A 57,671-nucleotide genomic window follows, 5' to 3' on the forward strand; every position below is an offset into this window, starting at 1 on the left:
TCCAGCTGGAGCGGCAGCTCGGGGCACGGCTCTTCGACCGGACCGGGCGGAATGTCACCCTCACGGAGACCGGGCGGGCGTTCGCGGTGGAGTGCCGGAAGCTGGTCGGGCGGGAGCGGGCGGCCGGTGGAGCGGGCCCGGTTCGCCGACGAGCCGTGGGTGGGGCTCAGCCGGGACGCGTCGCCCGACTGTCACGACCAGCTGACGGCCACCTGCCGCCGGGCCCGGTTCACCCCCGGCGTTCGCCGTCTGGCCAACTCGATCATGACCCAACTGGCCATGGTGGACTGCGGTTTCGGGGTCGCCCTCGTGCCCGAGGTGACCGTGCGCTCGGCCGGTCCTTCGACCGTCAGCCGGCCGTTCACGGACCACGCCGACATCGTCGAGCTCTCGCTGGTGTGCCGGAGCGGTGCGCAGGAGCCGCTGGTGGAGGAGTTCCTGCGCACCGCGTCCGAATAGGCGCGGTCAGGCGCCGACGTACTGTGCGAGGTGCTCGGCGGTGAGGGTGGCGCGGGCGGCGACCAGGTCGGCCGGGGTGCCCTCGAAGACGATCCGGCCGCCGTCGTGGCCGGCGCCGGGGCCGAGGTCGATGATCCAGTCGGCGTGGGCCATGACCGCCTGGTGGTGCTCGACGACGATGACCGACTTGCCGGAGTCGACCAACCGGTCGAGCAGGCCGAGGAGTTGCTCGACGTCGGCGAGGTGCAGGCCCGCGGTCGGCTCGTCCAGGACGTAGACGCCGCCCTTGTCGGCCATGTGTGTGGCCAGCTTGAGGCGCTGGCGCTCGCCGCCGGACAGGGTGGTGAGCGGCTGGCCGATGGTGAGGTAGCCGAGGCCGACGTCGGCGAGCCGCTGGAGGATGCGGTGGGCGGCCGGGATGTGCGCCTCGCCCGCGGCGAAGAACTCCTCGGCCTCGGTCACCGGCATCGCCAGCACCTCGCTGATGTCGCGGCCGCCGAGGCGGTATTCGAGGACGGACGCCTGGAACCGCTTCCCGTCGCACTCCTCGCAGGTGGTGGCAACGCCGGCCATCATCGCCAGGTCGGTGTAGACGACGCCGGCGCCGTTGCAGGTGGGGCAGGCGCCCTCGGAGTTGGAGCTGAACAGGGCGGGCTTGACGCCGTTCTCCTTGGCGAAGGCCTTGCGGATCGGTTCGAGGAGTCCGGTGTACGTCGCCGGGTTGCTGCGCCGGGAGCCGCGGATGGCGCCCTGGTCGACGGAGATCACCCCCGAGCCCGTCGGGATGGAGCCGTGCACCAGGGAACTCTTGCCGGAGCCGGCGACGCCGGTGACGACGGTCAGTATCCCGAGGGGGATGTCGACGTCGACGCCCTGGAGGTTGTGGGTCGACGCGCCGCGGATCTCCAGGGCGCCGGTGGGCTTGCGGACGCTCTCCTTGAGGGAGGCCCGGTCGTCGAAGTGGCGGCCGGTGATGGTGCCGCCGGTCCGCAGGCCTTCGACGGTGCCCTCGAAGCAGACGGTGCCGCCGCCCGCGCCGGCGCCGGGGCCGAGGTCGACGACGTGGTCGGCGATCGCGATGACCTCCGGCTTGTGCTCCACCACGAGCACGGTGTTGCCCTTGTCGCGCAGCCGCAGCAGCAGGCCGTTCATGCGCTGGATGTCGTGGGGGTGGAGGCCGGTGGTGGGCTCGTCGAAGACGTAGGTGACGTCGGTGAGCGAGGAGCCGAGGTGGCGGATCATCTTGGTGCGCTGGGCCTCACCGCCGGAGAGGGTGCCGGCCGGACGGTCGAGGGAGAGATAGCCGAGGCCGATCTCCACGAACGAGTCGAGGGTGTGCGCGAGCGTGGTGAGGAGCGGTGCCACCGACGGCTCGTCGAGGCCCCTGACCCAGGCGGCCAGGTCGCTGATCTGCATCGCGCAGGCGTCGGCGATGCTGATCCCCTCGATCTTCGAGGAGCGGGCACCTTCGCTGAGTCGGGTGCCCTCGCAGTCGGGACAGGTGGTGAAGGTGACCGCCCGCTCCACGAACTCGCGGATGTGCGGCTGCATCGACTCCTTGTCCTTGGAGAGCATCGACTTCTGGATGCGCGGGATCAGACCTTCGTAGGTCATGTTGATGCCCGCGATCTTCATCCGGGTCGGCTCGCGGTGCAGGAAGTCCTGCAGTTCCTTCTTGGTGAACTTGCTGATCGGTTTGTCCGGGTCGAAGAAGCCGGACTCGATGTAGAGGCGGGAGTTCCAGCCGCCGCCCTTGTAGCCGGGGACGGTGATCGCGCCCTCGTTGAGGGACAGGGTCTCGTCGAAGAGCTGGGAGAGGTCGAGGTCGGTGACCGCGCCGCGGCCCTCGCAGCGTGGGCACATGCCGCCGGTGATGCTGAAGCTGCGGCGCTCCTTGACCTTCTGTCCGGCGCGTTCGACCGTGACGGCGCCCGCTCCGCTGATGGAGGCGATGTTGAAGGAGAACGCCTTGGGCGAGCCGATGTGCGGCTTGCCGAGGCGGCTGAAGAGGATCCGCAGCAGCGCGTTGGCGTCGGTCGCGGTGCCGACGGTGGAGCGGGGGTCGCCGCCCATCCGCTGCTGGTCGACGATGATCGCGGTGGTGAGGCCGTCGAGGACGTCGACCTCGGGGCGGGCCAGGTTCGGCATGAAGCCCTGGACGAAGGCGGGGTAGGTCTCGTTGATCAGCCGCTGGGACTCGGCGGCGATGGTGTCGAACACCAGGGAGCTCTTGCCTGAGCCGGAGACGCCGGTGAAGACGGTCAGCCGGCGCTTGGGGATCTCGATGCTGACGTCCTTGAGGTTGTTCTCGCGCGCGCCGTGCACGCGGATCAGGCCGTGGCTGTCGGCCACGTGCGGCTCGGGCGTCTGCGTCTCGGTCTTTCTCGCCATGCTCAAAACCCACTCCATCTGCTGCGCGAGGCCTCCGTCGATGGCGGCCACGCTAGCCGGGGAGCGACGCGAACGCTTCTCCATTCCTGACGGGGTCGTGTGCGGGCACGACGTGCCCGCCCGTCCGGGGGTGGTTAGGCTGGCACTGCCGGGAAAGGCGGTGCCATGGATGCCGAGTCGGGGATCAGGGCCGCGATCGAGGAGCATTGGCGGGCGTCGGAACGCGGGGACATCGCCGCCGAGCATGCCGTCTACGCCGCCGACGCGATCCTGGACTACCCGCAGTCGGGCGAGCGTTTCCGTGGCCGCGAGACGATCGCGGCACAACGCGGCGGGCACCCGGCCGACCGGCACTTCACCGTGCTGCGCATCACCGGCCACGCACAGGTCTGGGTGAGCGAGTGCGTCATCACGTACGACGGAGTGCCGTCGTACTCGGTGAGCGTCATGGAGTTCGCCGGTCGGCAGGTGGTGCACGAGACGCAGTACTTCGCCGGCCCCTTCGGAGCGCCCGCGTGGCGGGCCGCGCTCGCGGAGCCGATGCCGGGGCGGACCGTCGAAGAGGCCTGACCTGCTGGGTACCGACGACCGATGTACGGTCGGTGTAAGGCGTAGGTGCGGGCCTCCCAGCCGACATACGGGCCGGCGCCCCGCGCACGCCCGGGAGTGCCCATGGCGCAGCAAGCGAACATCGCCGCACAGACCGCTTTCGGTGACGCCGTCGTAACCGGGAACCTCGACGCGCTGGACGACATCATCGCGCCCGATTCCGTCGATCACGACCCCGCCCCGGGGCAGGCCCCCGGGCCCGCCGGGTACAAGGCCATGTTCAACGATCTTCGCGTGGCCTTCCCCGACCTGCAGGTCGAGGTGGAGCATCTGCTGGCGACCGACGACGAGTTGGCCTTCGCCTACCGGATCAGTGGGACGCATCTGGGGCCGCTGATGGGGCGGCCTGCGACCGGCCGGAAGGTGCGCTACCGGGGCATGCAGATCAGCCGCTTCGACAGTGACGGCAAGCTGGTCGAGCGCTGGGGCAGCAGCGACGAACTGGGCATGCTGCGTCAGCTGGGCCTGGCCGAGGCGTGACCCGTCCGGCGCCGGCTCAGCCGAACCACCGGGTGAGGGCCGTTTCGAGGGGGCTGCCGTCGGTCGTGGACCAGGCGACGTAACCGTCGGGCCTGACCAGCAGGGCCTCGGCGCCCGCCACGTCCTCGTCGGTTTTCGCCGCGACGTGCTCGACCCGGTCGGACCGGTGGCCCACGGACCGCTGCCTGCCGTCGAGCGAGAGCAGCAGGCCCCGGCCAGAGTGCATCAGCCCGCTCGCCAGGGTCGGGCCGGACTCGGTGGTCAGCTCCAGGTCGATCATCCGGGGGCCGACACCGGGGTACTGGGTGTCGAGGCCGGACATCACTCCCGAGAGGTAGCGGTTGGTGTCGGGCAGGCGCAGCAGTTCGGTCGTCAGGGTCCGGACCGCCGCGACCTCCTCGTCCTGGCCGGGATTCATGAGCACGGCCTGGGCCCGGGTGTGCTCCAGCACCCGTGCAGCGACCGGGTGCCGCTCGTCGTGGTAGGTGTCCAGCAGGCCGGCCGGTGCCCAGCCGCGTACCTCTGCGGCCAGCTTCCAGCCCAGGTTGACCGCGTCCTGGATGCCCAGGTTCACGCCCTGGCCGCCGATCGGCGCGTGGATGTGCGCCGCGTCCCCGGCGAAGAACACCCGCCCCTCGCGGTAGCGCTCGACCTGTCGGACGGCGTCACTGAACCGGGATGCCGCGCACAGCTCGCCCAGTTCGGTCTCGCGGCCGTACACGGCGTGCAGCACCTCGCGCACCTCTTCCGCGGTGACGGGTGCCTCGCGGTCCGGCCCGTCGCCGGAGAGCCTGCCGAAGATGAGCCGGTACCGGTCGCCGTCGAGGGGGTGCAGGATGCTGAAGTAGCCGCCGGCGGTCCGGGGGTACTGGCTGAAGTGCCCGCGGGTCTCGATCACCGAGATCGCGGAGGCGGCAGAGATCTCCCGGCGGACCCTCTTCGCGTACTTCCCCACCAAGGAGGACCTCGTCCTGCACCGGTTCGCCGACCACGAGAGCGAAGCGGCCCGTATCGTGCGCGCCCGCGCGGCGGGTCAGCAGCCGCTGGACGCGCTGCGGGAGGCGATGCTGGACGCGTTGGCGCGACGGGACCCGAACACCGGCCTGAACGACACTCCCGAGATCGTCGCCTTCATGAGGATGGTCTTCGGTACGGAGAGCCTGGCGGCGCGCCTGACGCGATACACCGCACGCGGGATCGAGGCGCTGGACGAGGCGTTGCGGGAGACCGGCGTCGATCCGCTGACCGCACACCTGGCGGCGGCCCAGGTGATCGTCGTGCAGCGGCAGCTGGCCGTCATGAACTACGAGGCGCTGGCGGACGGCGGGTCCGCCGACGACCGCTACCCGGAGGCCGTCCGAGCGGCCCGCCAGGCGTTCGACCTCCTCGACGGCGGCCTGGGGGTCCAGCTCAAGAACGCTTGACCACCTTGCGCGAGTGCTTCGCGAAGGCGCCTTGCGGGAGGGGTGTCACCGGCGGTTCCAGCTCCCGTCGTCGGCCAGGGCCTCGCAGTCGTCCGAGCGCGCCGGGGTGATGCCCGACGGGTGCACCTGGTCGAGGGCGGCGTCGGGTACCCGGCGGTGGCCGCGGAGGTCTGCCGGTATTGGCTCGCTCCCCGGGCCGAAGCCCAGGGATTCTGGCCTCCTCGTCCGCTGCTGCGCCGCTACGCGGCGCGGGGGTCGGGGGAGAATCCGTGGCTTCCCGCTTCGCCGCGCTGCGCCGGAACGGGTCCTGGTCTTACCCGCGCTCCACAGGCTGCGACCGCCCGTCCGGCGGCCGTTGTCACGTTCTTCGCGGCATTGTGGTCCCGGTCATGGACCGCGCCGCACGCGGAACAGGTCCACTCCCGGATGTGGAGTCCAGCATGCCGATGAACTGTGCCCAGCCCGCATCATGCACGCTCTTGGCCAGCCTGGTGCGCGCCAGTCCTGTGACCGCCAGGTCCTCCACTCCGATCGCTTGGTTCTCGCGGATCAGCTTCGTGGGGAGCTGGTGATGGAACTCTCGGCGTGCGTCCGCCACGTGTGCGTGGGCGACCTTCAGCCGGGCTTTGCCGCGGTTTTCGGCAAGGCCCTGCTGGCGGCCCTGCCCGAGGACGAGGTCAGGGGGATCCTGCGACGGGCTGGGACACCGGCCGTGACCTCGCACACCATCGACGACCCGGAGGAACTGGTGCGCCACCTCAGGGAGATCGCGCGCCGCGGCTACGCGATCGACGACGAGGAGAACGAACTGGCCACCCGGTGCATCGGGGCGACCGTGTACGACTACCGCAACACCCCGATCGGCGGCATCAGCATCTCGTCGATGGCCTTCGAACTGGACGAGCAGCGCGTCCGGGTCCTCGCACCGCTCGTCGTCGGCGCGGCCCGTGAGATCTCCCAGGCCCTCGGCCACCGCTGACGCCAGGCACGGCAGGGCAGGCCAGGGCACGGCAGAGGTCGGGTACAGCCTGCCCCGCCATGCCCGGCTACGAAAATTTTGCGTTCTCGCGGGACGCCCATGAACCGGCCCCCACCTGCCCGGAGTCCGCTATGTCGGACCGTGCGGCCGACCGGTAACTGTGAGTTCACCCGGCCCGTCTTCCTCGGCAGTCTACGCGCGTGGTGTCATGCCCACGCTCACCCACCCCCCACGTGAGCGTCAACTCGACTAGGAGTCACGCATGCTGTCGAAGCTTCTCGGTCGCGCGGGAGTCGCCCTCGCGGCCAGTGCGGCCGTGGTCGCCACCGCGGTCCCCGCGAACGCCGCGAGCTACACCGCCTTCGCCTTCTCGCTCAGCAGCAGCGAGCCCACGATCTACGACTTCATCAACTCGGCCACCAGCTCCCTCGACATGACCATGTACGAGCTGGAGGACACCACGGCCGTCAACGACCTCATAGCCCTGGAGAACAAGGGCGTCACCGTGCGGGTCGTCCTGGACCGCCAGCACAAGAGCGCCAACGACTCCGCCTACACCTCCCTCACGAACGCGGGTGTCGGCGTGGTGTGGTCCTCGTCCAGCTTCGTCTACACGCACCAGAAGACGATCACGGTGGACGCCACCAAGTCGCTTGTCCTGACCGGCAACCTGACCTCGCAGTACTACTCGACGGGCCGGGACTACGGCGTGTTCACCGACGACACCAGGGACGTCGCCGCGATCGAGAAGGTCTTCAACGCCGACTACGCCGGCACCTCGGTCACCCCCACCGACGGCGACCACCTGCTCTGGTCCCCCACCGACTCGCGCAGCCGTCTGCTGTCCGTGATCAACGCCGCGACCACGACGCTCGACGTCGAGGAGCTGGAGTTCAGCGACAGCACGGTGGTCGACGCCATCGCGGCCAGAGCCGAGGCCGGGGTGAAGGTCCGGATGGTCCTGGAGACGCCGGGCGACTACTCCAGCGAGGTCTCCGAGATCGAGGACGCCGGCGGCACGGTGGTCGGCTACTCCGACTCCAACGGCTTCTACATCCACGCCAAGGCCATGGTCGCCGACTACGGCCTGTCCACCCAGGAGGTGGAGGCGGGCTCCATGAACATCAGCAGCAACTCGCTGTCCAACAACCGTGAGCTGGGCATCATCCTCACCGGCACCGGGGTGGCGCAGTCGGTGGCCACGACCATCGAGACCACGTTCAACAGCGACTACGCGGGTGGTACCGCCGCGTAGTGGACTCCCGCCCCTGACGGGGACGGCCGGCCGCGACCACGGTGCCTTCGGCCGCAGGGTCCGCGGCCGGCCGCTCCCGCGACACCCCTCGGGAGCCGGCACGGGCGGCCGCAGCGGCCCGCTGGCCGCGCACCACGGGCCCGAACCCGGCGACATGCCAGTACCGGACCGCCCCCTTTGGCTACCGGGTAGCCGGCAGTCACCCCTGGCCCCCCGGACGAGTACCGGAAGTGAGACCGCGCCGGAGTGGCCGGGCACCATCCGCACCGCCCCCGGCCGCCCGCCCGGCCTCCGCCCGACTGCCGACCTGACCCCCGGCTGCCCGGCCGACCTCCGTCCAACTGCCGGCCCGACCCCCCGGCCTCCGCCCGACCGCCCGGCCTCCGTCCAACTGCCCACCCGGGGCGCCCGCCCGGCCTCGGCCCGACCGCCCGGACTCCGTCCAACTCCCCACCCAGCCGCCCCGCCAGCGCCCACCGGCCCGCCGGCCCGAGGCCACCTTCCAGCGCGTCGCGGCCGGGGCCGAGGCCCGGGGCCTGCCGCCCGCCTGACGGCCGCACGCCTTCTGGAACCGACGCCGTGTGGTGACGAGCCTGGTCAGCGCACCGGCGGTGACGCGATCGCGCCGACGACAGGGGGCAACGATCCCCGCGTCGAGTGTCGCGGTCGAAGCCCGCGGCCGAATCCCGTGATCACCATGTCTCACCTGGCGATCTATGCTTCATGGAGCAGGAAGGTCGCCAGACCGTCGAAGGAGAGGGTGCCCGTGTCCGGCGCGACGCTCCCTGTCCGGCATCCACACCGTGTCCGTCTCTCCCGAGGAAACCCCGTTGAACTTCTGGTCGATCTATGAGCATGGCTTCGCGCGTGTCGCCGCGTGCACGGGCCACACCGTCATCGCCGACCCGCGCGCCAACGCCGAGGCGGTCCTGCGCCAGGCCCTCCGCTGCGCCGAGGACGGGGTCGCGGTGGCCGTCTTCCCCGAGCTCGGCCTGACCGGTTACTCGATCGAGGACCTGCTGCTCCAGGACGTCGTGCTCGACCAGGTCGAGGAGGCGATCGCAACGGTGGCCGCCGGTTCGGCCGGGCTGCTGCCGGTCCTCGTCGTCGGCGCCCCGCTGCGCCATCGCAACCGGATCTACAACTGCGCGGTGTTCGTGCACCGCGGCCGGATCCTCGGTGTCGCGCCCAAGTCGTACCCGCCGAACTACCGGGAGTTCTACGAGCGGCGCCAGATCGCGTCGGGCGACGACGAGCGGGGTGGCACCATCCGGATCGGCGGCGAGAACGTGCCGTTCGGGGTCGACCTGCTGTTCGAGGCGGAGGACGTCCCGGGTCTCGTGCTGCACGCCGAGATCTGCGAGGACATGTGGGTGCCGGTGCCGCCGAGCGCGGAGGCCGCGCTGGCCGGGGCGACCGTGCTGGTCAACCTCTCTGGCAGCCCGATCACGGTCGGCCGGGCCGAGGACCGGAAGCTGCTGTGCCGTTCGGCGTCCCAGCGCTGCCTCGCCGCGTACGTGTACGCCGCGGCCGGTCTGGGCGAGTCGTCCACGGACCTGTCCTGGGACGGCCAGACCATGATCTACGAGAACGGCGCGCTGCTGGCCGAGACGGACCGGTTCCCGCTGGACGACCAGTACGCGGCGGCCGACGTGGATCTGGACCTGCTGCGGCAGGAGCGGGCCCGGATGGGCTCCTTCGACGACAACCGCCGTACGCACGCGTCCCGGACCGGCGACTTCCGGACCGTACCCTTCCGGCTCGACCCGCCGAACACCGATCTGGGCCTGCGCCGCCGGGTCGAACGCTTTCCGTTCGTACCCGCCGACGCCGAGCGGCTCGCCCTGGACTGCTACGAGGCGTACAACATCCAGGTCGCCGCGCTCCAGCAGCGGCTCTCGGCGATCGGTGGCCCGAAGGTGGTCATCGGAGTGTCCGGCGGCCTCGACTCCACGCACGCGCTGATCGTCGCGGCGCGTGCGATGGACCGGATGGGCCGCCCGCGCACCGACATCCTGGCCTTCACCCTGCCGGGCTTCGCCACCGGCGAGCACACCAAGGGCAACGCCCACCGGCTGATGAGCTCGCTCGGTGTGACCGCGGCCGAACTGGACATCACGCCGACGGCGCGGCTGATGCTGAAGGAGATGGGCCACCCGTTCGCGGCCGACGAGCCGGTGTACGACATCACCTTCGAGAACGTCCAGGCCGGGCTGCGCACGGACTACCTGTTCCGCCTCGCCAACCAGCGCGGCGGCATCGTGCTCGGCACCGGTGACCTGTCGGAGCTGGCGCTCGGCTGGTGCACCTACGGCGTCGGCGACCAGATGAGCCACTACAACGTGAACTCCGGTGTGCCGAAGACGCTGATCCAGCATCTGATCCGCTGGGTCATCAGCAGCGAGCAGTTCGACGCGGAGACCGGCAAGACCCTTGCCGCGATCCTGGACACGGAGATCAGCCCGGAACTCGTGCCCGGCGAGGAGCTCCAGTCCACCGAGTCCAAGATCGGGCCGTACGCACTGCACGACTTCACCCTCTACCAGGTGCTGCGGCACGGGTTCCGGCCGTCGAAGATCGCCTTCCTGGCCTGGCACGCCTGGCACGACCGTGAGGCGGGCGCCTGGCCGCCCGGCTTCCCCGAGTCCGACCGGAAGGCATACGACCTGGCGGAGATCCGGCACTGGCTGGAGTACTTCTGCCGCCGCTTCTTCGCCTTCGCCCAGTTCAAGCGCTCGGCCATGCCCAACGGCCCGAAGGTCTCGGCCGGCGGCTCCCTCTCCCCGCGCGGCGACTGGCGCGCCCCGTCCGACAGCTCGGCGAAGGCCTGGCTACACGACCTGGCCCGCGTCCCGGAGGCGTAGGAGAAGGCGGACCGGTCAGGCGGAGGGCTGCCGACAGCCCTCCAGATGGGCGACGGCACACGCGGTGGCGGTCCCGATGGCGGTGTTGATCGCGAAGTCGTCCGCGCCGGGCCGGGACCTGGTGAAGACGGCCGCCAGGTACTGCCGGTCGTCCGGGCAGGTGATGACGCCGATCTCATTGCGCACCACGCCCACGAGGCTCCCGCTCTTGGCGGCCACGCGCGCGGGCGGCCGGAATCCGGTGGCGATCCGGTGCTTGGTCAACTGCCGTGCCATGACGGCGCGTACCCGGGCGCAGGCGGCGGCCGGGCCCGCCTGTCCGCTCCAGAGCGCGCCGAGCAGCGTGACCATGTCCCGCGGTGTGGTGCGGGTGTCCTTCTCCGGGTCGAGAGCGCGCGTGGTGGGAAGGGCCTCGTCGACCCGCGCCGATTCGTCCGGCGAGGCGTCGGCGGACCAGGAGAGCAGGTCCAGCCAGCCGGTGTGTCCGAGGTCCTGGCCCATCGAGTCCAGCATGTCCATCAGGTCGGACTGGATCACCGTGTCGTGCAACCCGAGCCGCCGGGCCGTCGCGTTCAGGGCGTCCGTGCCGAGGCGGCGTATCAGGGCGTCCGTGCAGGGGTTGTCGCTGATCGTCAGCATGAGGACGACCATGTCCCGCCAGGACATGGTCACATCGTCCTCGAACAGGGAGAGGCCGACCGGTCCGGGCGTCCGGTCCGCGCCCCCGAGGGCCACGCGCTCACGAGGATCCAGGCTCCCGTCGGCGAAGCGCGTCTCCGCCTCCAACGCGACCAGCACCTTGTTGACTTCTTCCCCCTCCTGAAGGAGGGGGATTCCTACGGCTCGCGCCGTGGGGTTTTCTGCTTCACAGCCGACTGCCCGCCCGGAGTACTCCGTTGAGGTCTCACACCAGCTCCACAGACAGACGCCGTCAGCCCGACGGCCAGAATGTTCTTCGCCGCGTTCACGTCCCGGTCGTGGATCGTCCCGCAGTCGCACGTCCACTCACGGACGTGCAGCGGCATCTTGTCCTGCAAGGTGCCGCAGACGGAGCACAGCTTGGAGGACGGGAACCATCGGTCGATCGCGATCACTTCGCGGCCGTACCACTGAGCCTTGTACTCCAGCATGCTCCGGAAATCCGACCAGGCCGCGTCGCTGATGGCGCGGGCCAGGCTGCCGTTCTTCACCATGTTCCGAACGGCGAGGTCCTCGATCACGATCGTTTGGTTTTCACGAACGAGACGAGTGGTGAGTTTGTGCAGGTGGTCGCGCCTGCGGTCGGTGATGCGGGCGTAGACCCTGGCCACCGTCCGGCGCGCCTTGGCCCGGTTCGCTCCGTCACCCCTGGCCTTGCGGGCAAGCCGGCGCTGCGCCTTGGCAAGGCGGGCTCGGTCGCGCCGCTCGTGCCGGGGGTTGGAGACCTTCTCCCCGGTGGAGAGGGTCAGCAGGTGGCCGAGGCCGACGTCGACACCGACGGCCGCGTCTGCGGGTGCAAGCGGCTGGACGGACGGGTCCTCACACAGCAGGGACACGTACCAGCGTCCGGCCGCGTCCTGCGACACCGTCACGGTGGACGGCGACGCCCCCTCGGGCAGTGGACGGGACCACACGATGTCGAGCGGCTCCGCCGTCTTCGCCAGGGTCAGCCTGCCGTCCCGGAACCGGAACGCGCTGGTGGTGTACTCCGCCGACTTCCGCGACTTCTTCCGCGACTTGAAACGCGGGTACTTCGCCCGCTTGCCGAAGAAGTTCGCGAACGCCGTCTGGAGGTGCCGCAGGGCCTGCTGGAGCGGGACGGCGGAGACCTCGTTGAGGTACGCGAGTTCCTCGGTCTTCTTCCAGGCCGTCAGCATCGCCGACGTCTGGTTGTAGTTCACCCGCTCCTGCCTCGTCCACGCTTCCGTGCGCGCCGCAAGGGCCAGGTTGTAGACCTTCCGCACACATCCGAACGTGCGCGACAGCTCGGCTGCCTGCGCGTCAGTCGGATAGAAGCGGTACTTGAACGCCCGCTTCACGTGAGTGGTCATGGCTCACAAATTATCACGTCAGCTTGTGACCATCTGCCGGTTCGTGGGAACGGACGCCGGTCCGCCCTGGCGGCGAACCGGCTTTCTCTGCCCTGCTCCGCAGGAGCTTCGTTTCCTCCCCGGCCTGAAGGCCGGGGTATCCACGAAGGAAGGCCCCGATGACCGAGGCCGGGACCACGAGTTCGTCGGCACGCAGCCCGAACTCGGCGCCGTCCGCCGCCGATCGGACCAGCATCGCGCCTTCACAGCCCGCCCGTTCGAAGATCTCCTGGATCTCGTCGTCGACCATGACGGAGATCGTGCCAGCGGTACGACGCGGTGAACAGGACGGCGGCTTCCCTCACCTGAGGTCCCCGGCCGTCAGCCGTCAGCCCCCAGTCCTCAGTCCTCAGTCCTCAGTCGTCGCTCGGCCGGAGGATCAGGCAGGTGGTGGTGGCGTGGGCGATCAGCTTTCCGTTCTCGTCCAGAACCCTTCCCTCGGCCGTGGCGGTGCTGCGGCCGACGTGGATGACGTTCCCCTCAGCCGTGAGCGTCTGGCCTCCCGTGCGGGCGGCGCGGATGTAGTTGACCTTGAGTTCGAGAGTCGTGTAGCCGACGCCGGCCGGGAGGGTCGTGTGCACGGCGCAGCCCATGACGGAGTCCAGAAGGGTGGCCCCGATGCCGCCGTGGACGGTGCCCAGGGGGTTGGCGAAGTCGGGCCGGGTGTCGAGTGAGATGACCATGCGCCCGTGCTCCACTTCGTCGAAGCGCATGCCGAGCAGTCGGCCGATCGAGGGGGGTGCGGTGTCCGTCTGCCGCGCGGTCTGTATCCAGCGCATCAGTTCGAGGCCGGACAGGGCGCTGAGGTCGGTGGTGGACACGGGGTGGCTCCTTGCTGTGCTGGTACTGGTCGACCTGTGGGTGGGTCGTCACTCGTCGCGGAAGGTGTGCAGAAGCAGCTCGCGGATCTCGGCGGCGGCCGCGTCGAGCGGAGCGGTGCTCTGTTCGGCCCGGCACATGATCACGGCGCCTTCGAGGGCCGCGATGACGAAGGAGGCCAGCCGGGTGCTCCGGGCCGGTGCCAGGCCGTGGCGGACGAGCAGCTCGGCCAGCGCCTCCCGCCAGCACGCGAACACCGCCGCGGCGGAGCGGGCGAGCTGGGGTGCCTCGTCGTTGGTCTCCACGGCGACCGCGACGACCGGACAGCCGACCCGGAAGCCGCTGTCCACGAGCCGGCCCCGCCACAGCACGAAGAACGAGTCGACCGCCTCCAGCGGGTCCGGCAGCTCCCCGGCGGCTTCGATCATCTCCGCGATGTAGTCCCCGGACAGCGTCACCGCCTCGTCGATCAGCTGTGCGCGTCCCCCGGGAAAGTGGTGGTAGACGGAGCCGCGCGGCGCACCGCTGTGGGCGAGGACCCGGTCGATGCTGGTGGCGCCGGCACCGTACTCACGGAGCAGGTCCACGGCACCGCGAACCATGCGCTCCCGGCTGTCACTCCTGCGTGGGCTCACCGCGCCACCGCCTCCCGCCGGACCGCCTCCGGACCACCTTCCCGACACCTACGTTTCGGTAACTTATGCTGTATGCCATAGAACATGCAAGAGGGATGCCCCCTCGGCCCGAGTGCAAGGGCGCACGCTCGGGTGACACGCGGTCCACGACGCGCGATGCGTTCGCGGTCCGTCAGGGGCGGGACTCTTGTCTTGCGGGCACGGGCGCGGCAGCGGCGCGGAGACCCCAGGGCAGCAGGACGGCGCTGGCGAGGCAGAGGACGCCTGCCACGGCGAGGGCGGCCCGCACTCCGGTCCACTCGGCCAGGAGGCCTCCGGCGAGCATGAACACCGGCTGCACCGCCCTCGAGCTCACCGACCAGGCCGTCACGACCCGGGCCATGACGTGGTCGGGCGTGGCGGCCATCCGGTAGGCGACGAAGGACGGGTTGAACACCCCGGCCGCGCACAGCAGCCCCGTGTCGATGGCGACGAGCACGGCCAGGCCGGTGAGCCCGGAGGGCACCAGGGGCAGCAGAAGCAGCCATGGTGTCCGCAGGACCCCGAACAGGAGCAGGACACGTTCCGCGCCCAGCCGGCGGGTGAGCGGCACGGTCAGGCGCGAGCCGACGATGCCGCCGAGACAGGGCAGTCCCAGTGCCAGGCCGTACTGCCACGGGGTGAAGTGCAGCTCGCGCAGCATCAGCACGGTCATCAGCGGAGACGTCATCATCACCGCCCCGCCGAACAGCATCGAGTTGAAGAAGAGGGGACGGAGACCGCGGTGACCGAGGAGGTACCGCCAGCCCTCCGCCAGACTCCCCCGGCGTGTGGCGGCCTCGGCACCGGCCGGAGACTCCGGGCGGACCGGGGGCGGCGGCTCGGGGGTGCGCAGGCGGCGGACGCCCAGGGCGGAGAGCAGGAAGGAGACCGCGTCCACGGCCAGCGTCACCGTCGTTCCCACGGTCCCGATCAGCAGCCCGCCGACCGGCGGGCCCGCGCTCTGGCTCACCCAGTCCGTGGTCTCGAAGCGGGCCGCGGCCCGGACCCGGTCCTCCGCCGCCACGAGCCCCTTCAGATGCGCGGTGCTCGCCGCGGAGAACACGATGACTCCCGCCGCCTGCACCACACCCACGACGCACAACTGCGCGAACGACAGCACGCCCAGGGCGGCCGCCACCGGCACGCTGCCCAGGGCCACGCAACGCACCAGGTCCGCGGCGACCATCACCGGGCGCTTGCGGCGGAACTCGACCCGGCTGCCGAGAGGCAGGGTGAGCGCGGCACCGGCGACCGCCGACAGCGCGGCGAGCAGCGAGACCTGGAACGCCGTGGCGTGCAGCGCCATCACCGCCACCAGCGCCAGCGCGCCCGAGCTGACGGCCGTCCCCGCCGCGCTCACCGCATACGCGCGCCACAGTCGAGCGAAATCCCGTCGGACGGAGTTGAGTTGAACGGCAGCAGTGATCACAGCGGGCGATCCTATGGACCTCCGCCACGACGCCGAACCAAATCCGGCCAACCGGCAACCCGCTCACGATCCCGGCCGTGCGGTGCGGGCCCCACCCTGACGGGCGAACCACCACCCGACACCCGGAAGGAGCCTCATGGCGAGGCAAACATCCTGGTCGGGGGCTTTGCGACGGTACGACGGGCAGAGCCTTCGGTGTGCGACCGGTTGCGGTGCCCCGCGCCGCTTCCCACGGTGGGCCCAAGGACAGCAGTTCTCGAAAGGAAACCCATGCGCGCCCCAGCCTCCCGCGGCCTTCTCGTCTCCCCCCTGGTCTGTGCCGCCCTGGTCCTCGGACCGGCCGCCGCCACCGCTACCGCCGCCGACGCCGGCCGGGAGGCGTCGGGACTCCGTGCCACGCAGACGGCCGTGCCGCCCGGCACCGACATCGCCACGCTCCTGAAACGCGTCCACGCGACGGACACGACACGGTACGGCCACGCCCTGGCCCCGCTCCTGGACACGCTGCCCAACCTCGCCGGGGAACACGGCACCCGTCTCGACCCGGCCCGGGCCGCCGCCTACGCACAGGCGGTACGGAAATGGCGCAGCACCCTGCAGGAGCGGCTGAGGCACCTGGACTCCGGCTCCGCCGACCGCGCGCACCGGACCCTGCCCCGCGCGGCCGACCCCGTGGACGACCTGGTGAACGCGATCGAGTCAGCGGTCGACAGCCTGCTCAGCTCCCTGCTCTCGCTCGACCTCGACGGAGTGCTGAGCGCCGCCACCGGGCTGCTCGCCCCGGTCCTCGACACGACCACCGGCCTGCTCGGCGACGCCGTGCCCGCACTGCCGCCGCTGCCCGCACTGCCGCCGCTGCCCGCACTGCCGCCGCTGCCCGCCACGGACGCCCCGACGGTGACGACGACCGTCACTCCGTGAGGAGTTGAGAGAGGCGGTTGCGGCCGCCGGCAGGTCGGCGCGTCAGTGCCCGCTCCATCCCGGGACCGTCTGCAGGACCTGTTCGGCGACCCGCAACAGCGCCGTGTCGTCGGGAGGCACATCGTCCTGCCGCCAGACGGCGACCTCGAACGAGCCGTCGCCGTCGTCCTTGCGGTGCTTCGAGACCAGGACGCAGCGCGCGGTGCCGCCGGGGCCCGTGTGCGCCTTCCCGCCGCCGAGGTTGAACTTGATGGAGATGGTCGGGCTGGAGTAGACGACGGCGGGGTGCCCGAGGACCGTCGTCCTACGCGCGTCGCCCATCAGCTCGCCCGTCTCGGCGACCGATATGTCGTCGTACGACGCCGACAGCTTCACGGTGTACGTCTCCAGCGACACGGTCGCCTCGGGCGCGGCGATCTTCGTGCCCCCGGTGAGGGTGATCCACTCCCCGCTGCCGTTCGCGCTCTCGATCTCCTCCTTCGGCGTCCCCAGGAGGGCCGGGAGGTCCGAGCGGTTCAGGGCCGTACACAACCGGGCGCCGGACACATAACGCGCCGGCAGGTGGTTCTCCGAGTTCGAGCACTCCGCCGGTCGACCGCTCGCGTCCTTGTGGGCGGCGAACTTGTGCTGGGCCCACAGCCCGCCCATGACACCCACGACCAGCACCAGCGCCGCGATCGCCTGAAGAACCGGTCTGCCGCGGTCTTCGGACGCGCTGGAACCTTCGGTCATATGCCCCACCCCCGCTGTGCATCCCCTGTGCGCGCGTGGAGCCTAGCTGATGTTGACGTGAACGGCACAAGCGGCACAGCACCCGAGGTGGCTGCGGATTCCTCCGGGAGTGTTTGATGGCGACAGCACGCAGCACGCCGGAGGAGGCAGACGTGGACGCGGTGGGCGACGGGCGGGCCGTCGAGGCGGACGGGAGCGCCCTGGTGGTGCGGCGCGCACCCCGGGACCGGGCCCGTGGGGCGGTGCTCGTCCTGCACGGCGGGCAGGAGAAGGGCCGGCAGGCCGCCCGCCCGTGGCAGCCGGCGGCGCTGCGCATGCGCCCCTTCCTGGGCGTCGCCGCGTCGGTCTCCTCGCCCCGTGAGGTGCTGATCGGACATGTCCGGTACCGCTACCGGGGCTGGAACGAGGGCGCCGACCCGCTCCAGGACACCTTGCGCGCCCTGGACGAACTGCGCGTGCTGGCCGGGGACGTGCCCGTGGTGCTGATCGGGCACTCGATGGGCGGGCGGGCGGCGCTGCGCGCGGCGGGCGACCCCTCGGTGCGCGGAGTGCTCGCCCTGGCACCCTGGTGCCCGCCGGGCGATCCCGTGGTCGACCTCGCCGGGACCAGGATCCTCGTCCTGCACGGCGACCGGGACCGGGTGACCGAGCCCGCCGAGTCGGCCGCGTACGTACGGCAGGCCCGCGGCGCCGGCGCGGAGGCCGGGATGGTGCTGCTCAGGGGCAGCGACCACGCGATGCTCCGCCGGAGCCGGGACTGGCATCGCGCCTCCGCCGCCGCGATCAGGCGGTTGCTGCACCCCGAGCGTGACCTCGACGGCTGGACGGCCGAAGCCTGCGGGACGCAGGAGCCACTTCTGCGCTGAGACCCACGCTGATAAGGTGCCTCGCCCCCACGCGAGTTCGGCCCGGAGGACTGCTGATGCCGATCATGAAGCCGGTCAAGATTGTCATATACCTGACAGTCACCTTCCTGGTGCTGGCTCTCGTCGGCACCGCCCCGACGACCGCCGGATCGCGGTCCCCCGCGCCGGCACCGGTCGCCGCGGCCAGCGGCACCTGGCAGCCGCCGCTGTCCACCCGGGGCCGCTACATCGTCGACGCCGACGGGAACCGCTTCCGCCTGAAGGCCGCCAACTGGGACGGCGCGCAAGGCTCGTGGACCGGCAGCGGCAGCATCACCGACCCCGCCGAACACCACGCCGGCCAGGACTCCTACGGCATCCCCCTCGGCCTGGACCGCGCCACCCTCTCCCAACTCCGCGCGGACTTCCACGCGTTGGGCATCAACAGCATCCGGCTGCCGTTCTCCAACGAGATGATCCACACGACGACTCCGGTGCCGGACGCTGCCGTCGCGGCCAATCCCCAGTTGCGCGGGAAGACACCCCTGGAGGTCTACGACGCCGTCGTGGCCGCCCTCACCGGAGACGGGTTCGCCGTCATCCTCAACAACCACACCAACACCTCCCGTTGGTGCTGCGCCATCGACGGCAACGAGCGCTGGAACACCAGCCAGTCCACCGGGCAGTGGGCCGACGACTGGGTCTTCATGGCCCGACGGTACGCCGCGAACCCCCGTGTCGTCGGCGCCGACCTATACAACGAGGTACGCCGGAACGTCCTGGACGACCCCAACTGGGGCCTGGGCGACGACCACGACTGGTACGCGGCCGCCCAGCTCGCCGGCGACCGCATCCTCACCGAGGCGAACCCGAACCTCCTCATCGTCATCGAGGGCATCAACTGGACGGGGCTGCCGGTCGACGGACTCCCGCACGGCCGCCCCGTACTCACCCCCGTCCGCACCCTCTCCAACACCCTCGTCGACGCCCACAAGCTGGTCTACTCGGCCCACTTCTACGGCTACACCGGCCCCCACCACAGCGGTGCCACCGGCATCGGCGAGACCAGCGACCCCCGCTACCAGGACCTGAGCCGCGACCAGCTGTACCAGGCCCTCGCCGACGAGGCGTTCTTCGTCACGACCGAGGGCAAGCACTACACCGCGCCGGTATGGGTCAGCGAGTTCGGCATCGGCGCGAACGAGACGGGCACCGCCGCCCGCACCTGGTTCGGCAACGTCACCGACTACTTCGCCGACCACGACACCGACTTCGCCTACTGGCCGCTGGTGGGCTGGGAGGGCCACGACGACTGGGCACTGCTGCGCTACGACACCTCCGGGCAACGGTACGGCCTCCTCGACGGGGGAGACTGGCGGGCCACCGCGTGGAACCACCTCATGGACACCCCCGGCCGCACCGGGTACGTCGAGCCCGGGACGACCTGGCGCATGCTGTCCACGGACCACGGCGACCAGGTCGAGTCCCTGCGCGTCAGGGCGGGCGGCGACTGGGACTCGGGCGCCTACAAGGCGGCCTGCCCGGACGGGCTGCGGCTGATCGGTCTCGCGCACTCCGGCGGACGCGGCCTGTGCACCGACGCGACGGCGGGCGACCCGCGCGCCACGGGCAGCACCCAGACGGTCGTCACGGACGAGCGGTACGTCCCGGCGGGCGGTGACTGGGCGTCCGGCTACACCAAGTTCCAGTGCCCGGCGGGCCAGTTCGTCATCGGGTACAGCCGGCGCGGTGAGCGGGTGTCGGCGGCGTTGTGCGCGCCGGCCGGCCGGACGCTGGGGACCGGTGGCCGGACCCTGTGGTTCGACCGGTCCGACAACCGCCCCGCCGACGGCGCGGGCGACGACTACGCGTCCGGTGCCTACAAAGGCCAGTGCAACGCCGACGAGTACCTCGCCGGGGTCGCCTTCACGACCCGCGTGGGCAGTACGCCCGGCCCGGCCGCCGTGCTGTGTGTCCCGCTCCAGCCCTGACCATCATCTGACCATCACCTGACCACCGCCCTGGCACCGGCCGCGGTGACCCCACTCCGCCCGGTCGGCCCACTCCGCCCGGTCCGCCCGGGACCGGGACGGCGGACGGGCGTTCAGGACACCCCGGCCAGGTCGTCGTACTGCTGGGGTGCGCCGGGGCCGTCGGCGGTGGCCGCGAGGATGGAGTACTGCAGTCGGCGCAGCCGCGCCGAGGGTTCCAGTCCGAGCTCTCTGACGAGGAGGGTGCGCAACTGCTGGTAGACGTGGAGGGCCTCGCCGCGCCGGCCCGAGCGGTGGAGGGCCAGCATGAACTGCGCGTGCAGGTTCTCGTGGGAGCGGTAACGGCTGGTGAGGACGGTGAGTTCGGCGAGCAGTTCTCGGTGCCGGCCGAGCCGCAGGTCGGCCTCGATGCGCTGGTCCAGGGCGCACAGCCGGCTCTCCTCCAGGCGCCGTGCCTCCATGGCCAGGTGGGCGCCGGTGTGCACGTCGACGAAGGGGGTGGCGGTCCACAGGTCCAGCGCCTGGCGCAGGGTGCGGGACGCGCAGGCGAAGTTCTCGTCCTCCATGGCGCGGTAGCCCAGTTCGGAGAGCCGCTCGAACTCGCGGATGTCGCTGGTGCCGCCCCCGGAGGCGAGCAGGTAGCCGCCCGGCAGGGTCGTCAGGACGTCCTTCGCGTTCCTGGCTTCCGGGTCCTCCGCGTTCCCGGCTTCCGGGTGCTCGCGGCCGGCGCCCTCGCGCAGTGCCGTCGCGATGAGCTCTCTGAGCTGGAGCACATAGGTCTGCAGGGTGGTGCGGGCGCTGCGCGGCGGGGTGCCCGCCCAGAGTTCCTCGATGAGGGTCGGGACGGGCACCACCTGGTCGGCGCGCAGTGCCAGCAGGGCCAGCAGCTGCCGGGGCTTCGGCGCGGTCGGGGCGATGGAGACCCCGCTCTCCCTCACATCCAGTGCACCCAGCAGGCCGATGTCCACACGCGTCTCCCTGGTCCTCTTTCCTGACACGACGCCAGTAGAAAACAGCACGACCGGTCTGTCAACAGACCGACTGCCGGACCGTTCCCAACGAGCCGCCGGAGAACGGCCGCACGACTCCGCCGCACCCGGGAGAAACGAGAAGTGGCAGCACGGCGTGGCCGTTTCCGCGGCCGACAGGGCAGGACGGCACCAACCTCCCTGCAGAACAGGGCCGTTGGGCCACAAAGCCTCGGGCTCTCCAGAACCGTACCGAAACTGGCCAACCGGTCGGTTACTTCATCGTGTCCCAGGTCAGCGTTTCCGGCGGCTGAAGCCGGCCGGGAAGGCGAGGAACACGATCCCCAGGGCCAGTACCGCGAGTCCGCACCAGGAGACGGCGGGCAGGCGTTCACCCAGGACCACGACTCCGAGGACGGCGGCCACGGCCGGTTCGACCAGGGTCAGGGTCGTCGCGGTCTGGGCGGCGGTGTGCCGCAGGCCGTATCCGAAGAGGCGGTAGCAGAGGAAGGCGGTGACCGCTCCCAGGTACAGGACGACCAGCGCGCCGCGTGCCGTCAGCAGCCACGGCCCCGCGCTCCACAGCAGTACCGGCAGCACGAGCAGGGCCGCTCCCCCGAACAGCACGCCCATCACCGCGCCGGAGCCGTGCCCCCGCGCGATGAGCCGGCCGCCGACGAGGGCGTAGACGGCGTACGACAGTCCCGCGAGCCCCGCCAGCAGGACCCCGACGAGGTCCACGGGGGCGCCGCCGGCGAACTCAGGCCCCAGGACGAGCACGGTGCAGCCGAGGACGGCCGCCGCGGTCGCGGTCGTCCAGCGGGCGGTGGGCCGGGACCGGCGGGTGAGCCAGGCGAGGAGGCCGGCGAAGACGGGGGCGCCGCCGAGCGCGATCACGGCGGCCACGGCCACACCCGTGCGCGCCACGGCGGGGTAGAAGGTGAGCGGGTACCCGGCCACCGCCAGGGCGCCCAGGACGAGCAGCCGGCGTTCTCCCCCGGTACAGGTCCTGGGCAGGGAGCGGCCGCCGGGTGCGGTCAGGAACAGCAGGAGACCGCCGAGGACCAGCCCGGCGGCACCGATGGCGGCGGCCGGCGTTCCGGCGGGGGCCAGGGAACTGGCGGTCCCGGTGGTGCCCCACAGCACGGCGGCCGTGAGGATCGGGAGCGGCCCGGCGAGCGGGCCGGCGGTGCGGGGGCGCGGGCGCGCGAGGGACGCGCCGGTGAGGGCCCGGGAAGAGCGGGAGGACCTGGATGAGGTGTCGTTCGGCACAGTCGTGAACTTCCGTCGTCGAAATACCGTCTGCGGACTGGTTTCGAAACGGGCGCACGACACAGACTCCGGGCGGCCTCGGGGCCGGGCCGGGAGCGTGGTTTCAAGCCGTCAGCGGGTGCGCCCGGTCAGGCGCAGAGCGGCGGCAGAACGACGTGCCAGTAGGTGTTCACGAGCGGATCGTACCGGGTCGGACAGCGGGCCCGGCTCGTCCGCACTTCGGGACGCCGGAACCGGCCCGGATCATGGCCGAGGGTACGGCCCGGGGCATGGCCGAGGGTACGGCCCGGGGCCGGTACCTCTTCCGTTCCGCGGTGCCGGTACCACGGAGTGCCGCACGCTCTCCACCGGTAGATCGTTCCTATCGCATCCGTGATCACCGGCAGACCTCTGACGCACTTCAATGACATGGTCGACGTCGCTTGTCGTATGATTCGACCAAGTTTTGGCCAACGTGCGTCGTTATCGTTTCCCGGTACCGGCCGGTGGGACAGACTCAGCCGCGGAGGGGGGACGAGCACGGCCGAGTCACGCCGGGCGTGCCATCCCGCAGTGTCGCGTCGCCCAGGGGAAGGCGGCGAGCAGACCAGCGGAGGGTTGCATGACGCAGTCGCTTCCGGGGCAGAGCCCTGCCCAGGAGCAGGCGTTCGCCGGGGCCGGACGACCACCGGTCGTGGTGATCGGCGCCGGACCGTACGGATTGTCGGTGGCCGCCCATCTGCGGGCGGCGGGGCTGCCGGTCCGCGTCTTCGGTGAGGTGATGGGCAGTTGGCGGCATGCCATGGCCACGGGGATGTTCCTGAAATCGACGCCGGCCGCCACCGACCTGTCGGCGCCTGAGCCCGGCGGCCGGCTGGCGGACTTCCGCCGCGAACACGGCGAGCCGGAGCTGACCGAGCTGACCCCGATCCCGTGCGATGTCTTCGTACGGTACGGCCAGTGGTTCCAGAAGCGGTACGTCGGTGAGGTCGAGCCGACCCGGGTGACGGCGGTCGAGCGCCCCGAGTCCGGGTCCGGATTCGTCGTCCGGCTGGACGACGGAAAGGAGATGGCGGCCTCGGCCGTCGTGGTGGCGACCGGTCTGAACGGGCTCGCCCATGTCCCGGACGAGTTGCGGCAGCTCGCGCCCGAGGGGCCGGGGCCCCGGGCACCGGTGTCGCACACCAGCCACCACACCGATCTGTCGGTGTACGCGGGGCGGCGGGTGGCCGTCGTCGGCGGCGGTCAGTCCGCCCTGGAGAGCGCCGCGCTGCTGCACGAGGCGGGTGCCGAGGCGCAGGTCCTGGTGCGTGAGCGGCACGTGCTGTGGGGTATGACCCCGGACCTGGGCCGGCCCTGGTCGCAGCGGGTGGCCAAGCCCGCCTCGCCGCTGGGTACGGGCTGGGTCCTGGCCGCGGTCTGTGCGGCACCGGGGAGTGTGCGGTGGTTTCCGGCGGCTGGCCGGCTGCTGCTGTTCCGACGGGCGCTCGGTCCGTCGGGCGGCTGGTGGCTGCGGGACCGGGTGGAGGGTGTCGTACGGGTGCGGACCTCGCGCCGGGTGACCGGTGCGATGCTCTCCGGGCCGGCAGTGCGTCTCGATGTCGCCGGTCCCGGGGGCGAGCGGGAGTCCCTGACCGTCGACCATGTGCTGGCGGCCACCGGTTACCGGCTGGACCTGGACGCCCTGCCCTTCCTGTCCCCGGCCCTGCGGCGTGCCGTGGAGTGTGTGCCGGGTTCGAGGGCGCCCGCGTTGCGGGGGACGTTCGAGTCCTCGGTGCCCGGCCTGTACTTCACCGGGTCGCTGGCGGCACCGATGTTCGGGCCGATGATGCGGTTCGTGGCGGGTACGCGGTTCGCCGCCGTCCGGATCGCCCGGCACGTCAGGTCCTCCTGAGCAGGGAAATCGGTTGCGGCGGGACCGGTGGGCCCGCTGAGCTGATCGCATGGGCGGTGCCACGGAGCAGGGGCGACGGGCGACGGGCGACGACCGCCTGCGCGCGCGGCGACGGGCTCCGTGGCGCGGGCCGGCGGTGCTCGGGGCCCTGATGCTGGCCGCCTTCACCTTCAACACCGCCGAGAACCTGCCGGTCGGTCTCCTCGATGTGATCTCCGCAAGCCTTCGGGTGTCACTGTCGGCGGTCGGTCTCCTGATCACCGGCTACGGCGTGACGGTGGCCGTCGCGTCCCTGCCGCTCGCCCATGTCACCCGGTCCGTGCCCCGCCGCCATGTCCTCACGGGACTGCTGGCCGCGCTGGTCGTGTCCAGTGCGGCCGCGGCACTGGCCACTTCCTACTGGCTGCTGCTCGGAGCGCGGCTGCTGACCGCGCTCGCCCAGGCGCTGTTCTGGGCGGTGCTGGGGCCGGTCGCGGTGGGACTGTTCGCACCCCGGGTCCGTGGGCGGGTGGTCGGGGCGCTGTCGGTCGCCGGTTCCCTCGCCCTCGTACTCGGTGTTCCCGCCGGGACCTGGCTGGGCCGGCACACCGACTGGCGGACCCCGGTCGCCGTACCGGCGGCTCTGGGGCTGGCCTCCCTGGTGACGATCGCCGTGCTGCTGCCGACGTCGCGTCCGCAGGAGGCGCCCGCCGCCTACGGAACCGGTCCGGACACCCGCCGGTTCGTCACGGTGCTGGCGGCCGGGACCCTGTCCGCCACCGGGGCGTTCGCGGGATACACCTACATGGTGGAGTTCCTGGGCGAGGTGGGCGGATTCTCCCCGAGTGCGGTCAGCGCCCTGCTGGTGGCCTTCGGTGTCGCGTGTCTGACCGGTACGGCCGTCACCGGGGCGCTGCTGGACCGCTTCCCGCACTCCTCGCTGAGCACCGCCGTGGCCGTCCAGGCGGTGGGCATGCTCGGCCTGTACGCGGTCGGCACCCATCCGGTGGCGGCAGTGGTTTTCCTGGTCCTGACGGGCGGTGCGCTCGGGCCGGTGTTCATGGCCGCCCAGAACGCGATGCTGCTCTGCGCGCCGGGTCGCACGGACATCGCCCTGGCGGCGAACTCCGGTTGCTACAACGCCGGTATCGCGGCGGGTGCCGCTCTCGGGGGTCTGATCCTGCCGTCGGCCGGCGTGCGGGACACCTTCCTGGCGGGCGGGCTGCTGACCGTGGCGGCGTGCGCGGTGCTGCTCCGCAGAGGTCGTGCCCGTCAGCCGGTCTGAGAGAACGGGCCCTGGATGTCGTCCGCGGGGGTCAGGATGGACTGGCGCACCCTGCCCAGCGCGGCCGAGGGTTCGAGCCCCAGATCGCGTACGAGGGTGGTGCGCAGTCGCTGGTAGGCGCCCAGGGCCTCGCTGCTGCGGCCCGAGCGGTGCAGGGCGAGCATGAGCTGGCCGCACAGGCTCTCATGGGTGGGGTGACGGCTGACGAGGACAGTGAGTTCGGCGATCAGTTCACGATGCCGGCCGAGCCGCAGATCGGCCTCGATACGGCGGTCCAGCGCGCACAGCCGGCTCTCCTCCAGTCCCCGGATGTGTGTGCGCAGATGCTCCCCGGCGGCGACGTCGGCCAGGGCGGCCCCGGTCCACAGGTCGAGCGCCGTGCGGAGCAGCCGGGCGGCCTCATGGTGGTCCCCGTCGTCCATGGCCCGGTATCCGGTCTCGGCGAGCCGCTCGAACTCCCGGATGTCACTGGTCCCTTCACCGCTGTCGAGCAGACAGTCGCCGGGTACGGCACGAAGGACCTCCTTGGCGGTGCGCGCGTCCACGCCGTCGCCCGGCCGTCGCAGCGCCGGGGCCATGAGCTCGCGCAGGTGCATGACGTACGTCTGCAGGGTGGGGCGCGCGCTGCGCGGTGGCCGTTGCCCCCAGAGTTCCTCGGTCAGCGTCTCGACGGTCACGGCCCGGTCGGCGTGCAGGGCGAGCGGGGCGAGTACCTGGCGGGGCTTGGGCGCGGTCGGCGTGACGGAGATGCCGTTCTCGCGCACGACGAGAGCGCCGAGTACGCCGATGTCCACGCCGTCTCCCTGCTCGTCCGCCGCTTGGGTGCTCCGGGGCGACTCCCGGCCCAGAGTCAAAAACGGCACGGACGGTTTGTCAACGGCATGCCGGTCGATTTGTTCCCTCTTGACCGAGGCCGGGAACCGGACAGCACGGCACGCACGAACCAGTCGCCGAATGCGGCCGGTTGGGGTGGATCGAGCGCCTCGGTGAACGACGGACCGGACGAATGGTTCGGCCGGAGGCGGGTCAGGCCTCGGTGTCCACCGGTACCGGGGCTTCCAGCCGGCGGCGTTCGACTTCCTCGACGACGCGGGCGCCCCGGTCGGGCGCGGTGTCCAGCCGGATCAGGGCCGCGGGGGTGGCGATGGCCGGCAGGACATGGTTGTAGAGGACGGAGATGCGGTCGTTGAGGTCCGTCCAGTCGGAGACGACCTCGGACATGAACTGGGTCCCGATCCAGGCTCCGAGGAAGCACTCCGCGGTCTCGCGGGGGTTGACGTGCGGCAGCACCTCGCCGCGGTCCTTGGCCTCCACGAGCTTCTCCGTCACCACCTCGGTCCAGGCGGGCCAGGCGCTGCCGAACAGTGAACGCCCCTGGATGTCGGCGGACAGCCGTATGCCGGCGAGGAGGATGACCTCCTTGGGGATCCGGTGGGCCAGCGTCAGGCCGATGTCCACCCACTCCTGGAGCTTCAGTTCGCGCGGCACCCAGTAGTCGTCGCTGATCTGGGCGTTGATCACGCCTCGCGCGAGGGATTCCTTGGAGTCGAAGTGGAAGTACAGGGCGCCCTTGGTGACTCCGGCCCGTTCGAGGATCTCGGAGATCGTCGCCGCCGTGTAGCCGCGCTCGGCGAAGACCGCGGCGGCGGCCTCGACAACAGCACGCCGGGTCCGAATCGCACGCTCCTGACGCGCCATGGGGACCCCTCCTCGGTCAAAACAAAACCGGACGTGACGTACCTTACCCCAATCGGGGGTCGGTATTTCGGCCGTACGGGCCGGACGCCCGGCCCGTCCCGCGCCGGGCGGCGCAGCGCCGGCGCGGGAGCGTCGGCGCGTGCCCCGGCGGGCAGTTCACCAGGCGGTGCGCCCTCCGTCCACGGTAAGTGTCGCACCCGTGACGAAGCTCGCCCTGTCGCTGCACAGCCAGGCGGCTGCCTCGGCGACCTCCTCCGGATCCGCGGCGCGGGCCTGCGGAGCAGAACGGTACGCCCGTGCCTCGTTCTCGGGCGACCTGGCGAACCAGTCGTCGATCATCTCGGAGCGGGTCAGGCCGGGGGCGATGGCGTTGACCCGGATGTGGTGCGGGGCGTACTCGACGGCGGCGGCCTTGGTCAGTCCGATCACCGCGTGCTTGGAGGCGATGTAGGGGGCGGCCGTCGAGGAGGCGACCAGACCGCCCACGCTGCTGGTGTTGACGATCGAGCCGCCGCCGCTCTCCAGCATCGCCGTGATCTCGTGGCGCAGGCAGTTCCACACGCCTCGCACATTGGTCTCGGTGACCCGCTCGTAGTCCGCGTCGTCGATGAGGTGCATCGGGGTCCTGGGAAGCGCGACGCCGGCGTTGTTGAAGGCGGCGTCGAGACGGCCGTACCGCTCGACGGTGAACTCGACCGTCCTGCGCACCTCTTCCCCGTCTCGCACATCCAGGGTGCGGTGGCTCGCCTCGGCACCGTCGGCACGCAACTCGTCGGCGAGGTCGCGCAGTCGGTCCTCGCGGCGGGCGGTGACGACGACGGTGGCGCCCTGCCTGGCGAACACCCGGGCGGCGGCCGCCCCGATGCCGCTGCTGGCGCCGGTGACGAGGACGACCCGGCCCGCGAGCACGGCTCCTTCGGCCGCGGTCACTTGACCACCTCACGGGCGACGGCGAGGGAGCCGGCCGGGTCCCAGACGGTGCCGAGCCCGGCCTCGCGGTCCAGGGTGCGCAGGCGCTCCTCGTCGATCTCGGCGAGGCCGCCGACCAGGTGCCGGACGCCGAGTTCGCGCATCAGTTCGCGCTGGTAGCCGTGTTCGAAGGTACTGGGGTGGCCGACGAACGGCACGTTCAGCTCCTTGGCGTGGCCGGCGAAGCGGGCCACGTCGTCGATGAAGAGGACCTGGTGGTGGTCGAGGCCGAAGTGGTCCTGGACGATCTCCCGGATGCCGGGGCGGAAGGCGTCGGTGCAGATGTAGTGCGGGGCGGTGAACAGCTGCTCCCAGGCGCCGAGATGACGGCGGAAGTGGCCCATGTCGAGGCCGCCGTAGCAGATGATGTCGAGGCCCAGGGCGCGCAGCCGGTGGAGGAGTTCCTCGGCTCCGTCGAGAGTGTGGACGGGGTGGCTGCGCAGGTAGCGCTCGCGTTCGGCGAAGTAGTCGTCGATGGCCTCCTGCTCGCCCACGCCGGCGCCCGTCTCCTCCAGCAGCACCCTGGCGGCCGCGAGCCGGGGCTGCGAGAAGAGCCGCTGCTCCAGGTCCCGGGTGTACTCACCGCCGTATCTGAGGACGAGGCGGTGCAGGACGGGGCTGAAGCTGTCGTTGAGCAGGACGCCGTCGATGTTGACGGCGGCGAGGCGCAGGGTGCGCAGTGGTTCCATCGGGTCTCCCTCTCTCGCAGGCCGTCAACAATCATGCAGCGGCTGTCGAGACCGGGGCGTCACGGGTAGGGCCGTAGCGGCGCCAACTCTCCTGTGAAACCTGGCCAAATGAAACCGCTGGACTGGTTTTGGCGAAGTCGTGCCCTGCTCACCACCCGACGATAACCAGCCGTCGACATCCGCCAGTTAGTCCGCTTTTCGCCGTGCCTTCGATGTAATTGAGCGCGAAAATACTTGGCCAAACCACCACTGAGCGGAGTCATGCATGGATCGAGTCGAACCACGCTTGGTGAATCCTTTACCTTGTGGCCGACCCGAGAAAACCGGTAGGTCCGTATCTTATAGGCGGCGAACAGGGCTTCAAGCCAAAGTAGAGCGTTCCGACGGGGGGTTGTCGATGAGCGTGTCCACCAGCGAGATCGGAGTCGGTCTGCCCGCACTGCCCCGGTTGACCACCACGGTGCCCAAGGAGTACGTCCACCGGGCGTCCCTGGCCGAGGTGTTCCTCACCGGCTGCACCGCCCAGGACGACGGACTGCGGTTCTCCCTGACCGGACAGTGGCCACGCGCCCATACATTCTTCAACAGCGCCGATGGCTCGAGTCATGACCCGCTCCAGGCCGCAGAGACGTTTCGGCAGGCCGGTATGTTCGTGACACACGCGGAACACGAGGTACCGCTCGGCCATCACTTCGTGCTGTGGTCGCTCAGCTGCCACACCGATCTGGAGCAGCTGCGGATCACCTCCCGCCCCACCGACTTCGACCTTGAGGTGACATGTCCGGACGCCGCCCCGCGCGGCCGGGCGTCCGCCCGCCGGATGGGCATCGGGTTCGCCCTGCGCCGGGACGGCAGACCCGTGGCCCACGGTGAGGGGCTGTACTCCATCGTCACACCCGGCGTCTACGCGCGCCTGCGGGGCAACCGGCCGGAAAAACAGCCGAGTTCGGCCGACCCGGTCGTGACGTCCGACCCGATGCCGCCGGCCGCGGTGGGCCGTACCTCTCCTGCCGACGTGGTGCTGACGCCCACCCGCACGGCGAACCGCTGGCTGCTGACACCGGATCTGAACCATCCGATCCTGTTCGACCACGACGGCGACCATCTGCCCGGCATGGTCCTGATGGAGGGCGCCCGGCAGGCCGCCTGCGCCCGGCTGACACCCCGTGCGCTGATACCGGCGAGCACGTCCACGTCGTTCAGCCGCTATGTGGAACTCGACAGCCCCTGCTGGATCGACACGACGGGGGTGACGTCCAGCAGCGACGGCACGGCGACCGTCGATGTCGTCGGCGTGCAGGACGGCGAGATCGTCTTCACGTCCACGGTGAGCGGGCCGGTCGTCCAAGGCTGACACCGGGCGCCGCCCGGACACACGTGCGCCGCCGGCCCCTTCCCAGGGGTCCGGCGGCGAAGGTTTCACGCGTCAGCGCTGGTGATGCCCGAAGGCGCCCCGGTCGCCACCCTCACGACGGTCACCGAAGCCATGCCGGTCACCGCCGTCACGACGGTCGCCGAAGCCATGCCGGTCACCGCCGTCACGCCGGTCACCGAACCCGTGCCGGTCGTCCGCGTCACCGCGGTGGCCGAACCCGTGCCGGTCACCGTCCTCACGCCGGTCACCGAACCCGTGCCGGTCGTCGAACCCGTGCCGGTCGTCGAACCCGTGCCGGTCGCCGCCCTCACGCCGGTCACCGAACCCGTGCCGGTCACCGCCGTCACGCCGGTCACCGAACCCGTGCCGGTCGTCCGCGTCACCGCGGTGGCCGAACGCGTGCCGGTCGTCGACGTCGCGGCGGTGGTGCAGGCCCCAGGAGGTGGAGTCGACGTAACGCCCGCGGTCGTTGCGCAGGGTGGCGCTGTCGGCGTCCCGGTTCCACACGGAGCGGCTGCGGTCCTGGTACAGGTCCCGCACGGTGTCGCGGCCCTCCCCGGTGTGGACACGGACCGTGGCACGGCCCTCCAGCCGGTAGAGCCGGAAGGTGTAGCTGTGACCTTCGGCGTCCGACAGCGTCCAGCCGCTCAGGTTCACATCCCGGCGGGAGGTGTTGCTGACGTCGACCCACTCCCGGTTCAGAGCACGGTTGGAGACCACCGCACGACCCGGTACGTCGTGCTGCACGGCGCTGATGACGACCGTGCCGCGCTCCGGCGCGGGGTACGGGGCGGCGGCCGAGGCCGGCAGGGCCAGCGCGCCCACCAGGGCGGCGGCCACGGCGGTGGCGGAACCGAGACGACGTGCGGTCACGGAGACAGAAACGGACACGAGGTCCCCCTTTGCAGGGTTCGAGCACACCCCGGCGAAGCCGCAGGCCACGAGGGGTGTGTGGTGCGAGGTGGCGACCGGACGGCCGCGCAGCCACACCCTGCGCCCCGGCCGCGCGCAGACCGGGCGACACACGGCGCCTATTACGGATCCTTCGCTTTCCTATGACTCTCGCATGTAACGTCCATTTATTAGTTGAATGGGAGGATTTGACAGCTTCTCAGCCCCTTCCGCGCCATGAACAAAGGGCTCGGCCACCAACGGAGCAATCGACGAACAGGGCCCCGTTCACCCGAAAGTGAGTAACAGTCAGCCCCCGATCGGACCCCGCCGGCCGAAGTCGATCTTCTGGGCGTCACGCGGAATTTCCAAACTGGTTAGTAACAAGAGGGGGTCGGGAGAAAGCGTTTGCCGCTACGTTTTGCCATGCCTCATTGGCATGCTCACACCCCTCTCAGCGCACACTCCCCATAGGAGACACCCCCATGCGCAGACTCGTTGCCTGCCTGGCGGCCGCGGTCGCCGCTCTCGGCGGGCTCACGGCGACGGCCACTCCGGCCGCGGCGGCCGGGGGCACGTTCAGCGTGCTCACGTACAACGTCGCCGGGCTCCCCGAAGGCCTGTCGAGCGCGCCGACTCCGCGCGACACCAGCACCACCGAGATCGGCAAGCGGATCGCGCCGTACGACATCGTCAACGTCCAGGAGGACTTCAACTACCACGCGTACCTGTACGCCACCGACACCCACCCCTACCGCACCGCGACCAGCGGTGGCGCGGGCATCGGCAGCGGCCTCAACACCGTCTCCAACTACGCCTGGGACACGGATGACTTCGAGCGGGACGGCTGGAACTCCTGCCAGCTCGACTCCGGCGACTGCCTCACGCCGAAGGGCTTCACCTTCATGCGCGAGCGGCTCGCCGAGGGCGTCTACGTCGACTTCTACAACCTGCACACCAACGCGGGCACGAACGACGGTGACGAGGCCTCCCGGGCCGACAACCTCAGCCAGCTGACGTCCTTCATCAGCACCCACTCGACCGGCAACGCGGTCGTGGTGATGGGTGACACCAACACCCGCTACACCCGCTCCGCCGACACCATCGCGGAGTTCGCCTCGAACAACGGGCTCACCGACGCCTGGGTGCAGCTGATCCGCGGCGGCAGCGCGCCGGCCAAGGGCAGCGACGCGCTCGTCTGCGACGACACCGCGGCGACCGTGCCCAACACCTGCGAGGTCGTGGACAAGGTCCTCTACCGCAGCAGCAAGGTCGTCAACCTGAACGCGACCTCGTACAACAACGAGCACGCGAAGTTCCTCACCTCCGACGGGCTGATGCTCTCCGACCACGACCCGATCACGGTCGGCTTCTCCTGGTCCCAGAACGCGAACTTCCGGCTGAGCGACCAGTTCGGCGGTCCGCACGGCGACTACTACCAGGACATCGACAAGGTGGCCGCCGGAGCCCGCGCCACCAGCATCTCGCTGCGCTCCGGCTCCCGTGTCGACCAGGTCGGCATCACGCTCGCCGACGGTACGACGCTCACCCACGGAGGTACCGGCGGCACCGCGTCCTCACTGACGCTGGGCAGCAGCGAGTACGTGACCACGGCGTACCTGTGCGAGGGCGTCAAGGACAGCCACACGCGGATCTTCTACGCCAAGTTCACCACCAACCTGGGCAACACCCTCGCGGGCGGTACGACGACCTCGGACTGCGTGACCCGCACCGCGCCGTCGGGCTGGCAGATCGCCGGCTTCCACGGCCGCTCCGGCGACGAGCTCGACAAGGTCGGCTTCATCTACACCAAGCGCTGACCACACCTCGGCCGGCCGGCGGAACCGTCACGACGGGTCCGCCGGCCGGCCGAGGTGTCCCGGGCCGAGGATGCGCCGCGGGACGGTCCGGCGTGTGGGTGCCGAACGGTCGTGTGCGGGACCGGGAGTCGTTCGCGCCCACAGGTCGCCGCGATGCCGGCCTGCGGCGAGTCACCGACGGCCCGGGCGGCGTCCTTGATCCTCAGCGCGGCCGGGCGGTGCCGCCGACCACCTACGCTTGGGAGCCGTAGGTGCGCAGTTTCCGGTAGAGCGTCGCGCGGCCGATGCCGAGGGCGGCTGCCGCGCGGGCCTTGTTTCCGCCGTTTCGGCGCAGGGCCTCCAGGATGGCGGTGCGTTCGGCGTTCTCCATGGGGCTCAGCGGGCGTCCCGCCGGCCCTTCGCGTACGGGATCGGGCAGTTCGGCCCGCCGTACTGGCCCGGTCGTCCGGCGGCGCTGCGCCAATGACCGTACGACGTGGGCGAGTTCGGTGACGTTGCCGGGCCAGGGGTACCGCTCCAGCGCCCGCCGGGCATCGAGCGTCCAGGTGAGCGGGGGCTGCCCGGGAACGGACGCCGGAGCCACGGCGGTGAGCAACTCCCTGATGTCCTCGGTGCGTTCACGCAGCGCGGGCAGGGTGACGGAGCGGGCGGCCAGCGTGTCGAGGAGCCGCTGGAGACACGGTCCGGGCGGCGCCCCGGGTGTGTAGGTGACCAACAGGGGTGTGGTGGGCCGGGTTTCGAGCAGGGCGACGATCGCCGCCACGTCCGGCTGCGCCAGTCGCTCGGCGTGGCGCAGCACCAGACCGCGGGATCCGCCGGGCAGGGCCTCGTGCAGTCCGCCCTCGGCCGCGTCGACGACGAGCGGGTCGGTCCCGTTCAGCAGCTCGCGGGCCAGAGCGGTCTTTCCGGTGCCACGTTCACCGACGAGCAGTAACGGGGCATGGGTGGCGGCCAGTTCGGCCGCACGCTCGGTGGCGTGCCGCCAGGGCACCGACTGCCCGGCCAGTGCGATGGGCAACCGCCCGGCCGGGGTGGCGGGTTCACGCTCGCGCCTGGGGTCGAGTACGGCGACGGCGCCGACGGTCTCACCCAGGTGCCGAACCGGTTCGACCTCGGCGCCGTGCGGGAGCCCGGTGCCGGACCCGTCCTGTCGCAGCACCGCGTGTACGGCGCGTTCCAGGTCCTCGATCTCCCGTGTCGACAGCAGCCGGCCCGCCGCGTCGCTGACCAGACGGCTGTGCCCGGCAAATGCCACCACCGGCCGGTCCTGTCCCTCGCACGCGGCGAGGTAGGCGTCCAGCAGGGCCCGCTCCGGCAGACGGGCGTGCGCCCGCAGTTCCGCCTCCACCGCGGCGGCCGTCGCCTCGGCCAGGCCCGCCTGCGGATGCGGGGAGCAGCCGCCGCACAGGGCCGATGCCACGGTGACCGTGCCGACCGGCCTGCCGTCGCCGGGCGCCCGCAGCGGCACGCTCACCGCGGAGACCTCCTGCCACACGTCGAGGATGTGCTCGGGCCCGTGCACCTCGGCGCGGTGACCGGTACGCAGGGCCAGGGCCGCGCTGTTGGGACCGACCCGCTGCTCGGAGAGGTCGGGGCAGAGCACCTCGTCCGGGGCGTGTCCCCTGGCCCACTGCACCCGCAGCCGGGCGTCGGTGAGGACCAGTGTGACCCGCTCGTGGTCGAGCACCGGGCCCACCCGGTCCAGCACCGGGCGGGCCGCCTCCAGCAGCGCCGGGTCGGGCAACCGGGGCGCCTGGGCGGGGAAGGGGCCTGCGAAGTCGTGCCGTACTCCGTAGAAGCGGGCCCGGCGCCAGGCGGCGGCGACCTCGTCCGGTACGTCCTCCGGAAGGGGGTGGCCGGCGAGGAAGCGGGCGCGGGCCCGGCGCAGCCGGCCGAGGGCGGGGCGGGGCGAGAGGTGCCGGTCGGCCGTGGGGGGATGCTCTGCGGTGGTCATGGCGCCCCTCACCGTACCGGGAGCAGTTGAACGGGCAACGACCGGCGTGCCCCGCCGGGTTCCGCCGTACACCGCGTGTCTCGGATTGAGACACCCATGGCCGCCCGGACCGATTCATGATCTTGAACGGTCGGTTTCCGTCCTTTCCCCCTCCGGAGCGTTCCCCGTGCACACCGATGTCGTCACCGACGTCCTGATCGTGGGCAGCGGCCCGGCCGGCGCCTCCGCCGCCCTGGCCCTGAGCACCTACGGCGTACCGAACATGGTCGTCACCCGCTATGCGAGCCTCGCCGACACCCCGCGCGCCCACATCACCAACCAGCGCACGATGGAGGTCCTGCGCGACCTCGGCGTCGAGCAGGAGGCCCTCGCCCAGGCAACCCCGCAGCATCTGATGGGGAACACCACGTTCTGCACCAGTCTGGCCGGCGAGGAGCTGGGCCGGGTGCGGTCGTGGGGCAACGAGCCGCTGGTGCAGGCGGCGCACGAACTGGCCAGCCCTACCGCGATGTGTGACATTCCGCAGCACCTGATGGAGCCGGTGCTGGTGGACGCGGCCGTCGCCCGCGGCACCGTCTTCCGCTACAGCACCGTCTACAAGTCGTTCACGCAGGACGCGGACGGCGTGACCGTCACCGTCGAGGACCGGGTACGCGGCGACGAGTACACGATCCGCGCCAAGTACCTCATCGGCGCGGACGGCGGGCGTTCGCAGGTGGCGGAGGACGCCGGGCTGCCGATGGGCGGTCAGATGGGGGTCGCGGGCAGCATCAACATCGTCTTCGACGCCGACCTGAGCAAGTACACCGCGCACCGCCCCTCCACCCTGTACTGGGTACTGGCCCCGGGCGCGACCGTCGGCGGCATCGGCGCGGGCCTGGTGCGGTGCGTCCGCCCGTGGACGGAGTGGCTGATCGTGTGGGGGTACGACGTCACGGCGGGCGCCCCCGACCTCACCACCGAGTACGCGGAGTCGATCGTCCGTCAGCTGACAGGCGACGACGAGATCCCGGTGACCGTGAAGTCGTCCTCGGCGTGGACGGTGAACGAGATGTACGCCGAGACGTACTCCAACGGCCGGGTCTTCTGCGCCGGCGACGCCGTGCACCGCCACCCGCCGTCCAACGGGCTCGGCTCGAACACGTCCGTCCAGGACTCCTACAACCTGGCCTGGAAGCTGAAGCTGGTCCTCGACGGCGCCGCGGACCCGAGCCTGCTGGACACCTACACCGCCGAACGCGCGCCCGTCGGCAGGCAGATCGTGACCCGCGCCAACAAGTCGATCGGCGAGACGGCCCCCGTCTTCGAGGCGCTCGACGGTCTCGCGCCGCAGACGCCCGAGCAGTTGTGGGCCAACATCGCCGGCCGCAAGGAGCCCACCGAGGCGGCCGAGAAGCAGCGGGCGCGGCTGCGGGACGCGATCGCGTACAAGGTGTACGAGTTCAACGCGCACGGCGTCGACCTCAACCAGCGCTACGAATCGACCGCGATCGTCCCCGACGGCACCCCCGACCCCGGGTTCGCCCGCGACCCGGAGCTGTACCACCAGCCCAGCTCACGGCCGGGCGCCAAGCTGCCGCATGCCTGGATCACTTCGGGCACCCGGACCGTGTCCACCCTGGACACCGTCGGCAAGGGCCGGTTCACCCTGCTGACCGGCATCGGGGGTGAGGGCTGGCTGCGCGCGGCGCGGGCCCAGGACCTCGACATCGCCACGGTCGTCATCGGCCCCGGGCAGGAGTACGAGGACCCGTACGGCGACTGGGCCCGGCTCAGCGAGGTGTCCGACTCGGGCGCGCTGCTGGTACGCCCGGACGGGTACGTCGCCTTCCGGCACCAGACCGCCACCCAGAACGCGGAAGAACTGCTGGCCCAGGCACTGCGCCGGATCCTCGGCCGTGACTGACCCGACCGGCCGATCACGGCACGGCCGTACCGGCGGCGGCCTTGCCGCCTCGGTTCCCGACACTCGCGAAAGGTGAACAGCATGGCCCTCGGGCTGCTCAGGCGCCGGTGGTCCAAGGACGCCCCGGCCCGCACCGCAGGTCTCACCCTGCCCCTCCCGCCCGGTGCGGGCGGCGTCGCACGGACCGTCCTGGACCCCGTCGACCAGCCGCTCGGCGGCGCGGACGTCACGGTCACCGCCCTGGACACCCACCAGGTGGCCGCGCGCGGCACTACGGATCCCTTCGGCTTCTTCATGGCGGCCCTCCCGCCCGGGCGCTACAGCATGCTGTTCGTCGCCGAGGGACTGGACCCGCACCGCGAGACCATCGAGATCGTCGCCGACGCCTGCCCTGCACCGACGCACATCCGGCTGCAGCCGGCCCGGCAGCTGCCGCTGCCGCCGACCGGCGGCTGGGTCTTCGATCCGCCGCACACCGCGATCCGCTTCATCGCCAAGCACGTCGGCATGGCCCACGTCCACGGCCGCTTCGAGCGGTTCGACGGCGCGATCAACGTCGCCCCGGACATGAGCCAGTCGACCGTCCGGGTACGGATCGACGCGTCGAGCATCAACACCGGGAACACCACCAGGGACAACCATCTGCGTTCGGGCGACTTCCTGGACGTCGAGCGGTACCCGTACATCGACTTCGTCAGCACCCGCTTCGCCTACCGGGGCGGCAGCAAGTGGACCCTCCTGGGCACCCTGACGATGCACGGCGTCAGCCGCTCGGTCTCCCTGGACACCACCTACCTGGGCACGGTCAACGGCGGCTACGGCGAGGAGCTGCGCTGCGCCGCGCTCGCCACGGCCGAACTGCACCGGGAGGACTACACCCTCAACTGGCGGACGATGCTGGCCCGCGGCATCGCGGTGGTCGGCCCGACGGTGCAGCTGGAGCTGGACGTCCAGGCGATGTACCGCTCGCCCGACACGCCCACTCCCCCGGAGTGAGCAGACCGCGCCGGAACCTCGCCCGCTCGGTCGGGTACGTCGGCCTGGTGAGAAACTTGGCCTGTACAGCGACAGTGAGTGCACCGACCGCGAGGAGACACGACCGTTGCCCAGCCCGACCGTTCCCCGGGGCAGTTACTTCGAGGCCATCGACGACCACCGCTACAAGCCGACGCAGCACGCGAGCGGGGCGTGGGACCCGGACGAACAGCACTTCAGTCCGCTGGGCGGGCTCATCGCGCATGCCATAGACCGCCACCGGGCCGGCCGGCCGGACGAGGGCCTGCTGCTCTCCCGGATCAGCTACGACATCCTCGGCCGCCTCGCCCTGGACGAGTGCGAGATCCGGGTGGAGACCGTCCGGCCCGGCCGGACCATCGAACTCGTCGAAGCGGTCGTACGGATCGCCGGCCGCCCGGTCGTCCGGGCCCGTGCCTGGTTCCTGGCGGCGCTCGACACCACCGCGGTCGCGGGCGGACCCGAGGACCGGCTCACCCCGCCGGAGTCGCTCACCGCATGGCGGATCTCCGACGTCTGGCCGGGCGGCTATGTCGCCTCCGTGGACGTCCGCCCGGTGGCCCCGCCCCGCCCGGGCCGTACCACCGCGTGGATCTCCACACCGCTCGAACTGGTCGGCGGCGTCCCGGTCGGCCCCGTCGCGTCGTATCTCGCGCTGGTCGACACCGCCAACGGCATCGCCGCCCGGCAGCCGCCCGGGACGTGGATGTTCCCGAACGTCGACCTGACCGTCCATCTCCACCGGCAACCGCGAGGCGCATGGACGGGGCTGGACACCAGCGTGACCTTCGGACCCACCGGCCAGGGCCTCACCAGCACCGTCCTGCACGACATCGACGGCGCGGTGGGCCACGCCTCGCAGATCCTCACCGTCCGCCCCTTGCCATGAGGCGCCCCGAGCATGAGGCGCCCCGAAGGGGCGCGGGGAACTGCGCGCCCAGCCACAACGGCGCCGCAGCCGAACGACGGACATCACGGCGTCTCCAGCGAAGCGCTCAGTGCCCGTCGCAGCACCCGTCCCTGCGCATCAGCCGCCCCACCTCCAGCCAGTCCTGCTCGACCGCCGCCGCGCGCCGGGTCACCGTCTCGAAGGGGGCGGTCAACTCCGCGGTGGTGTACGGCACTCCGCCTCTGAGGACCGCCACGGTACGGACGAGGGCGGCGAAGTCGGTGAACGGGTCGCCGTCGACGACGGTCAGATCGGCGAGCATGCCCTCCCGGACGGTGCCGAGGTCGCGGTCGACCCCGAAGAGGCGGGCGGGCAGGACGGTCGCCGTGCGCAGAGCCTGGGCCGGGGACAGACCCCCGCGGTGCAGGGCGCGCAGCCCGAGGTGGAGGGCGAGGCCGACGGGGACGAGGGGCTGGTCCGTACCGAGGGCGACAATCCCGCCGGCGTCCAGGATGCCCCGGTAGACGTCGATCTCCGTGCTCAGGGTGGCGAGTTGGGCCGCGGTGGGCGGTACGCCGGCGCCCTGCCGGACGACGGCCGTGTCCCACGGGGGCATCACCGCGGTGACCCGGGGGTCGTCGGCGAGGGCGGGATCCGCGCCGAGGAGCGGTACCGAGGTGAAGGGTGTGGCGATCATGGAGAAGCCCACGCCGCGCGCGGTGTAGGTCTCCACGACGTCCTGGTAGGCGTGGCCAGTAGCGGTGACGGCGTGCCCGAACTCGGCGCGCTGGGTGGCCTGGAGATGGGTCGTCAGGTCCTGGCCGAGCTGGACGCCGGGCGAGAGCAGATGACTGCCGGAGCGGACGCCGAGCCGCTCGTGCGCGAAGCGGGCGGCCTCCGCCATCACCCAACCGGGCGCCCGCACATAGGTCTTGACGAAGTCCCAGTCCAGCGCCGCGCCCCGTTCCAGTGACCGGCGCAGCCCCGGCAGGGTCCGGTGGGCGCGGCCCATGCTGTAGGCGACCCGTGCGCCGTCGAGGAGTTCACCGGTGCTGAGCAGTCGCGGCCCGGCGAGCTGCCCGGCGGCCACCGCCTCGCGGACACGGGCCTGTTCGTAGGCGAATCCGCCCAGTGACACGGCGGTGGTGATGCCGTAGGTGAGCTGGCCGACGGTCTGGCGGCCGCCGTAGGTGGACTGCCAGGGGTGGGTGTGGGTGTCCCACAGGCCGGGGGTGACGGTGCACACCGAGGCGTCGACGAGGCGGCCGGTGGTCCGGCGTCCGGAGCGGTGGGACTCGACGGCCGTGACGCGTCCCGCCCGGACGACGATGTCGACGTCGTCGCGGGTGGTCTCGCCGGTGCCGTCCCACAGCTGTCCGGCGTGCACGATCAGGTCGGCGGGGGCGGGTGCGGTGGCGTCGAGGGGGACGCGGACGGTGCGGGCGGGGCCGCCGTCGGCGCCGACGAGCCGGAGCCGGCCGGCGGAGAGGTACAGCAGGGTCCGGGAGTCGGCCGACCAGGAGGGGTGGTCGGCCGGTTCGTCGGTGAGGGTGCGCAGGTCGCCGTTCGGGGTGCCGTCGGGGCCGACGGGCAGCAGGCACAGCGCGGACTCGACGATCACCGCCATCCAGCGGCCGTCGGGCGACCAGACGGGCCCCGAGTCGTAGCGGTCGGCGATCGACACATGGGGTGCGACGGCGTGCAGGCGGTCCGCGCCGGTCGTGGTGTCTACGACGCGGACGAGGTTGTAGCCCTCACGGAAGCGGGCGTTGAGCCGGTTGCGGTCGCACAGGGCGAGGTGGCGGCCGTCGGGCGACCAGCTGGGGCGGCCGGGCAGTCCGCCGCCGCCGAGCGCCGCCGCAAGGACGTGTTCCGTGCCGGTCGCGAGGTCGCGGACGAGGAGCCGGCCCGTGAGGTCGAGGCAGGCGAGCCGCTGTCCGTCGGGCGACAGCGCCGGGTGCACCCGGCCGCCGGTGGCGAGCGTGGTCTCCTCGCCGGTGGCGAGATCGTGCCGGTGGACGCCGAGCAGCCCGTCGCGGTCGTCGGCGTAGACCACCGACCCGCCGTCGGGGGCCCAAGTGGGGCCGAGGACATAGCGGGTGCGATCCGCCGTGTGCAGTCGCCGTGGCGGCTGGCCGCCCGAACTGCTGGCCAGCCACAGTGAGTTGAGGGCGGCGAAGGCGATCTGCCGGCCGTCCGGCGAGAGCGCGGGCAGATGGATGCCCCGCACAGGGCGGGTGCGGGCCTCGCCGAGGTCGTACTCCTTGGTGCGGTAGCGGGGCCGCTGTACGGGGAGCACGCCCTCGAAGGGGATGGTCTCCGGGTGTGCGGGGCTGTCCGGTCGTACGAGGGTGAAGGCGCCGTCGACGGTGAGCAGGAGGTGCCCCTGAGATGTCCAGCGCGGCGGCACGGGGGCGATGTCGCCGGTGACCGGGACGGGGCGGCCGTCGACGGCGAGGGTGCAGGAGGCGTTCGGGGCGGCGACGGTGCGCAGGTGGGCGAGGCGGCCGTCGGCGGCGAGGGTGGGCGTCATGACCTGGACGGCCTCGGTCTCGGTGTACCGGACGGTGACCGGGCCGGATCCGTCGGCGGGGACCTCCGCGACGGTGCGGGCCTCCAGGGCCGGGCCCGTAGCGGTGGAGACCGTCTTCGCGCGGACGAAGAGGATGCCGGAGCCGTCCGGTGACCAGGTCGGGTCGTAGTCCTCCCACGGGCCGTCCTGGAGGGGACCGTCCTGGCCGGTGAGGCCGGTCACCCGGGTGATCCGGCCGGTGCTCAGGTCGAGGACGTGGATGCGGTACGGGCTGCCGTCGACCGGGTCGCCGGCGCGTTCCGAGGCGAAGGCGAGCCGGGTGCCGTCGGGGGACCAGGCGGGCCCGCGGTCGTCCCAGGGGCCGTCGGTCCGCTGCCGCAGGCCTGAGCCGTCGGGGCGGACGGTCCAGAGGTGGAATCCGCCGTCCTGGTAGGCGCAGAAGGCGATGAGCCCGCCGTCCGGGGAGTGGGTGGGGCGGCCCGGTTCCAGGCCGGCCGGGGTGAGGGGGCGGGCCGTGCCGCCGGTGCGGGGCAGGGACCACAGGGTGCCCTGTGCCTCGGCGATCAGGCGGTCGCCGGAAGGGGCGAGGGTCGCCGCGCCGTTGGTGGCGCGGGTGAATGCCAGTGAGGGGGCGTCGGTACGGGGTCTCGCCACGGCGGCTGGGGCCACGCCCACGAGGGGTACGGCGCCTGCGGCGGCGAGGAGTTGACGGCGGGTCGGACGAAAGCGGCTGTTCCGGTCGCGGTCCATGACCGTACACACTGGTGCACCTGTCGTCCCGGTATCAACGGCATCCCCGGCCAACACGCACGGTGATCCCGGCCCTTGGGACGTCGGGCAACGGCTCGCTCTCCGCGGACGGCACCCGGGGTGTGCGTGCACGGCCGCCGTACTTCCGGGCGAACGCGGCCGTGGCGCGGGCCCCGCTCATTGCGGCCGTGTGAACACTTCCCGGTTCCGGATGGCATGCGCCCGCGCGACGGTTGTACGAGGTACGACCCATGCAGCGAGAAGGAGCCGACATGACCGTCCAAGACGTCGACCGGGTGAGCTTCGTCCAGGAGTGGGAGGAGTGGCACCGGCAGAAGGAGGCGGTGCTCGCGGGCCCGCACGGGTTCCTCGCCATCACCGGCCTGCACTGGCTGGACGGGGAACCCACCCGGTTCGAGGACGCGCCGGGCGCCTGGTCGAGCACGGCGGAGGGGGTGGTGGTCGAGCTGGCGGAGGACGAGGAGATCACCGTCGACGGGCATGCGGTGCGCGGCCGCCACGACTTCGGAGTCCTCGCCGAGCGCGCCAGTGTGTACGCCGGCTGGGGCGATACGGTGATCGAGGTCGCCAAGCGCGGCGGACACGACATCGTGCGCCCCCGCCACCCCGGCAACGCGCTGCGTACGGCGTTCACCGGGACGCCCGCCTACGAACCCGACCCGCGCTGGGTGCTCACCGGCCGCTTCCTGCCCTTCGACGCACCGCGCGCGGTGACGGTGGGCGCCGCGGTCGAGGGTCTGGAGCATGTCTACGACTCCCCCGGCCAGGTCGAGTTCGAACTGGCCGGCACGGCGTACCGGCTCACCGCCTTCAACGGCAAGGCGCCGGGCGATCTGATGGTGCTGTTCACCGACCGGACCTCCGGCGTGACGACGTACGCGGCCAACCGCTCCCTGCAGATCGCCGCGCCCGACGGCGAGGGCGCGGTCACGCTCGACTTCAACCGCGCCGCCAACCTGCCCTGCGCCTACACGGACCTGGCCACCTGCCCGCTGCCACCGGCGGAGAACCGGCTGCCGGTCGCGATCGAGACGGGCGAGAGGATCCCGCTGGAGCGCGGCGGACGCCGTTAGAGAAAGCGCTCGCTGTCTGACTGTCGGACGGATCGCCGGGAACAAGCCAAGCGCCCGGCGATCCGTGCGTTGACCATCGATGGTTTTGGATGAGCTTTGTACCACTTTGAAGAAACCGCTTCACCGAAACACCAGTCGAAGTCGATCGCTGGGTGTTAGAAATTGGCCACTGAACGTCGGGCTGCGAACAGCCCGCGCACGATTCTTGTTGTGAAATGGGACGGTCTTGTCCAAGCTCAGACCCCTGACCGGCAATTGGCGCGTCGCGAGACGCCTCCAGGCCATTCTGCTCATCCCGGTGCTCGTCGCCCTCGCGCTCGGCGGCATCCGGGTGAAGAACTCGATCGACACCCTCCAGGACGCCAACGACGCTGTAGGCGTCGCGGAGTTGGTGCAGGCGGCGAACGCCTACGCCAGCGACGCGATCAACGAGCGTGACGTCTCGGTCATCCCGCTCCTGGAGGGCAAGCGGAACGCACCGGCCGTGCTGGCGGCCCGCAAGGTCACCGACGCCGACGCCAAGGCGTTCGACGCGGCGGTGGCCCGCGCGCCGAAGACGGCGGGCCTCCTCCGGCGGATCGAGCTGGTGCGGGCGGGCGAGAAGCAGCTGCCGACCGTGCGGGCCGCCGCGTTCACGTCCAAGATGTCGGGCGTGCAGACGGAGGAGAGCTATCACGCCGTCCAGCATCCGCTGATGGAGATCTCGAACGAGCTGGGCTTCGGAAGCAACAACCAGGCGAGCTTCGGCCGCACCCTCTACGCCATCTCCCTGACCCAGGCGGCCGAGTCCCTGGTGCGCTCGATCGGCACGCATCTGCTGGTCGAGGACCGCGACGCGCTCGGCGAGGGCGAACTGCAGAACCAGCTCGGTTCGTTCAGCTCGTACGTCTACCTGGAGCAGGTGGGCCTCCAGGAGTACGCGGGCGCCGGTACCGCCGGTGACATGACCCGGTTGCAGACGGCGCTGGCGGCCGCGCAGAAGAAGGGGGCGGCGCAGACGGCCAAGGCCGCCGAGGAGGCCAAGGCGGCGGGGCAGGCTTTCGTGACGCCGCCGAAGCTGGCCAAGATGCTCAGTGAGATCGCCACCGGTAAGCCGACCGAGGAGCTGGCCGCCGAGGGCATCACCCCGGAGTCGTTCTTCGCGGCGTCCGCGCTCTCCTTCGACGCCTACCGGAGCATCGAGGTCAATCTCACCGACACGGCGCTCGCCAACGCCCGGAGCATCGCGAGTGACGCGCGCCGGGACGCGATCATCAACGGCACGCTCGCGCTGAGCGCCGTACTCGTGGCGTTCCTGCTCGCGGCGTGGGTGGCCCGTTCGATGAGCCGGGGCATGCGCCGGCTGAGCGCGTCGGCGATCGAGATCGCGGAGCAGCGGCTGCCGGCGGTGATCACCCAGCTGTCCCAGGCCGTGCCCGGCCAGGTGGACACCAAGGTCTCGCCGATCCCGATCACCAGCACGGACGAGATCGGCGAAGTGGCCCGCGCCTTCGACCATGTGCACCGGGAGGCGGTCCGGCTCGCCGCCGAGCAGGCCCTGCTGCGCGGCAACGTCAACACGATCTTCACCAACCTGTCCCGCCGCAACCAGTCGCTGATCGAGCGCCAGCTCGCCCTGATCACCGATCTGGAGGACCGCGAGGCCGACCCCGAGCAGCTGGCGAACCTGTTCAAGCTGGACCACCTGGCCACGCGGGTGCGCCGCAACGGCGAGAACCTCCTGGTGCTCGGCGGCGAGCGGCCCACCCAGCAGTGGGACCGACCGCTCCCCCTCGTCGACGTCATCCGGGCGGCGGCCTCCGAGGTGGAGCAGTACGAGCGGATCGAGCTGGCGGGCATCCCGGAGGCCGAGATCCACGGCCGTGCCGTCACCGACCTGGTGCATCTGCTGGCCGAGCTCCTGGAGAACGCCACCGCGTTCTCCTCGCCGCGCTCGACGGTCCGTGTCACGGCGACGCGGCTGCCCGACACCCGGATCATGATCGAGATCCATGACCAGGGCATCGGGCTGATGCCCGAGGACTTCGCGCTGATCAACCACAAGCTGGCGAATCCCCCGACCGCCGACGCCGACGTCTACCAGCACATGGGCCTGTTCGTGGTCGGCAGGCTGGCCGACCGGCACGGCATCCGGGTCCAGCTGCGGCCGTCCTCCGCGGAGTCCGGTACGACCTCGCTCGTGATGCTCCCGGGCACCATCACCTGGCGCAGCGGCGCGGAGTCCGACTCCGACACGCTGGCCCTGGCGGCGCTCAAGGCGCGCGCCACGCCCGGGCTCGCGGCTCTGCTCGCGAACGGGCCCGCCGACCCGTTCAGCCTCCACGAGGCGTGGGACGACGGCATCGGACGCCCCGCCGCGCCGACCGCCGCTGCCGTACCCGATATGCCGGCGCCGTCCGGCAGGTCCGCGCCGTCCGGACCGCCGGCGCCCTCCGAGCTGCCCCGCCGTACCCCGAAGCGGGGCCGCCGCCCCGGAAAGGACGGCTGAGCCCCGGGGGCCCGGACGTCAGGGCGGCACGGGGCGCAGGGCTCGCACCACCGCCCAGACGACGGAGACGAACGGCACGGCCACGACGGCGCCGATCACCCCCGCGACGATGCTGCCCGCGATGACGGAGACGGCGACGACGAGGGGGTGCAGGCGTACCGCCCAGCTCATCACGAGGGGGTGCAGCACATGCCCTTCGAGCTGGCCGATGACGACGATCAGCACGAGGACGGCGACGGCGGTGAGCGGTCCGCGCCCGGCCAGCGCCACGACGGTGGCCACGCCGAGCGCGACCGGTGAGCCGACCAGCGGGATGAACGCGGCGAAGAACTCCAGCAGGGTGAGCGGCAGCGCGAGCGGCACCCGCAGCACGTACAGGGCGATGCCGACGAGTACGGCGTTGACGGCGGCCACGATGATGATGCCGCGGGTGTATCCGGAGAACGTCCGCCAGGCCGCCCGGCCCGTCCGGTCCCAGGCGGGGCGGGCACCGGCGGGAAGCAGTTCCCGGCTCGTCCAGGCCCACAGCCGTTCGCCGGAGTGGATGAAGAAGACCGAGGCGAAGAGCGCCAGCGCTCCCCCGGTGACCAGTTCGACGAGCGTGCCGAAGCCGCTCAGCGCCCTGCCGGCCAGGTTGGAGCGGTGGGCCTGGATGTAGTCCACGATCTGCTGCTGGAGATGCGACAGGGCGCCCGGGCCGAGCCGGAAGGGCGGCCGCTGGAGCCAGACCTCGATGCGGTGGATGCCGCCGCGGAACTCGTCGGCCAGGGTCGACGACTCCTCCGCGACCGCGTTGCCGACCAGGGCCAGCAGCCCGAAGAACAGGCAGATGCTGCCGACCAGGCTCACGGCCACGGCGATCGGTCTGGGCAGCCACCGGCCGAGCAGGTCGGCGAGCGGTCGCAGCACCGAGGTGATGACCAGGGCCAGGAACACGGCCACGGCGATCAGCTGGAAGCGGCCCAGGATGATGAAGACGCCGTAGATGAGGATGCCGACCACGATGAGCCGCCAGGCGTAGGCGGCGGCGATCCGCAGGGCGGGGACGATGACGGCGCTGACGGAGGCGGCGGCACGCGGATCGCGGGCCCGCTCGGGGATCCATACCGCGCGGACGGCCCGGCGGCCGGGCGCCACGCCACGGGCCGGACGTGCCCGGCCCCGCCCGCGTGCCGGCCCGCCCGCACCCGCCACCGCACCTCCCGCTGCTGGCCTCCGTCGCCTCTAGTGCACATTAGGGGCAATTCAGGCGGCGGGTGAGGTGTGCTGCGCCAACGGGGTCAGCGGGGCGCCGTCGTGGAGACGGCCGTGCCTGCGGCTCGTTCGACGAGGTGCACGCCGTCCGGCATGGACGCGTTGCCGTCGGAGAGGACCGCGACGAGGTAGTGGTGGCCGCCGGCCGTGACGCGTCCGACGCTGTTGATGTCCCACAGGCCGGTGGCGGTACGCATGAGCCAGCCGTTCTTCAGTGCCCAGCCGGAGTCCGCGGCGGCCGAGACACCCCAGGACTGGTCGGCGGCGATCTCCGTCATCAGGGTGCCGATACGGTTTCGGGAGGCGGTGTCCAGCGGCGTGGAGCCAGTGCCGAAGATCGCGCGCAGCAGTCGTATCTGGTCACTGGCCGTGGTCCGGGTGAGCCCCCACCTGCCGTCAGGGCCGCCCGTGGTCGAGGTCAGTCCGAGCCGCCTGTTCGCCGACTCCAGGCCGGGGGCCCGGCCGATGGCCCGCCACAGGGCGCTGGCCGCGTCGTTGTCGCTGTTGCGGATCATCACCTCCGCCTGGGCGCTCTCCCGTGCGGTGAGTTCGCGCTGGTGGTCCCGCGCGTGGAGCAGCAGCGCGGCGAGGATGTCGACCTTGACGATGCTCGCCGTGTCGTAGGGGGTGTCGTCGCCGTAGACCGCGGGTTCCCGGCCCGTGCCGTCCAGGTCGAGGACGGCGGCCGTGACACGCGCCTTGCCCTGCGCCTGCACGGCGGCACGGAAGTCGCCCGAAGTGGAGTCTGCGGCGCTGTCGGCCATGGCCGCGGGCGCGGCTCCGGCGAACAGGGTCACCGCCATGGCCACGACGGACAGGGTTCGGTTGAGCATGGCGGGCGCCTCGGCAGTTCGGGTCGAAGGGACACAGAACTGCGAACGTAGACAAAATGCCCGGACGGCGACGTGACGCCCGCCACGACGGGGCCGGTTTGTGAGCAGGGCAACAGAGGCGGATACCGAGGCAAATCTTCCGCTGCACGAAAGACAGATTCCGCATGCCTCATCCGGGCCTGTCCGGGGGAAGAATGTGATCAGAGTGGCGGACCTGGCCTCTGGGAGGTGCCATGAGCACATCGGCGGAACCGCGAGTGAGCGGTCTGGAGGTCAGGTCCATCGACTATGTGCCGCTGGACGAGCGGCACGGCAAACTGTGGCACCTGGGCCCGCTGTGGTTCATGTCCAACGCGCAGATCGCCACCCTTGCCGTGGGGCTGATCAGCATCACGGAGGGCGGCAATCTGATCTGGTCGCTGCTGGCGATCGTCGCGGGCACCCTGATCGGCACGTTCTTCATGGCCTTCCACTCGGCGCAGGGACCGCAGCTGGGCCTGCCGCAGATGATCCAGTCGCGGCCGCAGTTCGGCTATGTCGGGGCGCTGCTGGTGTGGCTGTTCGCGTATGTGCAGTACGCGGGCTTCAACGTGTTCAACACCATCCTGGCCGGTCAGGCCCTGCACACCACGCTCCACGGGAGTGTGAAGCTGTGGGTGGCCGTCGTCACCGTGATCGGACTCGTCGTGGCGCTGGTGGGCTACGACATCATCCACAAGGCCGAGCAGGTCCTGACGTACACCTTCCTGATCATCTTCGGGATCTTCACCGTCGGTGTCCTGGTCACCCTGCACTACCCGGCGGGCTCCTTCGACCTGAGCGCCTTCAAGGTCACCCCGTTCCTGGCCCAGTTCGGTGTGGTCGCCGGCTACCAGATCAGCTGGGCCATCTACGTGTCGGACTACTCTCGCTATCTGCCGCCGGACGTGACGGTCCGCAAGACGTTCTACTGGACCTACTTCGGCTCGGCGCTCGGCGGTATCTGGCTGATGGTGCTCGGGACGCTGCTGGCCGCCTGGGCGGGCACCCACTTCGACACGATCCCGTCGATCAACGCGGCCGGGGACAAGATCTTCGACGGCTTCGGCGCGGTCGTGCTGCTGTTCTCCGCCCTGGGCCTGATCTCCGTGACCGCGCTGAACATGTACGGCGGTTCGCTCACCCTGATCAGCGCCATCGACTCGTTCAAACGGGTACGGCCGACGCTGGGGGTGCGCCTGCTCACCCTCGTCCTGACGGCGGTGCTCTCCCTGATCGGCGCGCTGGCCGCGACGTCCAACTTCCTGGCGAACTTCAACAACTTCCTGCTGCTGGTGCTCTATCTGTTCATCCCGTGGACCGCGGTGAACCTGATGGACTACTACGTGGTGCGCAAGGGCCACTACGCGATCGCCGAGATCTTCAAGCCGAACGGCATCTACGGGCGCTGGGGCTGGCAGGGGATCGTCTCCTACCTGATCGGGTTCGCCGTCATGATCCCGTTCTTCTCCGTCGGCACGCTGTTCGTCGGCCCCGCCGCCAAGGCCCTCGACGGCGCGGACATCTCCCTGTTCATCGGGCTGCCGGTCTCGGCGCTGCTGTACTGGTGGCTGACCCGCTCCATCGATGTCGAGGAGGAGACACGCGTCGCCGAGGCGGAGGCGGAGATGCTGGAGCGGGCGGCGCACGAGCACCGCGAGCCGTAGGGGCTGTCAGCGCAGCTCGCGGCGGAGTGTCTCGAAGGCCGTGGGCCGCGCCAGGTCCCGCAGGGCCTGCCGGACGAGGCCGGCGCACTCGCGCGGGCCGTGGACGCTGGTGTCCACGTCGATGTCGTGCAGCCCGTGGGCGTGGACCGCGTCGTACTGCATGGCCGCCAGGCCCACCTGGCGGTCACCGCGCTGCCGCTCGCGCCGCTCCAGTTCGGGGAGCGGGCAGCGCACCCCGACCAGCAGGGTCTTCTGGGGTGTCAGCAGGTCCAGCAGGTCCAGGAGCCGCCAGCGCCTGCTGAGCGGATGGTCGACGACGACGTTGTTGCCCGCGCGGGCCATGCCGGCGACGGCCCGGTGGAAGCCCTTGGCGGTGCGGTCCACCTCGGCCTGGAGGTCCTCGTCGGCCATCTCCTGGCCGCCGCGCATCGCATGGAAGGCGTCGACGGGCATGTGGAACCAGGTGCCGTCCAGGATGCGCAGCAGCTCGGCGGCGATGCTCGACTTGCCGGAGCTGGAGGTGCCGTTCAGCAGGATGACGGTACCGGGCCCGCCCGTGTCCGGGATCTCGTCGTACACCTGGCCTCCTTGCGGTTGTCGTGTCCCCACCATGATCGCAGAGAGGGCCGCTCCACAGCTCGCGTACAGCCCCCCGGGAGAGCATCGGGGCATGTCTGACACCCTCACACCGGCGACGGGCGTGATCCGTGTGCTGATCGTCGACGACGAACCCGAGCTGACCGAACTGCTGTCGGTGGCCGTGACAGCGGCGGGCTGGCAGCCGTACGTGGCGCAGGACGGCTACGGCGCCCTGCGCGCCGCCCGCAGGTACGGCCCGCACGCTGTCGTCCTCGACGGCATGCTGCCGGACCTGGACGGGATCCAGGTGCTGCGCCGGCTGCGGTACGAGAACGCCCGGCTGCCCGTGCTGATGCTGACCGCGCGGGACGCGGTGGAGTACCGCGTCGACGGGCTGTCCTCCGGCGCCGACGACTATGTGACCAAGCCGTTCTCCCTGGACGAGGTGATGCTCCGGCTGAGCGGGCTGCTGCGCCGCTCCGGAGCCGGTGACGTCGTCGGGGACGAGGGGGTGCGGGTGCTCGGCGACCTGGTGCTGGGCGAGCGGACCCGCGAGGTGCGCCGCGGCGGCACGCCGATCTCGCTGACCGCCAAGGAGTTCGACCTGCTGCGGTTCCTGATGAACCACCCCCGGCAGGTGCTCAGCAAGACGCAGATCCTCGACCACGTGTGGAACAGCTCGTTCGACGGCGGCGGAAACCTGGTGGAGGTCTACGTCTACGGACTGCGGGCGAAGATCGACAAGGAGCGTCGGCCGATGATCCACACCGTGCGCGGCGCCGGCTATGTCATCAGAGCCGCGGACGACGAGGCATGACGGCCGTCAGCCGGGCCCTGGCACGGCTGCGCGGGCGCTCGCTGCGGGCCCGGATGGTCCTGGTCCACTCGCTCACCCTCGCGGTGGTCTGTACGGCGATGGCCCTCGCCACGGTGACGGTCCAGCGGGTCTATCTGATGAGCGACCTGGATCAGCGGGTGACCGACGCCGCCGAACACAGCCAGGGCGGCCGGGAGCACGGACCGCCTGGTGCGAGCCTCGGTTTCCTCAACGAACGGGGTCAGCACACGGGCACCCTGGCGGCCGTGATGAACGGGACGGCGATCGCCACGGCGGAGGTGGTGACCGACGACGGCCCGCGCAGCCTCACCGCCGCCGAGAGCGCCGCCCTGAACGGCATCCCGGCGGACGGGACCCTGCACACGCGTACGATCCCGGGCCTGGGCACCTACCGGCTGACGGCCGTCACCGAGGACGGCACCGCCATGCTGGCCGGACTGCCGGTGGGCAGTGTGCAGGACATGATCGACTCCCTGGTCGTGGTCGAGGCCGCCATCGCCGGGGCCGGGCTGGTCCTGGCCGGTTCGGTGTCGGCCGTGGCGGTCCGGCGGCAGTTGCGGCCGCTCCGACGGGTCGCCACCACCGCCGTCGAGGTCTCCCGTGCCCCGCTCGACCGGGGCGAGGTCAGCGGACTCACCCGGGTACCGGCCTCGGACACCGATCCGGGGACCGAGCTCGGCCAGGTCGGCGTCGCGCTCAACCGGCTGATCGACCACGTGGAGTGGTCCCTGTCCGAACGCCAGCGCGCCGAGGAGCACATGCGGCGCTTCCTCACCGACGCCAGCCACGAGCTGCGCACCCCGCTCGCCTCGATCGCCGGGTACGCCGAGCTGATGCTGATGGGCGTGGACACCCGGAAGATCGAACCGGAGCTGGCCTGGCGCCGGGTCTCCGCCCAGTCGGCGCGGATGACGGGACTGGTCGAGGACCTGCTGCTGCTCGCCCGTCTGGAGGAGGGCAGACCGCTGGAGTCCGCCGACGTGAACCTCGCGACCCTGGTCGGGGACGCGGTGTGGGACGCGCGGGCGGCCGGGGCCGAGCACCACTGGCAGCTGGTGCTGCGCCTGGGCGCGCCCGCCACGGTGCTCGGCGACCAGTCCCGGCTGCACCAGGTGGTGGCCAACCTGCTCGCCAACGCCCGGGCCCACACCCCCGCCGGGACGCGTATCACCGTCACGGTGGAGGCCGCGGACGGGCACTGCGCGATCCGTGTGCACGACGACGGTCCAGGCATTCCCGGCGATCTCCTGCCGGCGGTCTTCGAACGCTTCACCCGCGGCGATGCCTCCCGCTCCCGCGCCCCCGGTACCGAGGGCGGGACGGGGCTCGGCCTTGCCATCGCGGCCGCGATCACCCAGGCGCACGGCGGCCGGGTCGGGGTGGACAGTGCGCCGGGCACCACCGAATTCACCGTCACCCTGCCCCTCGCCGCCACCGCCGCCGCTCAGACCCCCTGAAGCTTTCCTGAACCCTCGGCTTCTTCACATAATCCCAGGCCATCGGCCGTTTCTGGGCTCTCATGAGCAACTCACTTCAGTTCAGCCTCAGTTGGAGGAACCAGGCTGGTCGTCAGGTGGCCGTCCACGAGGGACGCGCCCATGACGAAGGGAGCCGCATGCCCGAGATCGACGCCGGTGAGGGCCCCGAGCAGGTACCGGAGGGCACCGAGGCGAGCGGCCGCAACTTCATGCGCAAGGTGTTCTTCGCGTCCGGGGCGACCGCCCTGGTGACGATGGGCAGCGCAGGGGCCTTTACGGCACTCGCCGACGACGGCACGGGTACGGCCGACGCGTCGGCCGGCCCCTCCCCCAGCGCCGCGCCGAGCGGCGGCCCGGGCGGCGGCGCCGGCGGTCCGGGCAACCAGTCGCTGACGGAGGAGTTCTTCGGCCTGACGACGGACGGCAAGCGGATCGACGACCTGTTCACCGTCCACTCCACCAAGGTCGACACCACGCCCGTCATCGACGCCGCGAACGCCTTCCTGACCGGTCTGACCGACACCCAGAAGTCCGCGACCCAGTTCACGGTCCACTCCACCGAGTGGCGGCTGTGGAGCAATGTCGACTCCTACGCCCGGCAGGGCGTGTCGCTCGCGGATCTCACCGACACGCAGAAGGACCTGGGCACGGCCCTGCTCAGGTCGGCGCTGAGCGCGGACGGCCTGAAGACCACGGAGAAGATCCGCAAGATCAACCAGGCGGCCGGCGAGGCGATCGGCAACACCACCTCGTTCAACGAGGACGCCTACTACTGGACCCTCATGGGCACCCCGTCCGCCACCGAGCCGTGGGGCTTCCAGTTCGACGGCCACCACTGCGTGATCAACTACTTCGTCCTCGGCGACCAGGTGGTCATGAGCCCCTGCTTCTGGGGCTCCGAACCGACCTCCATGGAGATCGACGGCGAGACGGTCACCGTCTGCCACGAGGAGGTCCTCGCGAGCCTCGCCTTCGTCAACTCCCTATCCGCGGACCAGCAGTCGGTCGCGATCGTCTCGGCCACCAAGACCAGCGAGTCGATGAAGGCCGGGGCCTTCTCCGACAACGCGGTCCAGGCGTACGAGGGCATCCGCGGCAACGTCCTCACCCGCGTCCAGAAGCAGAAACTGCTCGGCATCGTCGAGGCGTTCGTCGACCGGGCCAAGGCCGACGCGGCGAAGGTGCGGATGGCGGAGGTGCGGGCGCATCTCGACGACACCTACGTGATCTGGGCCGGTGGTACGGGTGCCGACGACGCGTTCTACGTCCGCGTGCACAGCCCGGTGGTCTGGGTCGAGGTCGACTGCCAGGCACCCGGCCCGCTGCGCGGCGCGTACGGCGGCACCGAGGGCGTCCCGACCCAGATGCACGTGCACTCCATCATCCGCACGCCCAACGGCAACGACTACGGCAAGGAGCTGATCCGCCAGCACTACCTGACGTCACCGCACCACCGGTAGTCCCTCCCCCGCGGGCTTCCACCGCAGATGGACGTTCTCCCCCGCCTGGTCCGCCCGGAGCAGCGACAGGCGGGGGCGTACGGCGTCGGTGCGCGAGGTGGGCGGCTTGCGCCGGCCGGCCCGGAACTGCACCGGCCACTCGGCGGCGGCGCCCCGGTACTCCTGGTCGGCGGCGGCGTGCAGGGTCCAGTGCGGGTCGTACAGGTGCGTACGCCCGACTGCGCACAGGTCGGCGCGTCCGGCGAGGAGGATGGAGTTGACGTCGTCGTAGGAGGCGATGGCGCCGACCGCGATGACGGCGGTGCCGCTGGCGGCGGCGACCTCGTGGCGGATCCGGTCCGCGAACGGGGTCTGGTAGGAGCGGCCGTAGGCGGGCTGTTCGTCCTTGGTGACCTGACCGGTGGAGACGTCGATGGCCGCGGCGCCGTGGGCGATGAAGGCGCGGGCGATCTCGACGGCGTCGTGCTCGGTGTTGCCGTCGGGGACCCAGTCGGTGGCGGAGATCCGCACGATCACGGGGCGTCCGGCGGGCCAGGCGGCGCGGACGGCGTCGAAGACCTCCAGCGGGTAGCGCAGCCGGTTCTCCAGGGACCCGCCGTACTCGTCGGTGCGGTGGTTGGCGATCGGAGACAGGAACGAGGACAACAAGTAGCCGTGCGCGCAGTGGAGTTCGAGGAGATCGAAGCCCGCCTCGGCGCCTCGGCGGGCCGCCGCCACGAACTCGGCGGTGATCCGGTCCATGTCGGCGCGGGTGATCTCCCGGGGTACCGGCAGGCCGGGACCGTACGGCAGCTCGGATGGGCCGACGGTCTCCCAGTTGCCGTCGGGGAGGGGTTCGTCGATGCCCTCCCACATCAGTCGGGTGGAGCCCTTGCGGCCGGAGTGGCCGAGCTGGAGGCCGATGCGGGCGGTGCTGTTGGTGTGGACGTAGGAGACGACGCGCCGCCAGGAGTCGCGCTGCTCGTCGTTCCACAGGCCGGTGCAGCCGGGGGTGATACGGCCCTCGGGCGAGACGCACACCATCTCCGTCATCACCAGCCCCGCCCCGCCCATGGCCTTGGAACCGAGGTGGACCAGGTGGAAGTCGCCGGGGACGCCGTCGACGGCGGAGTACATGTCCATCGGGGAGACGATCACCCGGTTCTTCAGCTCCAGCTGCCCGATGCGGAACGGCTGGAACATCGCGGGGGCTTTGGTGCCCAGCCCCTGCGCCTCGGCGAAGGCCTCGTCGACGAGGTCCGCGAACTCCTGGTCCCGGGTGCGCAGGTTGTCGTAGGTGATACGGCGCGAGCGGGTGAGCAGGTTGAAACAGAACTGGGCCGGCTCCTGGCGGACGTACATGCCGATGTGCTCGAACCACTCCAGCGAGGCCTGTGCGGCCCGCTGGGTGGACTCCACGACCAGGCGCCGTTCGGCCTCGTAGGCCGTCAACGCGCTCTCCGCGTCCGAGTGTTCGTGCAGGCAGGCGGCGAGGGCGAGGGCGTCCTCCATGGCCAGCTTGGTGCCCGAGCCGATGGAGAAGTGGGCGGTGTGGGCGGCGTCGCCGATCAGGACCAGGTTGCCGTGGTGCCAGTGCCGGTTGCGGACCGTGGTGAAGTTCAGCCACTTCGAGTTGTTCGCGAACACCTCGTGGCCGCCCAGCTCCTCGGCGAACAGCTCACGGATCCGGGCCACGGCCTGCTCGTCGGAGACACCCGGCGCGAATACCGCGTCCTCGGTGGCGTCGAAGCCGGCCCGCCGCCAGACGTCCTCGTGCATCTCCACGATGAACGTCGAGCCTGCGTCGGAGTAAGGGTAGCCGTGGACCTGCATGACCCCCCACTCGGTCTCCTTGACGAAGAACTGGAAGGCCTCGAAGACCCGGTCGGTGCCCAGCCACATGTACTTGCTGTGCCGCCGGTCCAGCTGCGGTCGGAAGACGTCCTCGTGGGCCGTGCGGACACCGGAGTTGACGCCGTCCGCGCCCACCACCAGGTCGTACGACGCCCGCAGCTCGGCGACGTCGGGGGCGAGGGTGGAGAAGCGCAGGTCGACGCCGAGTTCGAGGCAGCGCTCCTGGAGGAGGTGCAGGAGTTCCTTGCGGCTCATGGCGGCGAAGCCCTGGCCGCCGACGGTGTGGGTCTCGCCCCGGTAGTGGATGTCGATGTCCGTCCAGCGGGCGAAGCGGCGGGACATCGCCTCGGAGAAGACGGTGTCGGCGTTCTCGATGCCGCCGAGGGTCTCGTCGGAGAAGACGACGCCGAAGCCGAAGGTGTCGTCTGGGGCGTTGCGCTCCCACACGGTGATCTCGTGGGCGGGGTCCAACTGCTTCATCAGGGCCGCGAGGTAGAGACCTCCCGGGCCACCGCCGATGATCGCGATTTTCAAGGGAGTTCCTCTCACTGCTCCGCGACCTGCTCTGCTTCGATGATCTTGCGGAGCGCGAACCGCTGGAGTTTTCCGCTGGTGTTGCGCGGCAGGACGTCGTGGAAGCGGACGTCACGCGGGTACTTGTAGGGCGCCAGGACCTGTTTGACGTGGTCCTGGATCTCCTTGGCCTTGGCCGGGTCCCCGGTGACGCCCTCGCGCAGCACGACGAAGGCGCAGACGACCGAGCCGCGTTCGGGGTCGGGGCGGGCCACGACGGCCGACTCGACGACGTCGGGGTGGGTGTCGATGGCGGCCTCGACCTCGGGACCGCCGATGTTGTACCCGGAGGACACGATCATGTTGTCGCTGCGGGCGTGGTAGTAGAAGTAGCCGTCCTCGTCGCGGTGGAAGATGTCGCCGGTGACGTTCCAGCCGCCCACGACGTAGTCCCGCTGGCGCTTGTCGTCGAGGTAGCGGCAGCCGACCGGGCCGATGACGCCGAGCCGTCCTGGCTCCCCCGGGCCGAGTTCCTCGCCGTCGAAGCCGAGGATGGTCGCGCGGTAGCCCGGGACCGGGCGGCCGGTGGCGCCGGGCCTGATGTCGTCGTCGGCCGCGGAGATGAAGATGTGCAGCAGCTCGGTCGCGCCGATGCCGTCGATGACCTTGAGGCCGATGCGGTCGCGCAGCTCCTCCCACGTGGTGAGCGGTATGTGCTCACCTGCCGACACCCCGACCCGCAGGCCGGCCAGTTGGTGTTCCTTGCCGTCGCGGGTGATCGCCTTGTAGGCGGTGGGCGCAGTGGCGAGGACGGTGACGCCGTGCTTCTCGACGAGGTCGGCGAGTTGAGCAGGGGTCGCCGTCTCCGTGAGCAGGGCGCAGGCGCCGGCCCGCAGCGGGAAGACGACCAGCATGCCGAGGCCGAAGGTGAAGGCGAACGGCGCGGTGCAGGCGACCACGTCGTCAGGGCGCAGCCGCAGGATGTGGCGGGCGAAGGTGTTGTCGATGGAGAGGATGTCCCGGTGGAAGTGCATGGTGATCTTCGGGACTCCGGTGCTCCCGGAGGTGGGGCCGAGCAGGGCCACGTCGTCGGCGGCGGTGTCGACGTCGGTGAACTCGCCCGACTTGGCGGCGCATCGGGCGGCCAGGTCGTGGGCGCCGGTGCCGCCGTACTCGACCACGCGCAGGTCGGGCAGCACGGTGTCGCGGACCGTGCGGACGTCCTCGGTGAAGCGGTGGTCGACCAGGGCGACGGACGGCCGGGTCCGTTCGGCGATGGGGACGATCTCGCGGGCGCGCAGTGCGGCCATGGTGGTCACCACGACCCCGCCGGCCTTGAGGACGCCGAGCCAGCAGGCCACCGCCCAGGGGTTGTTGGGCGCGCGCAGCAGTACCCGCTGCCCGGGGACCAGGCCCAGGTCCTCGGTGAGGACCTGGGCGACCTGGTTGGCGCGGGTGCGCAGGTCCCCGTAGGTCCACAGGTCCCCGGCAGGGGTGCGCAGGGCCGGGCGGTCCGGGCCGTGGCGCTCGACGGCCGCGTCGATGAGTTCGGCGGCCGCGTTGAGACGGGCCGGGTAGGTCAGTTCGGGTGTGGTGAACTCGATGGTGGGCCACTGTTCGGCGGGCGGGAGGTGGTCCCGGGCGAAGGTGTCCACGTGCGAGGTGGGTGAGAGCGGAAGAGCCAACGTGAGGTTCCTTCCGGGAGCCCGCCGGCGGCGTGCGGCGGACGGCTCAGGCGGGGCGGATCATGCCTTCCTGGACCACGGTGGCCAGGTGGCGGTGGTCGTGGGTGAAGAAGCGACCCGTGCCCAGTCCGCGGCCCGCGTCG

The 57,671-nt window shown here is 71.2% G+C and carries 47 protein-coding genes and 2 pseudogenes (2 of these 49 running past the window's edge); 24 read left to right on the forward strand and 25 right to left on the reverse strand.

The features are described 5' to 3' along the window. Positions 1-29: pseudogene (locus tag EDD90_RS58820) on the forward strand (hypothetical protein); its annotated part reaches 184 nt to the left of the window's first position; the annotation flags it as partial. A 97-nt stretch (positions 30-126) separates the two neighbouring features. Next, complete coding sequence (locus EDD90_RS56690; protein WP_260327476.1) at positions 127-459, forward strand: LysR family substrate-binding domain-containing protein; 333 nt, start codon at positions 127-129, stop codon at positions 457-459. 6 nt (positions 460-465) lie between these two features. On the opposite strand, the gene EDD90_RS01020 is transcribed toward EDD90_RS56690, so the two are convergent. Beyond that, positions 466-2,850 (reverse strand): excinuclease ABC subunit UvrA, encoded by a 2,385-nt coding sequence (locus tag EDD90_RS01020; protein WP_123971271.1) that lies wholly within the window; start codon positions 2,848-2,850, stop codon positions 466-468. 165 nt (positions 2,851-3,015) lie between these two features. On the opposite strand from EDD90_RS01020, the gene EDD90_RS01025 reads away from it, so the two are divergent. Next, the gene (locus tag EDD90_RS01025) at positions 3,016-3,420 is read left to right on the forward strand and encodes a nuclear transport factor 2 family protein (protein WP_123971272.1); all 405 of its coding nucleotides are present in this window, start codon (positions 3,016-3,018) and stop codon (positions 3,418-3,420) included. Positions 3,421-3,522: 102 nt separating this feature from the next. Further along, the gene (locus EDD90_RS01030; RefSeq protein ID WP_123971273.1) at positions 3,523-3,939 is read left to right on the forward strand and encodes an ester cyclase; all 417 of its coding nucleotides are present in this window, start codon (positions 3,523-3,525) and stop codon (positions 3,937-3,939) included. A 16-nt stretch (positions 3,940-3,955) separates the two neighbouring features. Here EDD90_RS01030 and EDD90_RS01035 read toward each other — a convergent pair whose 3' ends face one another. Then, a complete protein-coding gene (locus EDD90_RS01035; protein ID WP_311737193.1) occupies positions 3,956-4,894 on the reverse strand; it encodes an FAD-dependent monooxygenase in 939 nt (312 codons plus the stop codon). On the opposite strand from EDD90_RS01035, the gene EDD90_RS01040 reads away from it, so the two are divergent. Then, positions 4,860-5,363 (forward strand): TetR family transcriptional regulator, encoded by a 504-nt coding sequence (locus tag EDD90_RS01040; RefSeq protein ID WP_311737267.1) that lies wholly within the window; start codon positions 4,860-4,862, stop codon positions 5,361-5,363. The two genes, EDD90_RS01035 and EDD90_RS01040, sit on opposite strands and share 35 nt — an antisense overlap. 239 nt (positions 5,364-5,602) lie before the next feature. Here EDD90_RS01040 and EDD90_RS01045 read toward each other — a convergent pair. Beyond that, positions 5,603-6,021: pseudogene (locus EDD90_RS01045) on the reverse strand (transposase); the annotation flags it as partial. On the opposite strand from EDD90_RS01045, the gene EDD90_RS01050 reads away from it, so the two are divergent. The 3 genes from EDD90_RS01050 to EDD90_RS01060 all read left to right on the forward strand — a co-directional run bounded on the left by EDD90_RS01050 (position 5,935) and on the right by EDD90_RS01060 (position 10,461). Continuing rightward, positions 5,935-6,342, forward strand: a complete 408-nt coding sequence (locus EDD90_RS01050; protein ID WP_123971276.1) for an IclR family transcriptional regulator — start codon at positions 5,935-5,937, stop codon at positions 6,340-6,342. The pseudogene EDD90_RS01045 and the gene EDD90_RS01050 overlap by 87 nt on opposite strands. Positions 6,343-6,604: 262 nt before the next feature. Continuing rightward, positions 6,605-7,597, forward strand: coding sequence for a phospholipase D-like domain-containing protein (locus EDD90_RS01055; protein WP_123971277.1), 993 nt, complete (start codon positions 6,605-6,607; stop codon positions 7,595-7,597). Between the two features lie 830 nt (positions 7,598-8,427). Continuing rightward, positions 8,428-10,461, forward strand: a complete 2,034-nt coding sequence (locus EDD90_RS01060) for an NAD(+) synthase (RefSeq protein WP_123980748.1) — start codon at positions 8,428-8,430, stop codon at positions 10,459-10,461. Between the two features lie 15 nt (positions 10,462-10,476). Here the strand turns inward: EDD90_RS01060 and EDD90_RS01065 are convergent, their stop codons facing one another. The 6 genes from EDD90_RS01065 to EDD90_RS01090 form a co-directional block, all read right to left on the reverse strand. Continuing rightward, the gene (locus EDD90_RS01065; protein WP_185148844.1) at positions 10,477-11,259 is read right to left on the reverse strand and encodes a serine hydrolase; all 783 of its coding nucleotides are present in this window, start codon (positions 11,257-11,259) and stop codon (positions 10,477-10,479) included. A gap of 38 nt (positions 11,260-11,297) precedes the next feature. Beyond that, complete coding sequence (locus tag EDD90_RS01070; protein WP_123971279.1) at positions 11,298-12,491, reverse strand: RNA-guided endonuclease TnpB family protein; 1,194 nt, start codon at positions 12,489-12,491, stop codon at positions 11,298-11,300. A 13-nt stretch (positions 12,492-12,504) separates the two neighbouring features. After that, positions 12,505-12,780: a hypothetical protein gene (locus EDD90_RS01075; protein ID WP_123971280.1), complete on the reverse strand. Its 276-nt coding sequence runs from the start codon at positions 12,778-12,780 to the stop codon at positions 12,505-12,507. Between the two features lie 106 nt (positions 12,781-12,886). Beyond that, positions 12,887-13,351, reverse strand: coding sequence for a PaaI family thioesterase (locus tag EDD90_RS01080; RefSeq protein WP_123971281.1), 465 nt, complete (start codon positions 13,349-13,351; stop codon positions 12,887-12,889). Positions 13,352-13,399: 48 nt separating this feature from the next. Then, the gene (locus tag EDD90_RS01085; protein WP_123971282.1) at positions 13,400-13,951 is read right to left on the reverse strand and encodes a TetR/AcrR family transcriptional regulator; all 552 of its coding nucleotides are present in this window, start codon (positions 13,949-13,951) and stop codon (positions 13,400-13,402) included. Positions 13,952-14,156: 205 nt separating this feature from the next. Further along, positions 14,157-15,434, reverse strand: a complete 1,278-nt coding sequence (locus EDD90_RS01090; protein ID WP_260327479.1) for an MFS transporter — start codon at positions 15,432-15,434, stop codon at positions 14,157-14,159. 270 nt (positions 15,435-15,704) lie between these two features. Here EDD90_RS01090 and EDD90_RS01100 point away from each other — a divergent pair, with 270 nt between their 5' ends. After that, on the forward strand, positions 15,705-16,355 hold the full coding sequence (locus EDD90_RS01100) for a hypothetical protein (RefSeq protein WP_185148846.1): 651 nt from the start codon (positions 15,705-15,707) through the stop codon (positions 16,353-16,355). A 42-nt stretch (positions 16,356-16,397) separates the two neighbouring features. Here the strand turns inward: EDD90_RS01100 and EDD90_RS01105 are convergent, their stop codons facing one another. Beyond that, entirely contained in the window at positions 16,398-17,087 is a 690-nt protein-coding gene (locus EDD90_RS01105; RefSeq protein ID WP_123971285.1) for a DUF6215 domain-containing protein, read from the reverse strand. 116 nt (positions 17,088-17,203) lie between these two features. Between EDD90_RS01105 and EDD90_RS01110 the strand changes: the two genes are divergently transcribed. Both EDD90_RS01110 and EDD90_RS01115 read left to right on the forward strand, forming a co-directional pair. Continuing rightward, positions 17,204-17,953: an alpha/beta fold hydrolase gene (locus tag EDD90_RS01110; protein WP_123971286.1), complete on the forward strand. Its 750-nt coding sequence runs from the start codon at positions 17,204-17,206 to the stop codon at positions 17,951-17,953. Between the two features lie 56 nt (positions 17,954-18,009). Beyond that, positions 18,010-19,923, forward strand: a complete 1,914-nt coding sequence (locus tag EDD90_RS01115) for a glycoside hydrolase family 5 protein (RefSeq protein ID WP_398923773.1) — start codon at positions 18,010-18,012, stop codon at positions 19,921-19,923. Between the two features lie 113 nt (positions 19,924-20,036). On the opposite strand, the gene EDD90_RS01120 is transcribed toward EDD90_RS01115, so the two are convergent. Then, positions 20,037-20,891 carry an AfsR/SARP family transcriptional regulator gene (locus EDD90_RS01120; protein WP_123971287.1) on the reverse strand — a complete coding sequence of 285 codons (855 nt, stop codon included), beginning with the start codon at positions 20,889-20,891 and terminating at the stop codon, positions 20,037-20,039. A gap of 294 nt (positions 20,892-21,185) precedes the next feature. Beyond that, positions 21,186-22,163: a DMT family transporter gene (locus tag EDD90_RS01125; protein ID WP_123971288.1), complete on the reverse strand. Its 978-nt coding sequence runs from the start codon at positions 22,161-22,163 to the stop codon at positions 21,186-21,188. 601 nt (positions 22,164-22,764) lie between these two features. On the opposite strand from EDD90_RS01125, the gene EDD90_RS01130 reads away from it, so the two are divergent. Together EDD90_RS01130 and EDD90_RS01135 are read left to right on the forward strand one after the other, a co-directional pair. After that, positions 22,765-24,036, forward strand: a complete 1,272-nt coding sequence (locus EDD90_RS01130) for an FAD-dependent oxidoreductase (protein WP_123971289.1) — start codon at positions 22,765-22,767, stop codon at positions 24,034-24,036. A gap of 49 nt (positions 24,037-24,085) precedes the next feature. Continuing rightward, on the forward strand, positions 24,086-25,300 hold the full coding sequence (locus EDD90_RS01135; RefSeq protein ID WP_185148848.1) for an MFS transporter: 1,215 nt from the start codon (positions 24,086-24,088) through the stop codon (positions 25,298-25,300). Here EDD90_RS01135 and EDD90_RS01140 read toward each other — a convergent pair. The 4 genes from EDD90_RS01140 to EDD90_RS01155 form a co-directional block, all read right to left on the reverse strand. Continuing rightward, entirely contained in the window at positions 25,288-26,094 is an 807-nt protein-coding gene (locus EDD90_RS01140) for an AfsR/SARP family transcriptional regulator (protein WP_123971290.1), read from the reverse strand. The two genes, EDD90_RS01135 and EDD90_RS01140, sit on opposite strands and share 13 nt — an antisense overlap. A gap of 232 nt (positions 26,095-26,326) precedes the next feature. Continuing rightward, a complete protein-coding gene (locus EDD90_RS01145; RefSeq protein ID WP_123971291.1) occupies positions 26,327-26,998 on the reverse strand; it encodes a ScbR family autoregulator-binding transcription factor in 672 nt (223 codons plus the stop codon). A gap of 156 nt (positions 26,999-27,154) precedes the next feature. Beyond that, positions 27,155-27,928: an SDR family NAD(P)-dependent oxidoreductase gene (locus EDD90_RS01150; protein ID WP_123971292.1), complete on the reverse strand. Its 774-nt coding sequence runs from the start codon at positions 27,926-27,928 to the stop codon at positions 27,155-27,157. Further along, on the reverse strand, positions 27,925-28,656 hold the full coding sequence (locus tag EDD90_RS01155; protein ID WP_123971293.1) for an HAD family phosphatase: 732 nt from the start codon (positions 28,654-28,656) through the stop codon (positions 27,925-27,927). Before EDD90_RS01155 ends, EDD90_RS01150 begins: the two co-directional genes overlap by 4 nt. A gap of 397 nt (positions 28,657-29,053) precedes the next feature. Here EDD90_RS01155 and EDD90_RS01160 point away from each other — a divergent pair, with 397 nt between their 5' ends. After that, positions 29,054-30,010 (forward strand): ScbA/BarX family gamma-butyrolactone biosynthesis protein, encoded by a 957-nt coding sequence (locus tag EDD90_RS01160; RefSeq protein WP_123971294.1) that lies wholly within the window; start codon positions 29,054-29,056, stop codon positions 30,008-30,010. A gap of 72 nt (positions 30,011-30,082) precedes the next feature. On the opposite strand, the gene EDD90_RS01165 is transcribed toward EDD90_RS01160, so the two are convergent. Next, on the reverse strand, positions 30,083-30,922 hold the full coding sequence (locus tag EDD90_RS01165) for a lamin tail domain-containing protein (protein ID WP_185148850.1): 840 nt from the start codon (positions 30,920-30,922) through the stop codon (positions 30,083-30,085). 485 nt (positions 30,923-31,407) lie between these two features. Here EDD90_RS01165 and EDD90_RS01170 point away from each other — a divergent pair, with 485 nt between their 5' ends. Next, on the forward strand, positions 31,408-32,742 hold the full coding sequence (locus EDD90_RS01170; RefSeq protein ID WP_123971295.1) for a jacalin-like lectin: 1,335 nt from the start codon (positions 31,408-31,410) through the stop codon (positions 32,740-32,742). Between the two features lie 232 nt (positions 32,743-32,974). On the opposite strand, the gene EDD90_RS01175 is transcribed toward EDD90_RS01170, so the two are convergent. Beyond that, a complete protein-coding gene (locus EDD90_RS01175) occupies positions 32,975-34,696 on the reverse strand; it encodes a sigma-54-dependent Fis family transcriptional regulator (RefSeq protein ID WP_123971296.1) in 1,722 nt (573 codons plus the stop codon). A 166-nt stretch (positions 34,697-34,862) separates the two neighbouring features. Between EDD90_RS01175 and EDD90_RS01180 the strand changes: the two genes are divergently transcribed. The 3 genes from EDD90_RS01180 to EDD90_RS01190 all read left to right on the forward strand — a co-directional run bounded on the left by EDD90_RS01180 (position 34,863) and on the right by EDD90_RS01190 (position 38,505). Next, positions 34,863-36,602, forward strand: a complete 1,740-nt coding sequence (locus EDD90_RS01180; protein ID WP_123971297.1) for an FAD-dependent monooxygenase — start codon at positions 34,863-34,865, stop codon at positions 36,600-36,602. Positions 36,603-36,683: 81 nt separating this feature from the next. Then, entirely contained in the window at positions 36,684-37,598 is a 915-nt protein-coding gene (locus EDD90_RS01185) for a YceI family protein (RefSeq protein WP_123980758.1), read from the forward strand. A gap of 106 nt (positions 37,599-37,704) precedes the next feature. Beyond that, entirely contained in the window at positions 37,705-38,505 is an 801-nt protein-coding gene (locus EDD90_RS01190) for a thioesterase family protein (protein ID WP_123971298.1), read from the forward strand. A gap of 106 nt (positions 38,506-38,611) precedes the next feature. On the opposite strand, the gene EDD90_RS01195 is transcribed toward EDD90_RS01190, so the two are convergent. After that, positions 38,612-41,788 carry an amidohydrolase family protein gene (locus EDD90_RS01195; protein WP_123971299.1) on the reverse strand — a complete coding sequence of 1,059 codons (3,177 nt, stop codon included), beginning with the start codon at positions 41,786-41,788 and terminating at the stop codon, positions 38,612-38,614. Between the two features lie 272 nt (positions 41,789-42,060). Between EDD90_RS01195 and EDD90_RS01200 the strand changes: the two genes are divergently transcribed. Both EDD90_RS01200 and EDD90_RS01205 read left to right on the forward strand, forming a co-directional pair. Next, positions 42,061-42,882: a DUF1684 domain-containing protein gene (locus EDD90_RS01200; protein ID WP_123971300.1), complete on the forward strand. Its 822-nt coding sequence runs from the start codon at positions 42,061-42,063 to the stop codon at positions 42,880-42,882. Between the two features lie 226 nt (positions 42,883-43,108). Continuing rightward, entirely contained in the window at positions 43,109-45,370 is a 2,262-nt protein-coding gene (locus EDD90_RS01205; RefSeq protein ID WP_260327491.1) for a nitrate- and nitrite sensing domain-containing protein, read from the forward strand. An 18-nt stretch (positions 45,371-45,388) separates the two neighbouring features. Here EDD90_RS01205 and EDD90_RS01210 read toward each other — a convergent pair whose 3' ends face one another. Beyond that, positions 45,389-46,507 carry an AI-2E family transporter gene (locus EDD90_RS01210; RefSeq protein ID WP_398923788.1) on the reverse strand — a complete coding sequence of 373 codons (1,119 nt, stop codon included), beginning with the start codon at positions 46,505-46,507 and terminating at the stop codon, positions 45,389-45,391. Between the two features lie 143 nt (positions 46,508-46,650). Continuing rightward, entirely contained in the window at positions 46,651-47,457 is an 807-nt protein-coding gene (locus EDD90_RS01215; protein WP_123971302.1) for a serine hydrolase, read from the reverse strand. A gap of 233 nt (positions 47,458-47,690) precedes the next feature. On the opposite strand from EDD90_RS01215, the gene EDD90_RS01220 reads away from it, so the two are divergent. Further along, the gene (locus tag EDD90_RS01220) at positions 47,691-49,142 is read left to right on the forward strand and encodes a cytosine permease (RefSeq protein WP_185148852.1); all 1,452 of its coding nucleotides are present in this window, start codon (positions 47,691-47,693) and stop codon (positions 49,140-49,142) included. A 6-nt stretch (positions 49,143-49,148) separates the two neighbouring features. Here EDD90_RS01220 and EDD90_RS01225 read toward each other — a convergent pair whose 3' ends face one another. Continuing rightward, positions 49,149-49,721 carry a chloramphenicol phosphotransferase CPT family protein gene (locus EDD90_RS01225; RefSeq protein WP_260327493.1) on the reverse strand — a complete coding sequence of 191 codons (573 nt, stop codon included), beginning with the start codon at positions 49,719-49,721 and terminating at the stop codon, positions 49,149-49,151. A 91-nt stretch (positions 49,722-49,812) separates the two neighbouring features. Here EDD90_RS01225 and EDD90_RS01230 point away from each other — a divergent pair, with 91 nt between their 5' ends. The 3 genes from EDD90_RS01230 (at position 49,813) to EDD90_RS01240 (ending at position 53,497) form a co-directional block, all read left to right on the forward strand. Beyond that, positions 49,813-50,538, forward strand: coding sequence for a response regulator transcription factor (locus tag EDD90_RS01230; RefSeq protein ID WP_123971304.1), 726 nt, complete (start codon positions 49,813-49,815; stop codon positions 50,536-50,538). After that, positions 50,535-52,016 (forward strand): cell wall metabolism sensor histidine kinase WalK, encoded by a 1,482-nt coding sequence (locus EDD90_RS01235; protein ID WP_123971305.1) that lies wholly within the window; start codon positions 50,535-50,537, stop codon positions 52,014-52,016. Before EDD90_RS01230 ends, EDD90_RS01235 begins: the two co-directional genes overlap by 4 nt. A 158-nt stretch (positions 52,017-52,174) precedes the next feature. Beyond that, positions 52,175-53,497, forward strand: a complete 1,323-nt coding sequence (locus tag EDD90_RS01240) for a DUF3500 domain-containing protein (protein ID WP_123971306.1) — start codon at positions 52,175-52,177, stop codon at positions 53,495-53,497. Here EDD90_RS01240 and EDD90_RS01245 read toward each other — a convergent pair. The 3 genes in view from EDD90_RS01245 to EDD90_RS01255 are tightly spaced (at most 46 nt apart) and all read right to left on the reverse strand, a layout consistent with a single transcriptional unit that may run on beyond the window. Beyond that, a complete protein-coding gene (locus EDD90_RS01245) occupies positions 53,480-55,864 on the reverse strand; it encodes a bifunctional salicylyl-CoA 5-hydroxylase/oxidoreductase (RefSeq protein WP_123971307.1) in 2,385 nt (794 codons plus the stop codon). The genes EDD90_RS01240 and EDD90_RS01245 overlap by 18 nt on opposite strands. Before the next feature lie 11 nt (positions 55,865-55,875). Then, on the reverse strand, positions 55,876-57,528 hold the full coding sequence (locus EDD90_RS01250; RefSeq protein ID WP_123971308.1) for an AMP-binding protein: 1,653 nt from the start codon (positions 57,526-57,528) through the stop codon (positions 55,876-55,878). 46 nt (positions 57,529-57,574) lie between these two features. Further along, positions 57,575-57,671 carry the final stretch of an acyl-CoA thioesterase II gene (locus tag EDD90_RS01255; RefSeq protein ID WP_123971309.1) on the reverse strand. The gene runs 821 nt beyond the window's last position, so the window shows 97 of its 918 coding nt (coding positions 822-918); its start codon lies beyond the right edge, outside the window; the stop codon is at positions 57,575-57,577.

It is taken from the genome of Streptomyces sp. Ag109_O5-1 (assembly GCF_003814875.1).
Lineage (GTDB): Bacteria > Actinomycetota > Actinomycetes > Streptomycetales > Streptomycetaceae > Streptomyces > Streptomyces sasae.

Excerpts from the sequence above, each read along its gene's own strand:
- EDD90_RS01020 (WP_123971271.1), bottom strand. The coding sequence starts at position 2,850 with ATGGCGAGAAAGACCGAGACGCAGACGCCCGAGCCGCACGTGGCCGAC.
- EDD90_RS01025 (WP_123971272.1), top strand. The coding sequence starts at position 3,016 with ATGGATGCCGAGTCGGGGATCAGGGCCGCGATCGAGGAGCATTGGCGG.
- EDD90_RS01030 (WP_123971273.1), top strand. The coding sequence starts at position 3,523 with ATGGCGCAGCAAGCGAACATCGCCGCACAGACCGCTTTCGGTGACGCC.
- EDD90_RS01050 (WP_123971276.1), top strand. The coding sequence starts at position 5,935 with ATGGAACTCTCGGCGTGCGTCCGCCACGTGTGCGTGGGCGACCTTCAG.
- EDD90_RS01055 (WP_123971277.1), top strand. The coding sequence starts at position 6,605 with ATGCTGTCGAAGCTTCTCGGTCGCGCGGGAGTCGCCCTCGCGGCCAGT.
- EDD90_RS01070 (WP_123971279.1), bottom strand. The coding sequence starts at position 12,491 with ATGACCACTCACGTGAAGCGGGCGTTCAAGTACCGCTTCTATCCGACT.
- EDD90_RS01075 (WP_123971280.1), bottom strand. The coding sequence starts at position 12,780 with ATGGTCGACGACGAGATCCAGGAGATCTTCGAACGGGCGGGCTGTGAA.
- EDD90_RS01085 (WP_123971282.1), bottom strand. The coding sequence starts at position 13,951 with ATGGTTCGCGGTGCCGTGGACCTGCTCCGTGAGTACGGTGCCGGCGCC.
- EDD90_RS01100 (WP_185148846.1), top strand. The coding sequence starts at position 15,705 with ATGCGCGCCCCAGCCTCCCGCGGCCTTCTCGTCTCCCCCCTGGTCTGT.
- EDD90_RS01105 (WP_123971285.1), bottom strand. The coding sequence starts at position 17,087 with ATGACCGAAGGTTCCAGCGCGTCCGAAGACCGCGGCAGACCGGTTCTT.
- EDD90_RS01110 (WP_123971286.1), top strand. The coding sequence starts at position 17,204 with ATGGCGACAGCACGCAGCACGCCGGAGGAGGCAGACGTGGACGCGGTG.
- EDD90_RS01115 (WP_398923773.1), top strand. The coding sequence starts at position 18,010 with ATGCCGATCATGAAGCCGGTCAAGATTGTCATATACCTGACAGTCACC.
- EDD90_RS01130 (WP_123971289.1), top strand. The coding sequence starts at position 22,765 with ATGACGCAGTCGCTTCCGGGGCAGAGCCCTGCCCAGGAGCAGGCGTTC.
- EDD90_RS01135 (WP_185148848.1), top strand. The coding sequence starts at position 24,086 with ATGGGCGGTGCCACGGAGCAGGGGCGACGGGCGACGGGCGACGACCGC.
- EDD90_RS01145 (WP_123971291.1), bottom strand. The coding sequence starts at position 26,998 with ATGGCGCGTCAGGAGCGTGCGATTCGGACCCGGCGTGCTGTTGTCGAG.
- EDD90_RS01155 (WP_123971293.1), bottom strand. The coding sequence starts at position 28,656 with ATGGAACCACTGCGCACCCTGCGCCTCGCCGCCGTCAACATCGACGGC.
- EDD90_RS01160 (WP_123971294.1), top strand. The coding sequence starts at position 29,054 with ATGAGCGTGTCCACCAGCGAGATCGGAGTCGGTCTGCCCGCACTGCCC.
- EDD90_RS01170 (WP_123971295.1), top strand. The coding sequence starts at position 31,408 with ATGCGCAGACTCGTTGCCTGCCTGGCGGCCGCGGTCGCCGCTCTCGGC.
- EDD90_RS01175 (WP_123971296.1), bottom strand. The coding sequence starts at position 34,696 with ATGACCACCGCAGAGCATCCCCCCACGGCCGACCGGCACCTCTCGCCC.
- EDD90_RS01185 (WP_123980758.1), top strand. The coding sequence starts at position 36,684 with ATGGCCCTCGGGCTGCTCAGGCGCCGGTGGTCCAAGGACGCCCCGGCC.
- EDD90_RS01195 (WP_123971299.1), bottom strand. The coding sequence starts at position 41,788 with ATGGACCGCGACCGGAACAGCCGCTTTCGTCCGACCCGCCGTCAACTC.
- EDD90_RS01200 (WP_123971300.1), top strand. The coding sequence starts at position 42,061 with ATGACCGTCCAAGACGTCGACCGGGTGAGCTTCGTCCAGGAGTGGGAG.
- EDD90_RS01215 (WP_123971302.1), bottom strand. The coding sequence starts at position 47,457 with ATGCTCAACCGAACCCTGTCCGTCGTGGCCATGGCGGTGACCCTGTTC.
- EDD90_RS01220 (WP_185148852.1), top strand. The coding sequence starts at position 47,691 with ATGAGCACATCGGCGGAACCGCGAGTGAGCGGTCTGGAGGTCAGGTCC.
- EDD90_RS01230 (WP_123971304.1), top strand. The coding sequence starts at position 49,813 with ATGTCTGACACCCTCACACCGGCGACGGGCGTGATCCGTGTGCTGATC.
- EDD90_RS01235 (WP_123971305.1), top strand. The coding sequence starts at position 50,535 with ATGACGGCCGTCAGCCGGGCCCTGGCACGGCTGCGCGGGCGCTCGCTG.
- EDD90_RS01240 (WP_123971306.1), top strand. The coding sequence starts at position 52,175 with ATGCCCGAGATCGACGCCGGTGAGGGCCCCGAGCAGGTACCGGAGGGC.